This window comes from Serratia sp. CY38905 (assembly GCF_052168875.1).
Lineage (GTDB): Bacteria > Pseudomonadota > Gammaproteobacteria > Enterobacterales > Enterobacteriaceae > Serratia > Serratia sarumanii.
Map to the genome: position 1 here is coordinate 166,259 of NZ_JBJNLV010000005.1, position 55,815 is coordinate 222,073.

General features: G+C 60.6%; 52 protein-coding genes and 2 pseudogenes (2 of these 54 only partly in view). 20 read left to right on the plus strand and 34 right to left on the minus strand.

The genetic code is table 11. From position 1 onward, the window contains the following. Positions 1-583, minus strand: the beginning of a protein-coding gene (locus ACJ8MK_RS13745; RefSeq protein WP_130042934.1) for a CoA transferase. The gene continues 803 nt to the left of window position 1, outside the view; the window shows 583 of its 1,386 coding nt (coding positions 1-583); the start codon lies at positions 581-583; its stop codon lies off the left edge, out of view. 61 nt (positions 584-644) lie between these two features. After that, positions 645-2,828 carry a glycoside hydrolase gene (locus ACJ8MK_RS13750; protein ID WP_442517826.1) on the minus strand — a complete coding sequence of 728 codons (2,184 nt, stop codon included), beginning with the start codon at positions 2,826-2,828 and terminating at the stop codon, positions 645-647. A gap of 501 nt (positions 2,829-3,329) precedes the next feature. On the opposite strand from ACJ8MK_RS13750, the gene ACJ8MK_RS13755 reads away from it, so the two are divergent. Both ACJ8MK_RS13755 and mgtA read left to right on the plus strand, forming a co-directional pair. Beyond that, on the plus strand, positions 3,330-4,028 hold the full coding sequence (locus ACJ8MK_RS13755) for an MgtC family protein (protein ID WP_025303346.1): 699 nt from the start codon (positions 3,330-3,332) through the stop codon (positions 4,026-4,028). Between the two features lie 242 nt (positions 4,029-4,270). Further along, entirely contained in the window at positions 4,271-6,970 is a 2,700-nt protein-coding gene (gene mgtA, locus ACJ8MK_RS13760) for a magnesium-translocating P-type ATPase (RefSeq protein ID WP_033653591.1), read from the plus strand. Positions 6,971-7,018: 48 nt separating this feature from the next. Here mgtA and ACJ8MK_RS13765 read toward each other — a convergent pair whose 3' ends face one another. From ACJ8MK_RS13765 to ACJ8MK_RS13780, 4 genes are all read right to left on the minus strand, one after another. Continuing rightward, the gene (locus ACJ8MK_RS13765) at positions 7,019-7,792 is read right to left on the minus strand and encodes a DUF3307 domain-containing protein (protein ID WP_033635070.1); all 774 of its coding nucleotides are present in this window, start codon (positions 7,790-7,792) and stop codon (positions 7,019-7,021) included. 2 nt (positions 7,793-7,794) lie between these two features. After that, the gene (locus tag ACJ8MK_RS13770) at positions 7,795-8,391 is read right to left on the minus strand and encodes a hypothetical protein (protein ID WP_442517827.1); all 597 of its coding nucleotides are present in this window, start codon (positions 8,389-8,391) and stop codon (positions 7,795-7,797) included. A gap of 210 nt (positions 8,392-8,601) precedes the next feature. Continuing rightward, complete coding sequence (locus ACJ8MK_RS13775; protein WP_004935085.1) at positions 8,602-8,781, minus strand: hypothetical protein; 180 nt, start codon at positions 8,779-8,781, stop codon at positions 8,602-8,604. Between the two features lie 95 nt (positions 8,782-8,876). Beyond that, entirely contained in the window at positions 8,877-9,986 is a 1,110-nt protein-coding gene (locus ACJ8MK_RS13780) for a YbdK family carboxylate-amine ligase (protein WP_342097984.1), read from the minus strand. Between the two features lie 150 nt (positions 9,987-10,136). Between ACJ8MK_RS13780 and ACJ8MK_RS13785 the strand changes: the two genes are divergently transcribed. From ACJ8MK_RS13785 to arsC, 3 genes are all read left to right on the plus strand, one after another. After that, positions 10,137-10,463: a metalloregulator ArsR/SmtB family transcription factor gene (locus ACJ8MK_RS13785; protein ID WP_060437775.1), complete on the plus strand. Its 327-nt coding sequence runs from the start codon at positions 10,137-10,139 to the stop codon at positions 10,461-10,463. A gap of 69 nt (positions 10,464-10,532) precedes the next feature. Next, positions 10,533-11,816, plus strand: coding sequence for an arsenic transporter (locus ACJ8MK_RS13790; RefSeq protein WP_060437776.1), 1,284 nt, complete (start codon positions 10,533-10,535; stop codon positions 11,814-11,816). Between the two features lie 20 nt (positions 11,817-11,836). Beyond that, on the plus strand, positions 11,837-12,268 hold the full coding sequence (arsC, locus tag ACJ8MK_RS13795; protein WP_060430490.1) for a glutaredoxin-dependent arsenate reductase: 432 nt from the start codon (positions 11,837-11,839) through the stop codon (positions 12,266-12,268). 27 nt (positions 12,269-12,295) lie between these two features. Here arsC and ACJ8MK_RS13800 read toward each other — a convergent pair whose 3' ends face one another. Genes ACJ8MK_RS13800 through fdhD form a run of 3 tightly spaced genes read right to left on the minus strand, consistent with a single transcriptional unit; the run spans position 12,296 to position 15,111 of the window. Continuing rightward, complete coding sequence (locus ACJ8MK_RS13800; protein ID WP_033635063.1) at positions 12,296-13,258, minus strand: Dyp-type peroxidase; 963 nt, start codon at positions 13,256-13,258, stop codon at positions 12,296-12,298. 34 nt (positions 13,259-13,292) lie between these two features. Beyond that, positions 13,293-14,210: a bestrophin family protein gene (locus ACJ8MK_RS13805; RefSeq protein ID WP_033635062.1), complete on the minus strand. Its 918-nt coding sequence runs from the start codon at positions 14,208-14,210 to the stop codon at positions 13,293-13,295. 58 nt (positions 14,211-14,268) lie between these two features. Further along, the gene (gene fdhD, locus ACJ8MK_RS13810; RefSeq protein ID WP_442517828.1) at positions 14,269-15,111 is read right to left on the minus strand and encodes a formate dehydrogenase accessory sulfurtransferase FdhD; all 843 of its coding nucleotides are present in this window, start codon (positions 15,109-15,111) and stop codon (positions 14,269-14,271) included. Between the two features lie 306 nt (positions 15,112-15,417). On the opposite strand from fdhD, the pseudogene ACJ8MK_RS13815 reads away from it, so the two are divergent. From ACJ8MK_RS13815 to umuC, 9 genes and pseudogenes are all read left to right on the plus strand, one after another. Next, a pseudogene (locus ACJ8MK_RS13815) lies at positions 15,418-15,609 on the plus strand (DNA polymerase V); the annotation flags it as partial. A gap of 213 nt (positions 15,610-15,822) precedes the next feature. Continuing rightward, the gene (locus ACJ8MK_RS13820; RefSeq protein WP_126171699.1) at positions 15,823-16,194 is read left to right on the plus strand and encodes a hypothetical protein; all 372 of its coding nucleotides are present in this window, start codon (positions 15,823-15,825) and stop codon (positions 16,192-16,194) included. Positions 16,195-16,496: 302 nt separating this feature from the next. Continuing rightward, positions 16,497-16,667 (plus strand): annotated as a pseudogene (locus ACJ8MK_RS13825) (SOS response-associated peptidase family protein); the annotation flags it as partial. Positions 16,668-16,855: 188 nt separating this feature from the next. Next, positions 16,856-17,290 (plus strand): translesion error-prone DNA polymerase V autoproteolytic subunit, encoded by a 435-nt coding sequence (gene umuD, locus ACJ8MK_RS13830; RefSeq protein WP_033635060.1) that lies wholly within the window; start codon positions 16,856-16,858, stop codon positions 17,288-17,290. A gap of 95 nt (positions 17,291-17,385) precedes the next feature. Further along, a complete protein-coding gene (locus ACJ8MK_RS13835) occupies positions 17,386-19,923 on the plus strand; it encodes a TonB-dependent receptor (RefSeq protein ID WP_049234747.1) in 2,538 nt (845 codons plus the stop codon). 167 nt (positions 19,924-20,090) lie between these two features. Next, a complete protein-coding gene (locus tag ACJ8MK_RS13840; protein WP_025303329.1) occupies positions 20,091-20,603 on the plus strand; it encodes a sigma-70 family RNA polymerase sigma factor in 513 nt (170 codons plus the stop codon). Between the two features lie 17 nt (positions 20,604-20,620). Continuing rightward, positions 20,621-21,538 carry a FecR domain-containing protein gene (locus ACJ8MK_RS13845; protein WP_060425985.1) on the plus strand — a complete coding sequence of 306 codons (918 nt, stop codon included), beginning with the start codon at positions 20,621-20,623 and terminating at the stop codon, positions 21,536-21,538. A 220-nt stretch (positions 21,539-21,758) separates the two neighbouring features. After that, a complete protein-coding gene (locus ACJ8MK_RS13850) occupies positions 21,759-22,520 on the plus strand; it encodes an energy transducer TonB (protein ID WP_060425987.1) in 762 nt (253 codons plus the stop codon). 180 nt (positions 22,521-22,700) lie between these two features. Beyond that, on the plus strand, positions 22,701-23,987 hold the full coding sequence (gene umuC, locus ACJ8MK_RS13855) for a translesion error-prone DNA polymerase V subunit UmuC (RefSeq protein WP_442517829.1): 1,287 nt from the start codon (positions 22,701-22,703) through the stop codon (positions 23,985-23,987). On the opposite strand, the gene ACJ8MK_RS13860 is transcribed toward umuC, so the two are convergent. Both ACJ8MK_RS13860 and ACJ8MK_RS13865 read right to left on the minus strand, forming a co-directional pair. After that, entirely contained in the window at positions 23,924-24,907 is a 984-nt protein-coding gene (locus tag ACJ8MK_RS13860; RefSeq protein WP_161724717.1) for a GlxA family transcriptional regulator, read from the minus strand. The genes umuC and ACJ8MK_RS13860 overlap by 64 nt on opposite strands. Before the next feature lie 52 nt (positions 24,908-24,959). Continuing rightward, positions 24,960-25,673, minus strand: a complete 714-nt coding sequence (locus ACJ8MK_RS13865) for a cysteine hydrolase family protein (protein ID WP_060437782.1) — start codon at positions 25,671-25,673, stop codon at positions 24,960-24,962. 375 nt (positions 25,674-26,048) lie between these two features. Between ACJ8MK_RS13865 and ACJ8MK_RS13870 the strand changes: the two genes are divergently transcribed. Then, positions 26,049-27,392 (plus strand): colicin-like pore-forming protein, encoded by a 1,344-nt coding sequence (locus ACJ8MK_RS13870; RefSeq protein ID WP_161724711.1) that lies wholly within the window; start codon positions 26,049-26,051, stop codon positions 27,390-27,392. A gap of 51 nt (positions 27,393-27,443) precedes the next feature. Here ACJ8MK_RS13870 and ACJ8MK_RS13875 read toward each other — a convergent pair whose 3' ends face one another. From ACJ8MK_RS13875 to ACJ8MK_RS13895, 5 genes are all read right to left on the minus strand, one after another. Then, complete coding sequence (locus ACJ8MK_RS13875) at positions 27,444-27,860, minus strand: RbsD/FucU domain-containing protein (protein WP_041035686.1); 417 nt, start codon at positions 27,858-27,860, stop codon at positions 27,444-27,446. A gap of 49 nt (positions 27,861-27,909) precedes the next feature. Next, complete coding sequence (locus tag ACJ8MK_RS13880) at positions 27,910-28,671, minus strand: SDR family NAD(P)-dependent oxidoreductase (protein ID WP_049196301.1); 762 nt, start codon at positions 28,669-28,671, stop codon at positions 27,910-27,912. Between the two features lie 21 nt (positions 28,672-28,692). After that, the gene (locus tag ACJ8MK_RS13885; RefSeq protein WP_192839572.1) at positions 28,693-29,928 is read right to left on the minus strand and encodes an MFS transporter; all 1,236 of its coding nucleotides are present in this window, start codon (positions 29,926-29,928) and stop codon (positions 28,693-28,695) included. A 270-nt stretch (positions 29,929-30,198) separates the two neighbouring features. Next, a complete protein-coding gene (locus ACJ8MK_RS13890; RefSeq protein WP_442517830.1) occupies positions 30,199-31,236 on the minus strand; it encodes a LacI family DNA-binding transcriptional regulator in 1,038 nt (345 codons plus the stop codon). A gap of 159 nt (positions 31,237-31,395) precedes the next feature. Beyond that, the gene (locus ACJ8MK_RS13895; protein ID WP_442517831.1) at positions 31,396-32,271 is read right to left on the minus strand and encodes a cupin domain-containing protein; all 876 of its coding nucleotides are present in this window, start codon (positions 32,269-32,271) and stop codon (positions 31,396-31,398) included. A 137-nt stretch (positions 32,272-32,408) separates the two neighbouring features. Between ACJ8MK_RS13895 and rclC the strand changes: the two genes are divergently transcribed. The 5 genes from rclC to sbmC all read left to right on the plus strand — a co-directional run bounded on the left by rclC (position 32,409) and on the right by sbmC (position 36,289). After that, positions 32,409-32,981, plus strand: a complete 573-nt coding sequence (gene rclC, locus ACJ8MK_RS13900) for a reactive chlorine resistance membrane protein RclC (RefSeq protein ID WP_086556934.1) — start codon at positions 32,409-32,411, stop codon at positions 32,979-32,981. A 35-nt stretch (positions 32,982-33,016) separates the two neighbouring features. Further along, entirely contained in the window at positions 33,017-33,433 is a 417-nt protein-coding gene (locus tag ACJ8MK_RS13905) for a DUF302 domain-containing protein (protein ID WP_223915833.1), read from the plus strand. Positions 33,434-33,471: 38 nt separating this feature from the next. Beyond that, positions 33,472-34,809 carry a reactive chlorine resistance oxidoreductase RclA gene (rclA, locus tag ACJ8MK_RS13910; protein WP_442517832.1) on the plus strand — a complete coding sequence of 446 codons (1,338 nt, stop codon included), beginning with the start codon at positions 33,472-33,474 and terminating at the stop codon, positions 34,807-34,809. 147 nt (positions 34,810-34,956) lie between these two features. Further along, complete coding sequence (gene kynA, locus ACJ8MK_RS13915) at positions 34,957-35,799, plus strand: tryptophan 2,3-dioxygenase (protein ID WP_442517833.1); 843 nt, start codon at positions 34,957-34,959, stop codon at positions 35,797-35,799. 22 nt (positions 35,800-35,821) lie between these two features. Then, complete coding sequence (sbmC, locus tag ACJ8MK_RS13920) at positions 35,822-36,289, plus strand: DNA gyrase inhibitor SbmC (protein WP_442517834.1); 468 nt, start codon at positions 35,822-35,824, stop codon at positions 36,287-36,289. 191 nt (positions 36,290-36,480) lie between these two features. Here sbmC and ACJ8MK_RS13925 read toward each other — a convergent pair whose 3' ends face one another. From ACJ8MK_RS13925 to tssC, 18 genes are all read right to left on the minus strand, one after another. Next, entirely contained in the window at positions 36,481-38,409 is a 1,929-nt protein-coding gene (locus ACJ8MK_RS13925) for a type VI secretion system Vgr family protein (protein ID WP_033653607.1), read from the minus strand. Between the two features lie 142 nt (positions 38,410-38,551). Next, positions 38,552-39,997 (minus strand): serine/threonine protein kinase, encoded by a 1,446-nt coding sequence (locus ACJ8MK_RS13930; RefSeq protein ID WP_049194633.1) that lies wholly within the window; start codon positions 39,995-39,997, stop codon positions 38,552-38,554. 49 nt (positions 39,998-40,046) lie between these two features. Further along, positions 40,047-42,701 carry a type VI secretion system ATPase TssH gene (tssH, locus tag ACJ8MK_RS13935; RefSeq protein ID WP_151265350.1) on the minus strand — a complete coding sequence of 885 codons (2,655 nt, stop codon included), beginning with the start codon at positions 42,699-42,701 and terminating at the stop codon, positions 40,047-40,049. Between the two features lie 56 nt (positions 42,702-42,757). Further along, a complete protein-coding gene (tssG, locus tag ACJ8MK_RS13940; RefSeq protein ID WP_033653611.1) occupies positions 42,758-43,828 on the minus strand; it encodes a type VI secretion system baseplate subunit TssG in 1,071 nt (356 codons plus the stop codon). Then, on the minus strand, positions 43,825-45,711 hold the full coding sequence (gene tssF, locus ACJ8MK_RS13945; protein ID WP_039565447.1) for a type VI secretion system baseplate subunit TssF: 1,887 nt from the start codon (positions 45,709-45,711) through the stop codon (positions 43,825-43,827). Before tssF ends, tssG begins: the two co-directional genes overlap by 4 nt. A 4-nt stretch (positions 45,712-45,715) precedes the next feature. Continuing rightward, entirely contained in the window at positions 45,716-46,291 is a 576-nt protein-coding gene (locus ACJ8MK_RS13950; RefSeq protein WP_033635032.1) for a type VI secretion system baseplate subunit TssE, read from the minus strand. 2 nt (positions 46,292-46,293) lie between these two features. Beyond that, positions 46,294-47,115 (minus strand): type VI secretion system accessory protein TagJ, encoded by an 822-nt coding sequence (locus tag ACJ8MK_RS13955; RefSeq protein WP_265093611.1) that lies wholly within the window; start codon positions 47,113-47,115, stop codon positions 46,294-46,296. A gap of 15 nt (positions 47,116-47,130) precedes the next feature. Continuing rightward, positions 47,131-48,117 carry a type VI secretion system-associated protein gene (locus tag ACJ8MK_RS13960; protein WP_193169356.1) on the minus strand — a complete coding sequence of 329 codons (987 nt, stop codon included), beginning with the start codon at positions 48,115-48,117 and terminating at the stop codon, positions 47,131-47,133. 28 nt (positions 48,118-48,145) lie between these two features. After that, entirely contained in the window at positions 48,146-48,919 is a 774-nt protein-coding gene (locus ACJ8MK_RS13965) for a PP2C family protein-serine/threonine phosphatase (RefSeq protein ID WP_015378289.1), read from the minus strand. Then, positions 48,919-50,661, minus strand: coding sequence for a type VI secretion system-associated FHA domain protein TagH (gene tagH / locus ACJ8MK_RS13970; protein WP_442517835.1), 1,743 nt, complete (start codon positions 50,659-50,661; stop codon positions 48,919-48,921). Before tagH ends, ACJ8MK_RS13965 begins: the two co-directional genes overlap by 1 nt. A 233-nt stretch (positions 50,662-50,894) precedes the next feature. Beyond that, on the minus strand, positions 50,895-51,233 hold the full coding sequence (locus ACJ8MK_RS13975; protein WP_442517836.1) for a T6SS amidase immunity protein Tai4 family protein: 339 nt from the start codon (positions 51,231-51,233) through the stop codon (positions 50,895-50,897). 69 nt (positions 51,234-51,302) lie between these two features. Further along, positions 51,303-51,650, minus strand: a complete 348-nt coding sequence (locus tag ACJ8MK_RS13980) for a T6SS amidase immunity protein Tai4 family protein (protein ID WP_202637606.1) — start codon at positions 51,648-51,650, stop codon at positions 51,303-51,305. Between the two features lie 18 nt (positions 51,651-51,668). After that, on the minus strand, positions 51,669-52,127 hold the full coding sequence (locus tag ACJ8MK_RS13985) for a T6SS amidase immunity protein Tai4 family protein (RefSeq protein WP_033653617.1): 459 nt from the start codon (positions 52,125-52,127) through the stop codon (positions 51,669-51,671). Next, positions 52,124-52,627 (minus strand): type VI secretion system amidase effector protein Tae4, encoded by a 504-nt coding sequence (locus ACJ8MK_RS13990; protein WP_071883819.1) that lies wholly within the window; start codon positions 52,625-52,627, stop codon positions 52,124-52,126. Before ACJ8MK_RS13990 ends, ACJ8MK_RS13985 begins: the two co-directional genes overlap by 4 nt. A 50-nt stretch (positions 52,628-52,677) precedes the next feature. Beyond that, the gene (locus tag ACJ8MK_RS13995) at positions 52,678-53,160 is read right to left on the minus strand and encodes an Hcp family type VI secretion system effector (protein WP_004961372.1); all 483 of its coding nucleotides are present in this window, start codon (positions 53,158-53,160) and stop codon (positions 52,678-52,680) included. 298 nt (positions 53,161-53,458) lie between these two features. Beyond that, on the minus strand, positions 53,459-53,950 hold the full coding sequence (locus ACJ8MK_RS14000; protein WP_033653618.1) for a T6SS effector amidase Tae4 family protein: 492 nt from the start codon (positions 53,948-53,950) through the stop codon (positions 53,459-53,461). Continuing rightward, a complete protein-coding gene (locus tag ACJ8MK_RS14005; protein ID WP_049194641.1) occupies positions 53,947-54,330 on the minus strand; it encodes a Rap1a/Tai family immunity protein in 384 nt (127 codons plus the stop codon). The genes ACJ8MK_RS14000 and ACJ8MK_RS14005 overlap by 4 nt, the downstream gene beginning before the upstream one ends. 67 nt (positions 54,331-54,397) lie before the next feature. Then, positions 54,398-55,815, minus strand: partial view of a type VI secretion system contractile sheath large subunit gene (gene tssC / locus ACJ8MK_RS14010; protein ID WP_016927259.1) — the 3' portion only. It continues 88 nt past the right edge of the window; only the last 1,418 of its 1,506 coding nucleotides appear in the window; its start codon lies off the right edge, out of view; the stop codon is at positions 54,398-54,400.

Here is a 55,815-nt window from a genome sequence, read left to right on the forward strand (position 1 = left end):
AGCCCGGCGGCGGTGCTTCCGGCTGCAGCGAGGCGTGGATCAGCGGTTCGAGCGCCACGCTCTTGCCCTGAATATGTTGTCGCCACGCGGCCGCCGAGCGCATTTGGGCCGCGCAGCCGCCGGCCTCGATCACCGCTTCCTCCAGCTCGTTTTTTTTCCAGCCCAGCACGCGTTCCGCCAGCGCGCCTTTGTCCGATGCCGCGCCCAGCACCTGTTCCACCGCCCGCCGATGGTGCGGTGCATTGGTGTGCAGGCGTATCCAGCCGTCCGCCGTCGCGTAGTCGCCGGCCAGGGCGTCCCAGGCGGCAGGCAGCGTCCAACCCAGCGGGCGCAGCGTCCAGCCGAACCAGAGCGAGGCCAGGCGTTGATCGATCCAGACCTGCGGCGCATCGGCTGCCTCGCGGCGAAGCAACTCGGCGCAGGCCAAACCGGCGGCGCTCCAGGCGGCGGTAGCCAATTCGGTCACGGGAAAAGCCGAAGGCAATGCGCCGGTACCGCTTACGGTTAACCGGTCGCAGGGCGCGGGGCGTTGCCCCAGGCTTTGCCAAATCTCGTCGAGCAGAGTGTGGATCAGAGGCGTCATCAGCCACTCCTTGCGGGTCGTCGGAAATATAGCCTAGCGTAGCCCATCGCCGGCGACCTTGCTAAGGCGCAACGTCGAACGTGCGGCCGTCGGCCAGTTTGGCGCGCAGGCTGTGGGCCGCTACGCCGGCGAACGGCTGCGCGCTGAAGTTGGCGGTCAGCGTCGAACCGTCGCTGAAGGTCGTCTGCTGCACCCAGCCGTCCCGATCGAGCCAGCGGAAGTCGGTCAGCGCTTTGTCCCAGAGAGCCTGATGCAACGGCCGGAAGGCGGCGTCGGCGCGTTTGATCGCCGGCAGGCGGGCCGCCAGGGTGGCGCGGCTCAGATGGAACATCGGCGCGGTGTTGTACAGCTGGCTAAGCAGACTGCGGGTGGTCTGAACGTCGCTGAACTTCAGATTGTCGTAATTCCAGTGGTGGCTGCTGACGATCGCATCGTGGAAAACGGCCTGGTACAGCGGCAGGCGATAACGCGGATCGAATTCGACGGTGCGGTAGGGCTGCTTCACCTTGGCGGGGCGGAAGAAAAACGCCGGTTGAGCGTTGGGCCACCAGGCGCCGAGATAATAGGGCGAGGATTTATCCTGATTCATCTGCTTGTCGCCCCAGCCGAATCCCCAGGTTTCCATGCCGTGGGCGAACATCAGGCTGCGGGCGGTTACCGCATTGCCGTCCTCCGAGCCGAGCGGCAGCTTAAGGGTGGCGCTGAACCAGGCCAGCCGGGCGTTGCGCGCCTCGGCCATCTGCGCCGCGCCGGTCGGGTGGCCGGGCTGATAGTCGTCGGAGACCATGCCGGTGCCGTCCACGTCGAGGAACAGGCTGTTCAACCCGGCCAGTTGCACCAGCTCGCGCATGCGCCGTTGAGAATAGGGCAGGACGCAGCCCGGATTGAGGTAGTAACCCTGTTTGCCGAAGCCGGGTTTCTTGCTGCCGTCGGCGCGCACGATGGCGCAACTTTCCCGCAGCGCCGTCGGCAGTTGCGCGGTGAGCCAGCTGTCGTTCACGCCGCGCGCAATGGCGGTATCGTAGGAGTCGTAGCTGGCGATCAGATAGCCGGCCGCTTTGGCTGCGCCCACCGCCTGCGGGTGCAGGAAGGCGGCGGTCCAGTTATCGGTGCCTAACCACAGGCGCGGCAAGCCGGCCTGGCGCAGCGCGTCGATCACCGGTTCGGCCAGCCCTTGCCCCCAACGGTCCGCCGGGGTTAGCCAGCGCCCCAGCTCTCGCTGCGCCCGCTCCCGCACTGCAGCGGCCTGGCGCTGCTGCGCCTGCAGAAAGTCGGCGTCATCCGGCGTGGCGCCCAGCGGAATTTGCGCCGTCAACGCCTGGTTGATGCCGTCGATCAGGGGCTGTTGCTGCCAGCCCTCCGGCGTTTTGCCCGCCAGCTGCAGCAGGAGCTTTCTGCTCTCGGCATCCATCCGCTGCCGCAGCGCTTCGGCGGCGGGAGAGGCGAGGTAGTGCAGCAACCCCGGCCAATCTTTGACATCTTCCGCCGCCAGCAGTTTGTCCCCCCACAGGTAGACATGGGTGGCGCCGATCAGCTTTTCGCCTTCGGGCGCCTGCTTTATCTTCTCGCGCAGGCTGCTGAACTGGCCGTTCTGTTGCAAATAGTCGCGATAGCGGCGGGCGCCGGACAGCGGCGTGTCACCGACGTGCAGCAGCACCTCGAATGCCTGTTGCTGATTGAAGCGGTTGAACTGATGCCCGGCGCGCATCTCCAGCTTTTCCTGCGCCGAGGCGAAGGTGACCCGGTTGCTGAACGGCGTCAACATCAGCCAGCTGTAGACCTTGTCCTGGTATTGCTGGCTCCACAGCGGCAGCTTCAGATCCCAGTTGGTATCCAGCGGCGTCATTTCCGCCGTCAGGTAATGGCGCCAGACGGCGTTGTCGAGCGGAATGCGGCTGCCTTCGCCGATCGGCAACAGCAGCGTTTCTGTTTGTGGCGGCAGGCGATACCAGTTCAGAAGCTGTGGCCGGTCGCTGCTGAAGCTCAGGCGCAGATCGCCGCCTTCCAGACGGGCGCTAACCTTGACCGCGCTCTGCGGCCAGCGCCAGCTGGCGCGTTGTGGCGACGCGGTGAGATCTTCCACCTGTTGCGCGGGCTGCGCCAGATTGACCGGCACAGCGCCGGCGGCAATGCGCAGCGTGGCGGGATCGAGTTCAAACTGCGCGTCGCCTTGCTGCAGCAGCAGGGCATCGGCGGGAAAGCTGACGAGCAGCGCGAGCGCGAGCGGGGAAAGCCGGTGTTTCATCGGGGGCGTCCTTGAAAGATGAAGGGGAGCAGTTTACTGATAAGCGCACTGGCGCCCAACGTTGTCGCTGCCGATTTGTGACATCGAAATATCATCGCGGTATTTCAGTTTATTTTTCGTTTAATAAATTAGCCTTTACTTCATTACCCGACGTCACTATACTCAGCCAAAATTTCAGTGGAGAAACCCAATTGGACAGTTGTAGTTGTAATAAAACAAATAAGGCAAGCTGACCAATTCTCTTCTGATTTGTTGCTTGCCGTTATCGGCGGGCAGCACCCCTCTCCAGTTATTCCTGAGCTGTGCATACCCGAATAAAAAACGTTTCCTGAGGCCTGATGGTTTCAGGTGAATTGAGTTGGACGTTATTATGGTATTCTGCAGCCACAGCCTTTTCCCTCCAGGCACAGTACGCTGATTCGCTGATTTATTTTCGGCGCGATTTTGCGTGTGCTAAACAGCACATGATTTTATCTCCTGAGGTTAATTAAGGGGACAGTCATGGCTATGACTCCTTTCGTTTTAAATTTATTGCTGGCGATGTGCCTGGGCGCGGTAATTGGCGCCGAGCGCCAGTGGCGCCAACGCATGGCCGGCCTGCGCACCAATGCGCTGGTGGCGACCGGCGCGGCGGTCTTTATTCTCAGTTCCATGTCCACCGATCCGGCCAGCGCCGGCCGCGTGGCTGCGCAGATCGTATCCGGTATCGGCTTCCTCGGCGCCGGCGTTATCATGCGTGAAGGGCTGAACATTCGCGGCCTCAACACCGCCGCCACGCTGTGGTGTTCGGCGGGGATCGGCGTACTGTGCGGCCTGGGCCAGCATTGGGATGCGGTGGTCGCCACGCTGGTGATCCTGTGCGCCAATATCCTGCTGCGCGAGGCCGCCCAGCGCATCAATCTGCAGCCGCACCAGCAGGCGACCGACCTGGAACTGTGCTATCGCATTCAGGTGACCTGTGGCGAGCAGGATGAAATTCTGGTGCGTACCCTCATTCTGCAGGCGCTGAACGGCGTCGCCTTGCGGCTGCAATCTTTGCGCAGCGCCGATATTTCCAGCCCGGGGCAATTGGAAGTGTGCGCGGAAATTACCGCCACGCCGGCCGCACAAAAAGAAATTGAGGGTATTGTCTGCCGCGTCAGCCTGGAAAAAAGCGTGAGCGCCGTTCGCTGGCGCGTTGCGTCTGAATTACCGGTCTGAGTAATGATATAAATATTTATTAACTTGATTATATGTTCGTGTTTATTCAGGTAGGCCTGAATAACGCGGGCATTAAGGAGGCGTTATGGATGATGACCCCGGAAGGGAAATGATTCTTGCGTGGCTGACAGGGTAATCACGCTATTCAGCCACGCTAATTAAAAAATTCCACTCTGCGCAGAGTCACCTGTTTATCGGGCGGGATATCCCTGTGCGCAGAACGAAAATAAGAGAATAGCGTTATGACTCAGATTAATGAAAGAACGCGTCGCCGTGATAAAGACGCGGTGACCTACGCCATTGCGGAAGAAGCGACCAACAGCATCGCCCAAACGCTGGCGAACCTGAAGTGCAACCGCAACGGTTTGACTCAGGACGACGCCGATGAGCGGCTGGAGCAGTTCGGCGCCAATCAGGTCGCCCACGACAAGGCGCCGCATGCCTTGATCCAGCTGATCAAGGCTTTCAACAACCCGTTTATCTTCGTGCTGATGGTGCTGGCTGCGATCAGTTTCTTTACCGATTATTGGCTGCCGCGCCAGAGCGGTGAAGAAACTGAACTCACCGGCGTCATTATCATTCTCATCATGGTCACGCTGAGCGGGCTGCTGCGTTTCTGGCAGGAATACCGCACCAACAAAGCGGCGGAAGCGCTGAAGTCGATGGTGCGCACCACCGCCACGGTGCTGCGCCGCAGCAGCTACAGCGCGCATCCGCTGACGCTGGAAGTGCCGATCCGCGAACTGGTGCCGGGGGATATCATTCAGCTCTCCGCCGGCGACATGGTGCCGGCCGACGTGCGCCTTATCGCCTCGCGCGATCTGTTCATCAGCCAGGCGATTTTGACCGGCGAAGCGATCCCTATCGAAAAATACGATGCCATGGGCAGCGTGGCGCAGAAGTCGAGCGAAGGGGAAGTGTCCAGCGAGAACGCGCTGCTTGAGCTCTCCAACGTCTGCCTGATGGGCACCAACGTCGCCAGCGGCACCGCCACGGCGGTGGTGGTGGCGACCGGCGGGCGCACCTACTTCGGCTCGTTGGCCAAGTCCATCGTCGGTTCGCGGGCGCAAACCGCGTTCGATCGCGGGGTGAACAGCGTCAGCTGGCTGCTGATTCGCTTCATGCTGGTGATGGTGCCGGTGGTGTTGCTGATCAACGGTTTCACCAAAGGCGACTGGAGCGAGGCGGCGCTGTTCGCACTGGCGGTGGCGGTCGGCCTGACGCCGGAAATGCTGCCGATGATCGTCAGCTCCAACCTGGCGAAAGGGGCGATCGCCATGTCGCGCCGCAAGGTGGTGGTGAAGCGCCTGAACGCCATTCAGAACTTCGGCGCCATGGACGTGCTCTGCACCGACAAGACCGGCACGCTGACCCAGGACCGCATCATTCTCGAGCACCATATCGACGTCAACGGCGCCAGGGATAACGAGGTGCTGCACCTGGCCTGGCTGAACAGCTTCCATCAGAGCGGCATGAAGAACCTGATGGATCAGGCGGTGATCCGCTTCGGGCGCGGCAAACCGGGGATCGAAGCCCTGGGGCGTTTCAGCAAGGTGGATGAGCTGCCGTTCGATTTCGTGCGCCGCCGCTTGTCGATCGTGGTGGCGGACGAAAATGGCAAGCAGCAGCTGATCTGTAAGGGCGCGGTAGAGGAGATGCTGGAGATCGCCACTCACGTGCGTGAAGGCGACAAGACGCTGGAACTGGACGACGCGCGCCGTGCGGCGCTGCAGGCGCTGGCCCGCGAGTATAACGAAGACGGTTTCCGCGTGCTGGTGCTGGCGACGCGCGAGCTGGATGCGCAACGCCCGGCCGACCCGCTGAGCGTGGCCGACGAGCGCGACATGGTGGTGCAAGGGTTGCTGACCTTCCTCGATCCGCCGAAGGAGAGCGCGCAGCAGGCGATCGCCGCACTGCAGGAAAACGGCGTGACGGTGAAGGTGCTGACCGGCGACAACCCGGTGATCACCTGCAAGATTTGCCGCGACGTCGGGCTGGAGCCGGGTGAACCGCTCTCCGGGCTGCAGATTGAACAGATGGATGATGAAACGCTGGCGCGCGAAGTGGAGCAGCGCACGGTCTTCACCAAGCTGACGCCGCTGCAAAAATCGCGGGTGCTGAAAATGCTGCAGGCCAACGGCCATACCGTCGGCTTCCTCGGTGACGGCATCAACGATGCGCCGGCGCTGCGCGATGCCGACGTCGGCATTTCGGTCGACACCGGCACCGACATCGCCAAGGAGTCGGCGGACATCATCCTGTTGGAAAAGAACCTGATGGTGCTGGAAGAGGGGGTGATCAAAGGGCGCGAGACCTTCGGCAATATCATCAAGTACCTGAACATGACCGCCAGCTCCAACTTCGGCAACGTGTTCTCGGTGCTGGTGGCCAGCGCCTTCATTCCGTTCCTGCCGATGTTGGCGATCCACCTGTTGATTCAAAACCTGATGTACGATATTTCCCAGCTGTCGCTGCCGTGGGACAAGATGGACAAAGAGTTCCTGCGCAAGCCGCGCAAGTGGGACTCCAAAAACATCGGGCGCTTTATGCTGTGGATTGGGCCGACCTCGTCAATCTTCGATATCACGACGTATGCGCTGATGTGGTACGTGTTCGCCGCCAACAGCGTGGAACACCAGGCGCTGTTCCAGTCCGGCTGGTTCATTGAGGGGCTGCTGTCGCAAACGCTGGTGGTGCATATGCTGCGCACCCAGAAGATCCCGTTCATTCAGAGCACCGCGGCGCTGCCGGTATTGCTGACCACCGGGTTGGTGATGGCGCTCGGCATCTACATTCCGTTCTCGCCGCTCGGCGCCCTGGTTGGCCTGCAGCCGCTGCCGTGGGAATACTTCCCGTGGTTGGCCGCTACGTTGGTCAGCTACTGCGTGGTCGCGCAGTTGATGAAGCGTTTCTACATCCGCCGCTTCGGCGAGTGGCTGTAAGCCGCCTCGGCGTTCACTCCGGGGGCGAAATTTTTCGCCCCCGCTCCGCTACAGCAGTTTGTTGACCAGCAGGCCGAGCATGATGGTCAGCGTGAAGGAAAACAGCGTGCCGAGCAGCACATACTCGGTGCGCATCTTATCGTCGCTCTGGCGCAGATCGCCGAAACGGAAGATAGATTTGGCCGCCAGCAAAAAGCCGATCGCCGGGATTTGCCCCAGCAGCACAAAGGTCAGGATCAGCGTTCTCTCCAGATAGCCAATCTGTTTGCCCGCGCGCAGCAGCGAGTCGTTGTCGGCCTTGGCCGAAGGCGGCATTTGCGGCGTCCAGTGCGCCAGCAGTTGCCCGATCAGCAGGCTCATCGGCAGATAAATCAGGCTGTAGGCCACCAGCACCAGGCCGGTTTGCCAACGCCCCAGTTGCCGCCCCAGCGCGGCGAGCAGTTCACCGGCATTCGGCGTCAGCCCCAGCCACAGCAAGGCGATTACCGCCAGATGCAATCCCTGATCGAGCAGGAAACTGCGGGCCGGGCTCAGGCGGTTCATCGCGGTGACCTTCAGTAAATCGATCAGGTAGTGGCTGACGGCGATGATCAGCAGGCTGGCCAGCACCTGAAGTGAAGAAAGCCCGCCGTGCAGCAGGCCGAAACCGGCCACCACCCAGGCGGCCAGCACCCCGTGCAGCAACGCGTGCAACACCAGAAAACGTGAACGCGCGCGATGCTGGATTTTATCTTCCACCCAACTCAGCGGCTGCAGCGGAAAATCCGCCAGCAGATGGACGAGCAACAGCCAGGCCAGCAAAGGCGCATAGGTCAGATCCATAGTCAGACGATCCTGTTAATGGCGTGAATAAACCGCATGATTTCCTCGTAGGCCGCGCGTTTCAGCGCGGCGGAGACCGTGGAGGCGGCTTTTTGCAGCTGATCCGCCACGGCAGCGCCGCTGTCGGCGAACATTCTCGCCTGGACGATGCGCGCTTCGGTCTGCGACAGGCGGCCAATCACATGATCTAACATCGGCAGCAGATCGCTGACAATGGCGTTTGTCCGATCGTTGTCGGTTTTCAGAGCCAGCCGGCAATTTTTCGCCATGGCGTCCAACGCGCTGCCGGAGTTAATAAAGGCGCTGCCGTAGCCGGAGGCGTCGGGCCGTTGGCTGCCCAGCCCGACGGCGACGCGCGCATCCCAGTGCGCGGCGCCCGTCGCCCGCAGCGCGAGGCGAATGTACACCGCCAGCAACAGCCCGTCCTCCGGGGCGGCCTGTGCCTGGAAGGCGTCGCCGCGAAAGATTTCCACCTGATGCAGCCGCCCGTCGCGCCGCAGCCGATCGAGCAGGCTGTGCAGCTCATCGAGGTAGTTGACGGTGTCTGATCGGCGGGAATCGACCAGATCGCCGCTGATTACGCTGATTGGCGTCGGCATGACATGTTCCGATGTTTATAGAAGGATGACTATAAATTCGCACCTAGATACGAATATGTCAATAATTCGCCTGTGAATACGAATTTATCGGCTTTTCGCCTGTGAGGACGAATTGAGGCAGGGTGAGGAGGGGAATGAATGGCCGGGAATGCGCGGGCCTGCAGGCTCGCCACCGGCGGCGTAAACGGAAAGTGGCCGGCAACCGGCCGTTCAGAAGCTTTTAACCAGCACGTCACGCGGCATTTCGCTGCCGTGTTTCAGCAGGTGCTCAAACGATCGCTCGCTGCTTTTCAGCTGCTGCAAAAATTCCTGCGGCGACAGATCGTGTTTTTTGCCGCTCATGTAAGCCAGCGCCAGTTCTTTTGCCTGATAGCGGGAGAAGTTGTACATGGTGTCCTCGATACGATGAATGTCAGTGCTCACGATTGTAGCGAAAGAGCACATAATGAACAGCGGCTTTGGCGTATGGAATCGATAGCCGAAACTTAACTTGCCGGTTGCAACAGCTCATCGCACAGGCGCTTGATCACCTGAGCCTGCGGCAGGCCGTTGTGCAACATCTGGCGGATATGCTCCGAATCGCTGATGCCTTGGCGGACATGGTGCTCGACCGCCTGTAGCACGGCCCGATCCTCCCGTCGCTCGGCGAAACCGCTCAGCGCGTCGAGAGTGTGCAGGATATGGGCGGTCAGGCTGCTGCGACGCAGCGTCGCGGGATCGACGTATTCGGCGGCGAAACCGCTGCGATAGGCGTTGATCTTGTTGTAATTGGTGAAGGCATCGTATTCCGGCGCGATCGGCGTGCGGTGTTGCAACAGAAAATCAGCCAGCAGACGGCAGTAACCGACCAGCAGCACGGCATGCGCGAGGCGCAGCGGCGTATCGCAGATGCGGATCTCCACCGTGCCCAGCTCCGGTTTGGGCCGCGCATCCCAGTAAATATCCTTGATGCTTTCAATCACGCCGGCGGCGTTCAGCCGTTCGTAGTAGACGTTGAATTCGCGCCAGCTGTAGATGTGTTCCAGGCATCCGTAGTTGGGGAAGGAATTCTGCGCGCTGAAACGGGAGCTGGCAAAGCGCGTATCGACGCCCTGGTACAGCGGTGACGATGCGCTGAGTGCGATCAGCTGCGGAAAGTAGGGCGTCAGCGCATGGCACAGGTACATCGCTTCGTCCCCGTCGTTGACGCCGAGGTGGATGTGTTGGCCGAACACGCAGGCCAGCTTGGAAAGATAGCCAAAGCGGCTGGCCAGCTGCCTGTAGCGCGCGTTGTCGCTGATGACCTGCTTGCGCCAGTCGTTGCTCAGATGGCGGCCGCCGCCGCAGACGTCACAGCCCAGGCGCTGCGCGCTGCGCCGGACGGTATGAGTCAGGGCGCGCAGCTCGGCGTGCAGATCATCGAGATCGCGGTGCACCGAGCTGTTCAGCTCCACCATCGATTTGGTGAGCTCATGTTTGACGCGCCGGCGGTCGCCGACCGCGCTGACCACCCGGTCGGCCCGATCCGTAAGATCGTAGTGCTTGTCATCGACCAGCTGCAGCTCTATTTCGGTGCCGATGGAGAGCCTTTCCGAACGTTTGAATGTGAGCGGCATGGTGCCTCCTTCCTGCAAGAACAGCATAAAGATAAGTATATGCCTCGGCGAGGGGGACAACGTTTTGTGTTTTATATTTGTTTTTCCGAATATGAAGATGGTATCTTCATGAGCGATTTGCGGAGACGATAAGGTTAACGGGAGTGCGACATGACGTCATTGACGCCGCTGAAGCTGTTTAAAAACCTGTCGGACGAGACGCGTCTGACGCTGGTGCTGTTGCTGCGCCACGCCGGCGAGCTGTGCGTGTGCGAGTTGTCGGGCGCATTGGTACTGCCGCAACCCAAAATCTCAAGGCATTTGGCGATGCTGCGTGAAAGCGGGCTGTTGCTCGATCGGCGCGATGGCAAGTGGATATATTATCGCCTGTCGCCGCATATGCCGGCTTGGGCGGCGGGGATTATTGAGCAAGCTTATCAGTGTCGGGCAGAACAGATGATGGAGTTGGGGCAACGTGTAGCGAAAGGCTGCCCGTAACGGTAAAAAATTTGCGCAAACACATACGAAAAATCGAATATGTAGATGTGAAGAGGCGGTGAGACGGCGATGATAGTGGCAGGAGCGATCTTTATTCTGACGTTGGCCTTGGTTATCTGGCAACCGAGAGGGCTGGGCATTGGCTGGAGCGCGGCGTTCGGCGCGGGATTGGCATTACTGAGCGGCGTGGTGCACGTCGGCGATATTCCCGTGGTGTGGCAGATAGTCTGGAATGCGACCGCGACCTTTATCGCCGTCATCATCATCAGCCTGCTGCTGGATGAGAGCGGCTTCTTTGCCTGGACTGCTCTGCACGTCGCGCGCTGGGGCAACGGCAAAGGCCGATGGCTGTTTACCTACATGCTGCTGCTGGGGGCCGTGGTGGCGGCGCTGTTTGCGAACGACGGCGCTGCGTTAATCCTTACGCCAATCGTGATCGCCATGCTGTCGGCGCTCGGCTTTCGCCCTGCGGCGGTACTGGCTTTCGTGATGGCGGCGGGCTTTATCGCCGATGCCGCCAGCCTGCCGCTGGTGGTGTCCAATCTGGTGAATATCGTTTCGGCGGATTTCTTCCGGCTGGGCTTTACGGAGTATGCGGCAGTGATGGTGCCGGTCAACCTTGCCGCAGTGGCGGCGGCACTGGTGATGTTGCATCTGTTCTTTCGCAAGGATATTCCGCGGCGCTACGCGTTGACGCGTTTACCGATACCCCAAGAAGCGATTCGCGATCGTGCGACTTTCCGAGCCGGCTGGGCGGTATTGGCGCTGTTGCTGATTGGCTTCTTCGCTCTGGAGCCGCTCGGCGTGCCGGTGAGTTTGGTCGCTGCCTGCGGCGCGCTGGTTCTGCTGGCGGTGGCGAAACGTGGGCGCGCGATCGACACCGGCAAAGTGCTGCGCGGTGCGCCCTGGCAGATCGTGATTTTCTCGCTGGGCATGTATCTGGTGGTCTACGGGCTGCGCAATGCCGGCTTGACCGAGCTGCTTTCCGGCGTGTTGGACGCGCTGGCGCGGCAGGGGCTGTGGGCGGCGACGCTCGGCACCGGCTTCCTGAGCGCGTTTCTCTCTTCCGTCATGAATAATATGCCGACGGTACTGGTGGGGGCGTTGTCAATCGACGGAAGCGGCGCGGAAGGCGTCATCAAGCAGGCGATGATTTACGCCAACGTCATCGGCAGCGATCTCGGCCCCAAAATCACCCCGATCGGCAGCCTGGCCACGTTGCTGTGGCTGCATGTGTTGGCAAGGAAGAACATCGTCATTACCTGGGGCTATTATTTTCGCGTGGGGCTGGTGATGACGCTGCCGATCCTGTTCGTCACCTTGGCTGCGCTGGCGCTGCGGCTGTCCGTTTGATCCTGATAGGAGAAACCGTCATGAGCAGTATCAAGATTTATCACAACCCGGCTTGCGGCACGTCGCGCAATACGTTGGCGCTGATCCGCAACAGCGGCGTTGAGCCGGAGGTGATTTTGTATCTGGAAACACCGCCCAGCCGTGAACGGTTGATTGCGCTGCTGGCCGAAATGGGGATGACGCCGCGCGCGCTGCTGCGTAAAAACGTCGAGCCTTACGCCGAGCTGAAACTGGATGAGACCGGCTGGAACGATGAGCAACTGATTGACTTCATGCTGCAACAGCCGATTTTGATCAATCGACCCATTGTGGTGACACCGCTCGGCACGCGCCTGTGCCGGCCGTCGGAGGTGGTGTTGGATATTCTGCCGGATCCGCAGCGCGGGGCTTTCAGCAAAGAGGATGGGGAGCCGGTGATCGATGCGCAGGGCTGCAGGATAACCAAAGGTTGATCGCTGCGGCCCTGCGCCCAGGCAAAATCAGTGCAGTTCGGCGCCGCTGCGATCGGCCAGCGCTTCCAGCAGCGGGGCGGACGGCACGAAGAACAGGGTGCCGGTCACCGCGTGGCTAAAATCGAGCAGCCGATCGTAGTTGCCGGCCGGGCGGCCGATAAACATGTTTTCCAGCATCTGCTCGATTGGCTGCGGGGAGCGCGCATAGCCGATAAAGTAGGTGCCGAATTCGCGCAGGCCGGGGCGGCCGAACGGCATGTTGTCGCGCAGAATTTTCACCTCGTTGCCTTGCTCGTCGGTGATGGTGGTCAGCGAACTGTGCGATGACGACGGTTTGACCGCTTCATCCAGTTCGATGTTGGACTGCTTATGGCGGCCGATGATCTTCTCCTGCGTTTCCACGCTGAGCGAATTCCAGCCCTGCATATCGTGCAGGTATTTTTGCACCAGCACATAGCTGCCGCCGCTGAACGCCGCGTCTTCGTCGCCGATCACCGTGTAGTCGAAGGCTTCGTGCCCCTCCGGGTTCTCCGTGCCGTCGACGAAGCCGATCATGGCGCGCTGATCGAAGTAACGGAAGCCGTGCACCTCTTCGACCACCGTCACGGCATCGCCGAGCTTGCCGACCAACTGCGAGGCCAGTTCGAAACACAGATCCATTTCATCGGCGCGGATATGCAGCAGGATGTCGCCGGGCGTGGCGACGGCGACGCGTTCCCCGCTGCCGATCGGGCTGAACGGATGCAGCTGGCGAGGGCGCGGGGCGCCAAACAGCGTATCCCAGGCTTCGGAGCCGAAGCCGCAAACGCAGGTGAGGTTGCCCGCCGGCGCGCGTTTGCCGACCGAACGCACCACGGCGGCGATGTCGCCGCACCAGGCGCGCACCGCCGCCAGATGGGCGGGAACGGGCGACAGAGTGGCGACGATGAAGATGGCATGGCGCGTTACCGGCGTGAATACGGCTTGCGGCGGATTGTTATTTGCATTCATTGCATTCGGCTCCAGTGTGTTCGGGTGAAATCGATCAGATCAAATTAAAGTGCTCGTCGGGTTTCATCGGCGGCGGCAGCGGGCTTTGGTCGTTCATTTCCAGCAGGTTGCGCTCGATGGTGTTGCAGATGGCGTTTAACGGCAGATGGTTGGCCGACACGCCGAACGGATCTTCCAGCTCTTCGGCCAGTGAGTCCCAGGATAAGAAGGTATAGGAAATGAACACCGAAACAAACGGTGTCATGTAATGCAGATCGGTCACCAGGGCAAAAGGCAACAGGCTGCAGAACAGGTAAACGGTGCGCTGCAGGATCAGGGTATAGGCGAACGGCACCGGCGTGCTGGCGAGCCGTTCGCAGCCGCCGAGGGCGTGGGACAGCTCGCTCAGCTTGTTGTCGAGCAGCTCGAAGGTGATGTCGCTCAGCAGCCCCCGTCGGCGCAGCTTGCCGATCTCCTGGCCCAGCATCAGCAGGATGCGGTTGGTCGGCATCGGGCTGGCGATCACCTCCGCCAGCTCTTTGCTGCTGAGGTTGTGGTACAGATCGGCGGTCGGATCGGTGGCGCGCAGCTGGTGCTTCAGGCTCCAGCTGAAGGCGATCAGCAGCTTGGCGACCTTCTGGTGCACCGCCGGTTCGTCCGGCAGCAGGCTTTTGATCTGGCGCAGCAGGGAGCGCTCGGTAATCAGCAGCGAGCCCCACAGGTTGCGCGCTTCGACAAAGCGGCTGTAGCCGGCGTTATTGCGAAAGCCGAGAAAAATCGCGATGGCGATGCCCAGCAGGCTGAACGGCGCGATGGTCAAATGCACGCCGAGCTGTTCGTACCATTGATAGCTGATCACCGCCACTATCGACATCAGCACGTTCAGCGACAGGCGAAAGGTGATCTTTGACAGCACGGAACCGTGCCAGGCGAACAGGCGAAAAAACCAGTTCTGGTTCGGGCGAATTATCATGACGTGGGTGCTTCCTGGTGTCCTGCTATTGAGAATAGTCGATTCTTATCCGGCGGCGTTAGGCCACCGTCGTCGATTGCCAGAGCCGCTGCGGGTGCGTATAGACGGTGGCGCGCCCTGGCTTGCTGAAGCCCACCAGCGTCAGGTTGCTGCGCTCGGCCACCTCGACCGCCAGGCGGGTGGCGGCGGAAACGGCGAACAGGATCTCGACGCCGCACATGGCGGATTTTTGCACCATTTCATAGCTGGCGCGGCTCGACACCAGCGCCGCCCCTTGCAGCCACGCCTGTTGGCTGCGGTAGCCCAGCAGCTTGTCGAGCGCCACGTGGCGGCCGACGTCTTCACACCCGCCGCTGAGCGCGCCATCCGGCTGGATCCAGGCCGCCGCGTGGGTGCAGCCGGTCATTTTTCCCACCGTTTGCACCTCCTGCAGCTGCGCCAACGCCCGGTCGAGCAGGGCCAAATCGAAGCGCTGCGTGAAGGGCAGCGGTGCGATGGGCTGGGCGACCTCCTGCAGCTGCTCCACCCCGCAGACGCCGCAGCCGGTGCGGCCGGCCAGGCTGCGGCGCTTCTCTTTCAGCTGCATAAAACGGCGGCTCGAGAGTTCCACATGCACTTCAATGCCGTTGCAGGCCGGTTGCTGGCGGATGTCGTAGATATCGTCAGGGGAGGCGATGATGCCTTCGGACAGCGAAAAACCGATGGCGAAGGCCGCCAGATCTTTCGGCGTCGCCATCATCACTACGTGGGAAATGCCGTTGTACACCAGGGCGACCGGCACTTCTTCCGCCAGCCAATCCTGTTGCGCCTGGGCCAGATCGTTGCGCTGCCAGACCGCGTGGCGCGACAGGCATTCCTGTTCGATATCGTCGGTTTCTGCGAGGAGCAGGTGCTTGTTCATAACGTTCTCGTGACCGTCGGTGACGAGGCGCCGACGGGGATGAATTCTTATTAGCAGGTGTGGGGATTATACAGGATTCTGATCCCGCTCGCGCAGGGAATGACGTCTGCCGGCGCCCCCTGCAGGTTATCCACAGTTTTAGTGGATAACGTGTGTGCAAGGGGCGGTGAAACGCTTAGCAGGCGTAAAAAAAAATCGCTCAGAAAATTATTATATTACGCGGCAAAGCGCGATCTGCAGGGGGATTGGAGGTTGCACGCGTTCGCGTTTTGTTTATGCTTTACTGTATAAATATACAGTTTGGTTATGATTATGCTGAGCAATTCAAGGTTGTATGCTTTTTCACCAGCTGAACCCCTGACGTTACCGCTGTTTGCCGATCGCGTGGCCTGCGGCTTTCCTTCCCCGGCGCAGGACTATGTCGAGAGCAGGCTGGATATCGGCAAGCTGCTGGTGCGGCACCCCAACGCCACTTACTTCGTACGCGCCAGCGGCGAGATGGAGCGTGCAGGATGGATCAGGCACTACCGACAGATTAAGAAACTGAGCATCCGAGAAACAGCAGACGCGACAGGCTACAGTACTTCCCAAGTTTGTCGCATTCAGGCCTTCTATAAAGAAGTTGAGACTGATTAAAAAGCAGCCTTAATGTACAATAATTTTCGATATCCAAACTGACCCCCATGAACAATCAATGAGTAGAGGTGAAAGATGATTTCATACAAAAAAACCATACCTGCTCTTGTCATATTCGCTTTATCTAATGCTGTGGCATATGCGAATGATTTCGACAAATCAAATGAAGCGATGGCAATTTCAGCAATAGGTTTTTCTGGCTCAAATGCTCGTGTTGCACATGATGTTTGTGGGGCAACCAATGAGAAAATTGATAAATATAAAAAACAAATAAAAGACTCATTAACTAGAACATTAAAGTATGAACAGTCAGGATTCGATACGCATTGGGATAATGGTTGGAAAAATGCTGATTTTTTGGTTAAGTCATTAAGTAATGATGAAGCCTATAAAAAAGAATATTGCCGAGAGGTTTTAGATGGAATTAATAATCCTGAAATGAATTAAGGATTATTCCTTATTCGGGGTTCTACGCCGGAACCCCAGATTTTTCCGTCCGCTAAAATTATCCCCGGTTGAGCAGCTTTATACCGTCAGCTCGCAGTGGACCATCAGGGGAAATGTGGCGGTACAGCGTTTGTCGGGTTATCCCAAGCTCCTGGCATAACGTACTGACTTTCGTCTCTGGCCGTCCCATTGATGCCATTGCCAGTCGCAATTTTATTGGCGTCATTTTGTAAAGCCGTCCGCCGTTCCTCCCGTGAGGCAAGGCCTGCCGCTGTTCTTTGCGGCGCTGTACGCAGCAGAGACCGACGGCCGCGCGCGACACCCGCTTAGTCCCGCCCTCTGGTCAAATGCAGGCTGACGTGTACAGCCTGCAGGCAGAGGGTTTCGTCTGGCAACCGGTATCGCCCGCCGTCGGCGCCGTTCGCAATGACAATCCCTCACTCATCCTGCCCATCGATACGCCAACGGTCTGAGGGCCGCATTATCCACAGTTTTGGTGGGTATCATGTGTGTAAACACACGCGAAGAACGCCAAAAGCTGCAGGAAAAATCACTCAGAAAATTATTATATTACGCGGGAAAGCGCGATCCGCAGGGGGATTGGGGGTTGCACGCGTTCGCGTTTTGTTTATGCTTAACTGTATAAATATACAGGTTGGTTATGATTATGCTGAGCAATTCAAGGTTGTATGCTTTTTCACCAGGTGAACCCCTAACGTTACCGCTGTTTGCCGATCGCGTGGCCTGCGGCTTTCCTTCCCCGGCGCAGGACTATGTCGAGAGCAGGCTGGACATCGGCAAGCTGCTGGTGCGGCACCCCAACGCCACTTACTTCGTGCGCGCCAGCGGCGAGTCGATGATCGACGGCAATATCCAGGATGGCGATCTGCTGATCGTCGACAGCGCCCTGACGCCGGAGCACGGCAATATCGTGATCGCCGCGGTGGACGGCGAATTCACCGTCAAAAAGCTGCAGCGCCACCCCGACGTGCGGCTGTTGCCGATGAATCCCGCCTATGCGCCGATCGTGTTCGACGACGAGGCGCAGCTGGAGATCTTCGGCGTGGTGACCTTTATCGTCTACGCGGCGCGGTAACTTCGGCCCTTTTTTTCATTTTTTTCTGCCCGATCTTTTCGTTGGCGTGACCTCTCTACTGAGTTTCCAGTTCAATACACTCAGGGGAATCCTTCATGGCCATAAAAAACAAGAACGGCGCAGGGCGTACGTTCACATCAGCCAAACGCATTACCGGGAAGCGCGTCGCTATCGGGATAGGATGCGCACTATCGGGCATGCTTACCTCCGCGATGGCGGCACCCGGTGCGTCGGCATCACCCTCGGCGGTCGAACAGCCCGCTATCCTTTCCTTCGCCATTCCCGCCGGTGATCTGGCGCCCGCCTTGCAGACGGCGGCCGCTAAGGCCGGCGTGATAGTGATTTTCACGCCCGAACAGACGCGTGGAAAAAGCACCGCGGGCCTGCAGGGACATTATCGCCTCACCGACGCGTTCAATACGCTGTTGGCGGGCAGCGGATTGCGCGCTCAGCAAACCGCACAGGGATATCGGTTGGTCGACGCCGGGCCGGTTCAGCCGTTGACGATACCGGAGCTGTCGGTGGTCGGCGGTTTGTCCGACAGCGTCGCCGCCGGCCGTTCGGTGCTGGATAAAGAAGACATCGAACGCGTGCAGGCAGACAATATCGCCAGTTTGCTTGATCGCTTGCCCGGCGTAGGGATGGCGGGATCGCCGCGCCCGGGCGGCCAAAGCCTGAATATCTGGGGCATGGGCGACATGGAAGATGTGAAGGTGGTGCTGGACGGGGCGCCGAAGGGATTTGAGAAATATCGGCAGGGTTCGGTATTCATTGAACCCGAATTGCTGAAAAAGGTTGAGGTCGATAAGGGGCCGCACAATCTGTTGAACGGCAATGGCGGCTTTGGCGGAACCATTACGCTGGAGACCAAAGATGCCGGGGATATGCTGCTGCCGGGCGAAGATTTTGGCGGCTTGCTGAAATACAGCTACCACACCAACGATCGCCAGGGCATTTACAGCGGTGCGTTGTACGGCCGTACGCCGGAAGGATTTGCCGACGGTTTGATCTACATGAGCAAGCGTGACGGCGGCAACCTGAAGCGGCCGGACGGCACGCGCTTTGCCTATTCCGCCAACGATCAGGCTTCCTACCTGTTAAAAACCAATATTTATCTGAGCGAGGCGCAAACGCTGACGCTATCGGCGATGCGCTCCGATTCCGATGGCTGGCAGCCTTTTGCCGCCAAGCGGGACGATATCGCCGCGCCCAGCCAGGCGGATATCGATAAATATGGCCGGGAAGAAGCGTGGCGCCGCATTCTGGTGTATCGCGACCAGACGGACACCAATTACTCGGTGAAATGGAATCTGGCGCCGGAAGCGCAGCCGTTGCTGAATCTGACGCTGTCTTATGCCTATTCGAAGACAGAACAGCATGACAAGCGGCCGGATTCCGCTTCAAAGTTCAGCTATCTCGGTACGTTGGGCAATGAAAGCTGGGTGAACTATACCGATCGGCAGTTTGACGTCAGCAATGAAAGCCGTTTCGCCAGCGGGCCGCTGGAACACAAGCTGTTGCTCGGCGCGCGTTGGCATAAACACCAGCGCGATACCCTGATGTATTACCCCTCGCAGGTGAAAAACGCCAGTTACAACTACGGCTATTTCCAGCCGTATTACATGCCGGCGGGCGAACAGGAAACCCGCAGCGTTTATCTACAGGATGCGGTCAGCTTCGGCAGCCTGACCGTGACGCCGGGCGTGCGTTACGATCATGTGACCAATACCGGGCAACCGAACCGGGCGCCGCGCTATAACGACAGCGATCCGCTCGTGGGCCATGATTACAGCAGCGTGACCTATACCGGCTGGTCGCCGCATTTGGGCGTGATGTGGAAAGCGACGTCGAATCTGTCCCTGTTTGCCGACGTTAGCCGCACCTGGCGCGCCCCGGTGATCGACGAACAGTACGAAGTGCAATACGCCGCTTCCAGCGTGCCCGGCACCAGCCGCGGCCTGCAGGTGGAACGCATGACGGGCGTGCGCCTTGGCGCGGTGCTGGACTTCAACGATGTGTTGATGGCGCGAGACAGCCTGCAGATCCGCACTACGCTGTTCCGCAATCGCGGCAAGGACGAGATTTTCTATCGTCGCGGCGTAGTGTGCGACGCCGCACGGCATGGGGGCCAATGTGGGCAACCGTTGTCGAACTATCGCAACTTGCCGGGCTATACCATTGAGGGCGTGGAGCTCGAATCGTTTTATGACAGCGAAAGCCTGTTCGGCAGCCTGTCGTTCTCCTCGATTCGCGGCAAACGCGACGCTTCACCGCGCGATCCGTGGGGCAACGAAACCTGGATTGCCGAAATTCCACCCGTTACGGCACACGCGATGCTGGGTATGAAAGTACCGCAGTGGGACATGGCCTTCGGCTGGACCGGCGATTTTGTGCGTAAACAGGATCGTTCACCGGCCGACGGCGATCCGATGGCCGTTGTCTGGGCGCTGCCGAAAACGTCGGGTTATGCATTGCACGGCCTGTTCGCCTCGTGGCAGCCCAGCGGTTTGCAGGGCTTCGAAGCTCGCGTCGCGGTGGACAACCTGTTCAACCGCGATTATTACCCTTACCTGGGCGAATCGGTGTCCGGCGTAGGGCGCAACATCAAGTTTAGCGTTAGCCAACGTTTCTGAATATCCTGCTAACAGGGGCCATTTTGGCCCCTTTTCACGTTTTCTCTCCCGTATTTCCCTACTTTTTCGCCGTTTATAAATCATCAGCAATCGCTTGACACAGAAGTTACAATTTTAAAATAATAATAATTATCATTTTCAATCTCATTATCAATTGGTGTCACCGAATGGCAAGGAAAGAGGCCGCGGCAGCCAACGGGTTTGCTCAACAGCTTTACCTTGAGCACCACAGTTGGCTATGCCATTGGCTGAGACAGAAGGTCGGGTGCGCGCATCACGCCGAAGACCTGGCGCAGGATACGTTCATCAGTATTTTACTGAGTCCGCAGTTGCTTGCCATTCGGCAACCACGCCCCTTCCTGGCGACCGTGGCGCGCCGGCTGGTGGCGAATTATTACCGACGTAAAACAATCGAAGAGAGCTATCTGCAGGCCTTGAGCGAGCTGCCGGCGATCGAGGCGCCCTCGCCGGAGGTTCGTCAACAAACCCTCGAAATGCTCGAACAGTTGGATCAGGCGTTGGACGGATTGCCGGCGCACGTTCGCGAGGCTTTCCTGTTGGCGCACCTGCAGGGCATGCGTTATTGCGACATCGCTGAACGTTTGCGGGTGTCGACCAGTTCGGTGAAACAATATCTGCAGCGCGCCAATTTGCACTGTTTCTTTGCATTGGCGGCGTAACGGCAGGTGCGGAACCCATGATGGAATCGGATATCGATCGGCAGAGCGCGCGTGAGGCCGCCGCCTGGTTAACCCAGCTGATGTCGGAAGAGGCAAGCGACGCGGATAGGGAAAACTGGCGGCGTTGGTATCAGGCGAAACCGGAAAATGAACGCGCCTGGCGGCATATCGCCGCGTTTTCATCCCGTTTTTCTCTGCTTAACGGGGCGGCGGCGCAGCGTAGTCTGTCGCAGTTGCCAAACCCGCAACGCCGCCGGTTGCTGAGAAGCCTGGCGGCCATCGGCGTGGTAGGGTCGGTTGGCATCGGTTCTGGCGCGCTGCCATGGCGCCCCTGGCTGGCGGATTACCGCACGGCGGTGGGGGAGCAGCAAACCGTCGCGTTGGCGGATGGCGCGCAGTTGATGCTGAACACGCAAACGGCGGTCAACGTCAGCCTTCAGCAGGCCGCATTGCTGGAAGGTGAAATGATGGTGAATCTGCCGCCGGAAAGCGGCGCGTTGACGGTGAGGCTGCCGCAGGGCGAGATCGTGGCGCAGGCTGCTCGCTTCAGCGTTCGCCTGTGGGAAACCTACAGTGATATCGCCGTTTATCTTGGCCGGGTCACGATCCTTTCGCCGGCGCATCGGAACGCGGTGCTCAACGCCGGTCAGGGCGGCAGATTAAGCCGGCAAGGCATTGGCGATCCGTACCGCGTGACGCAAGAGCCCGGTTGGCGGCAAGGCATGCTGTTGGCCAACAACATGCGGCTGGACGACTTCCTGATGGAGCTGGGGCGTTATCGTCAGGGGGTTATTCGCTGCCGGCCGGAGGTCGCCGGCCTGCGGCTCTCCGGCGCGTTCCCGCTGGCTGACCCCGAGCGCGTCATTGCGGCTCTGCCCGGCGCGCTGCCGGTTAGGGTAAATATGCTGTCAAAATACTTCATTACCGTGTCATAAAGTTTTTTACTCTGCCATTAGGGTATTTCCTTTTCGTTTGGTCTGTTCTTTCTCGTTCCCTGCCCGGTGCCGCGTGCCTAAACGACCTTTCTGACATACCCCGACCGCCGTTGACCGCTGCGTACGTTGGTCTGTTTCACGCTTAACCTGAGTATCGTTTTCCATGTTGAATCACAACGTATTACCTGCCGATTTATCTTTACCGCCTACAGGCGGGCGATTGCGCTGGGCTACCGCCAATGTGTTGGCGTTGGTTCTGCATGGTGCGTTGTTGTTTGGCCTTGGTTATCACCTGGTGCCACCGCTGCTGCCCGCGGCGCAACCGATGGTGTTGATGATGGTTGCCGAGCAGGCGGAATCGATCCCCAACGCAGAGCCGATGCCAACCGGTGTGCGCCAGGTGCAGGCGGTGGCGCAACGGCAGGCCAACCGGGAACCGGAGGCGGCGATGCCTCCGCTGATTCATGCGCCGCGTGCGACGGAGCAGCAGAGCAAGGCCAAAGGGCAACGGAACGACCCCATCAGACCGAAGACGGAACCGCCGCGCCCAAGGCAAAAGGAACAGGAAAAAATAGCGTCTGCAAGCTCAATAGCATCAAGCACCAGCGCGCCGCCGTCTCTGGATGGAAAGCGTGTTGCCGCGCCGCAAACCAGCGTGGCGTCGCAGCCGAGCCAGGATGCCTCGGTCTGGAGCGGCCTGCTGTTGGCGCATTTGAGCCGTTTCAAGCGCTACCCGGCCCTGGCGGTACGCCAACAGCGCCAGGGGGTTGTTCAGGTTGCCGTGACGTTGGATCGGCAGGGGAACGTGCTGGGTGTGAAACTATTGCGATCGAGTGGGGTTGCTTCGCTCGACCGGGAGGCGCTTCAGTTACCGCAGCGCGCTTCTCCACTGCCCGCGCCCGGCAACGAGATCGCAGCGGGGCAGGCGGAATTCAGCGTGAACATTCCGATTCGTTTCGATCTGCGTGAAGTTCGCCGTTAATGAAAAACTTGGCTCCAGGTAAACGGAGGCTGAGTTAAAAGCCAATGCGCATCAAACGGATAGCAGCGATGGGGTGGTTTCTACTTGATCGTCGCCAGAAAAATACAAATACTGTATGCATGAACAGTAATCTGGTGCCGTTATGAATAACAACCCACTGACGATGAAAGGTCGGTAACCATGTTCGCCCTGGTAGACGTCAACAGCTTCTACGCTTCCTGCGAGACCATCTTTCGGCCCGATCTGCGCGGGCGGCCGGTGATCGTGCTGTCCAACAACGACGGCTGCGTGATCGCCCGCAGCGCCGAGGCGAAGGCGCTGGGCGTGCCGATGGGCGCGCCTTATTTCAAAATTAAAGAGGAGATGCACCGCCGCAACGTCGCGGTGTTTTCCTCCAACTACGCGCTGTACGCCGACATGTCCCGCCGGGTGATGGACACGCTGGAAGAGATGGCGCCGGCGGTGGAGATCTACTCGCTGGACGAAGCCTTTCTGCGGCTGGACGGCGTGGCGCATTGCGAAGCGCTGGAGCAGTTCGGCCGGCGGGTGCGCGATCGCATCCGGCGCGAGCTGCATTTAACGGTCGGGGTCGGCATTGCGCCGAGCAAAACGCTGGCCAAACTGGCCAACTTCGCCGCCAAGAAATGGCGCGGCACCGGCGGCGTGGTGGATTTATCCGATCCGGCGCGCCAGCGCAAGCTGCTGGCGCTGATCCCGGTGGAAGAGGTATGGGGCGTGGGGCGCCGCCTGACTCGCCAGCTGCAGGCGATGGGTATTCACACCGCGCTGCAGCTGGCGGACTGCGATACCCGGCTGGCGCGTAAAACCTTCAGCGTGGTGCTGGAGCGCACGATACGCGAGCTGCGCGGCGAGTCGTGCCTGCAATGGGAAGATGAGGCGGCGGCGAAAGAACAGATCATCTGTTCCCGCTCGTTCGGCCAGCGGTTGACGCACTACCCGCACATGCGCGAGGCGATCTGCAGCTACGCCGAACGCGCCGCCGAAAAGCTGCGGCAGGAAAAGCGCTACTGCCGCAACGTGTCGGTGTTTATCAAAACCAGCCCGCATTCGGCGGGCGAAGGGTATTACAGCAATATGGGCACCGCCCGGCTGCAAACCCCGAGCAACGACAGCCGCGACATCATCGCCATGGCGCTGCGCGCGCTGGAAAGCATCTGGCAGGAAGGGCGGCGTTATCTGAAGGGCGGCGTGGTGCTGGGGGATTTCAGCGCCGCCGCCATGGCGCAGATCGATCTGTTCGACGACTGCCCGCCGCGCCGCAACAGCGAGCGGTTGATGGCGACCCTCGATCGCCTGAATCAGGAAGGGCGCGGGCGCGTGTGGTTCGCCGGGCAGGGGATCGTCAAGCCGTGGCAAATGAAGCGCGAAATGCTGTCGCCGGCCTACACCACCCGGCTGGCGGATATTCCGGTGGTGCGACTGTCGCCGCGAAACTCGCGCCGGTAGCGCGAGGGCGAGGTGTTCAGTTGCTTAAGAAAGTGGCGCCGCAATGAGGTGGTAGAGGGAAAGCCGACCTTTTCCGCGATGGTTTCCACCGAGCAGTCGCTCTTTTCCAGCAAACGCTGTGCGGCGATGAGGCGCTGATTCAGCAGCCAAAGCGAAAAGCGGGTGCCGGTGGTTTGCTGAAACCGGCGGGTAAAGCTGCGGCGGCTCATGCAGGCTTTCTGCGCGAGACTATCCAACGACAGCGTCTGATGCAGGTTTTCCATCGCCCAGGCCAGCGCCAAGGAAAAGTTGTCCCCCTGGCGGGTATTTTGCACCGGCAGCACGACATACTGCGATTGTCCGCCTTGCCGGTGAGGGGGCACCACCAGGTGGCGCGCCGCCTGCGCCGCCATGTCAGCCCCCCAGCGTTTTCTCACCAGGTGCAGGCAGCAATCGATGCCGGCGGCGGTGCCGGCCGACGTCACGACATCCCCTTCATCGAGATACAGCACGTCATTTTTGACGAGCACCGCCGGATAACGTTGCTGAAAGTCCGGCAGCCAGCGCCAGTGGGTAGTGGCCCGGCGATGATTCAGCAGGCCCGCCGCCGCCAGCACGAATGCGCCCATGCAAAGGCCGACGACGGTGGCGCCGGCGGCATGGGCATGGCACAGCGCATCCAGCAGTGCGGGTTCCGGCTGGCGGGCCGGATCGTCCCAACTGGGCACGATCACCATGTCCATGCCGCTCAGCGCGCCGAGCCCAAGGTTGACCACAATGGAAAAACCGGCATTGGTTTTCAGCTCGCCAGGCTCGGCGGCGCACAGGGTCAGTTCGCACAGTGGCGCGCCTGAAGGCGCCAGCACTTTTTCAAACACCGCAAAAGGCACCGAAAGGTGAAAGGGAATGATGCCGTCGAAAACCACAATGCCTATTTTCATCCGCGATAACGCCTCTTGCAGTGCGCGCCGCCGGGGAGCGGCGCGCTGAACCTTATTTGGTCACCGGCAGCGCCAGGATGCCCTCGGTAGTTTTGATTTCCGCGAACACGTCCGCCACCGCGGCCAGCGCCGCCCGCTGCAACACGCGGTGATCGACCACGCCACCCGCGCCGTCGTCCAGATCGCGCGTCGCCGTCGCGTCTTGCGGGATCAACACATCATAGCCGAGCGGCACCGCGTCGCGTGCGGTAGAAGAGATGCACATGTGCGTCATCAAACCGGCCACAATCAGCGTTTTGATGCCCTGCTTCTTCAGCTGCGCATCCAGATCGGTGCCGATGAACGCGCTCGGCGTTGCTTTGGTGATCACTACATCCCCTTTAGCGGGTTGCAGCGCCTGATGGAATTCGGCGTAGACCGAGCCTTCGGCAAACAGCGGGCCGTTGGCCGGCCCCAGATGCCGCACGAAATAGACCGGCATGCCGTTTTTGCGGGCGAACTCAACCAGCTTGTTACTGTTATCCAACACCTTCTGGCCATCCGGGATCACCATTTTGCCGCGAAAGCCGCTGCCTGCGTAATATTCATTCTGGATATCCACCACGATCAGCGCCGTTTTAGCGGCGGCCAGGGCAGTGGTGGCGGGGGCGCCCGACATGGCCCTGATGGTTTTACTATTCACGTTTTCGGTCTCCTGAGCCAATGCATTGAAGGAAGCGGCGCCCATCATGGCGGCCAGCAAGGTGGCATGAACCAAAGCTTTCATTTGCACTCTCCTGTTAACGATAAGTTCGGGAGCCATTATTTGCCATCCGCTCATCGTGCAAGAGTAGGGCAGGTGACTACATTCGGTACTTTTGGGCCAACTTCGTGTGCGGCTGTTATCTGAATCGGGATCGGAAGCCGCAGCATATCCCCCCCTCCTGTAAGCGCCTTCTATTTATGACTATCAAGTTTTTCGGTCGTCATATTTCTGCCGTTAACGCCGTTTCTCTTTGTTTAATCTGCCACACAGCCACCATGCATTGTTCTTGTTGCTGTGAATTTCTATAACGGACGGGCAGTTAAAAATTGGTTTGCCGAGAATTACGTCGTGCGTATTTCTCGGCATGTTGATAATAAAGAAATAAGGATTAAGCATATGCCTGGATTTAATTATGGCGGTAAAGGGGATGGAACTAACTGGAGTTCTGAACGTGGTACGGGCCCAGAACCTGGGGGCGGTGATAAGGGCCATTCCGGCGATCGCGGCGGCGCCAGTGTTGGCAACAGCCCGGAACAGCAACAGATAGTGGCGATCCAAAACGATCCGGCGTTGCGCATGAAGCTGGCGGCGGTGATCAAGGCGGCGCGCAGAATCAACCCGGATGCACAATTGCGTATTGAAAGCGTCAGCCCGTCCGGCACGCTGAGCCTTTCTGCCACCGGTCTGACGGCCGATCAGGCTAAGCACATTGGCCTGGGTGGACTGGTGATGGGAGTCAACGCCAAGGGAGGAATGGTGGCGATCGGGGATATCGAAACCGGCCATGCGCGCAAGACCTCAACCCCCGGTAAAGGTGGTAATAATGGCCTGAACGCCGGGCAGATCGGCGCCTCCTCGTTAGGCAGTTTCGTGACAGACTCACACCGCGATCGGCCCGTCAACGGCTGGCATGGTAACGGCAAAAGCGGTGAGTTCTCGACGGCCCGCACGACCGGGAGTTATTTCGGCTTTCATCATTTGAAGGTGGAAAAGCAAGCCGGAATGGCGACCTACAGTCTCTACTATAAGGCCAATAAGAACCGGCCCGCGTTTATCGCCGTGGTGAGAGGGGATAACCTGAATGGCATGGAGGTGAAATATGCCAATGGTAAGCCGGTGAAATCTCCAGGCTCGGTAAAAAATATCGTTAAGGAGTTCGTCGAATATCAAAATGCGGAATTAAAAGCGATCAAGGATGGCGTCAGCCTGGCCGCCGGCATCAATAAAGATATCGCGGAAAAGCTCGGCGCGAAATACGCCAAGCTCGCCAAGGATTTGGAGGCAGGAATTCAAGGCAGATATATCCGCAATGTGCAGGATGCGGAAAAAACCTACGAGCAATTGACGAAGGGCTTGAACAAAAAGCTCAAGGCGCAGGATAAAGCGGCGATTGTCGCCTGGTTGAAAAAGATCGATGCGGAACAGTATGCCCGCAATGCGCGGGTATTGGGCAAGGCGTTTACCGGCGTGGATTGGGCGATTAAAGGGGCGGACCTGACAAACGCCGCGATCGAAGGTTTCTCTACCGGCAGTTGGAAAGCGTTCCGTAATCAGCTTGAGGCACTCGGGTTGTCCATCGGGGCAGGCTACACGCTCTCCGCTATCGCCGCGTTTTTCGCGCCGACGCTGGTGTCGTCGACGGTGGGCATTTTTGCATTCGCTTATCTGTTTGGCTGGGCTACCAGCTATATTGATGCGGCTCTTGCAGGAGAACTGGAAAAACTGATTGTGGATCTGTAACCGCAAGAGGGGGGGAGCCCCCTCTTTTTATCCTATCGACAAGTCCCTTTTTCACCCCCCCGGCGCCACCGTCAGCAGCAGGTTGGCGAAGCGGCGCTGCTCGCCGGAGGCGATCACCAGCAGCGTCCGATCCGATTTGACCGCGGCGTAAAACGCCTCGCGCGGCAGGTGTTCGACCGGGCACTGCGCCGGCAGCAGCTGCCGGTATTCGGCTTCGATGGTGTTGGTGAAGTCCGGCGGGCAGGCCATCAGCGCCGCGCTTTCCACGTTGATGCAGGCCAGCAGTTTTTCCAGGATCGGCGGGGCGGCGAGCGTGCCGGGCGCCAGGTTCAGATAGACCACGGTGGCGTCTTTCGGCGCGTGCGTCACGCAGGCGTAGTTGCCGTCGGCGATCAGTACCTGGGTTTTATGCCCGCATTGCGCCAGCGCGGCGAGCAGCGGCGGGTGGGTGATGGCGGATTTGATCATAAAGCGATTCCTGAATGAGGGGGCGGCAGCCATGCCGCCCGCGGTTGAACTACATGCGGTAGATGCCGCCGTTGATGTCGAGGGTGGCGCCGGAGATGAAGCCATCGTATTCCGCCGCCAGGAAGGTGATGGCGCGCGCCACGTCGTCGGGCGTGCCTGCACGGCCCAGCGGGATGGCGCGAACGGTTTCCTCCGCCGATGCCTGGGTGGTGTGGCGATTATGGAAGCGGGTGCCGAGGATCAGGCCGGGCGCCACCGCGTTCACCCGGATGCCGTATTCACCCAGCTCTGCCGCCAGCGAGCGCGTCCAGGTGAGCACCGCACCCTTGGTGGCGGAATAGACCAGCGAGCCAGAGTGCCCGCCGGCGCGACCCGCCTGCGACGCCAGGTTGACGATGCTGGCGCCATTTGCCGCCTTCAGGAACGGCAGCGCGCTTTGCGTGACGTTCAGCATGGTGGTCATGTTCACGTCGATCACGGTTTGCCAGAAGGCGCGGTCGATCTCGCCCAGCCATTTGCGCCCGACGATGCCGCCGACGTTATTGACCAGAATGTCGATGCCGCCGAGAAACTCGGCGCCGGCCGAAACGCAGCGCAGCGTTTCGTCGCTATCGATGAGATCGGCGTAGCCGTAAGCGGCCTTTTGCCCCAATGAATGGGCCAGTGCCACCAGCGCTTTGGGGCCGCTTTCGTCGCTGTGATAGTGAAAATAGATGTCGCAACCGGCCTTGATCAGCCGCTCTGCGGTGGCGCGGCCGATGCCCTGTTCCGCCCCGGTGATAAACACCTTTTTGCCCGCAAGATCGCCCATGATTGACTCCTTATTGGTTCGTTAAGTATTGATGATGCCTTCACGCTGTTTCGCGCAGTAGAAAATGCAGATCAACCCGGTGGCCAGCAGGCACGAGGCCAGGAAAAACAGCCCCGGCGCGCTGCTGCCGGTCAGATCGTTCAACACGCCCACCGCATAAGGCGCGACGAAGCCGCCGATATTGCCGATGCAGCTGACCACCGCCAGCCCGGCTGCCGCGGCCGCGCCGGTGGAAATATTGGCGGGCATGGATAAAAACGGCGGTACGGCGGTGTAGATGCCGATGGCGGCGATGCACAGGAACGACAGCGCGACGAGCGGATCGTATTTAAAAAATGTCACCGCCCCCATCAGGCCGATAGCGGCGACCACCATGCTGAGGCCGGCGAATACGCCGAGCTTTTTGGTTTTGCTGGCCCACAGGCTCCACGGATACACCAGCAGCGCGGCCAGGCCGTAGGGAATGAGCGCCAGCAGGCTGACGCGGAAGATATCGCCGCCGGAGAGGGCGGTAATGATCGACGGCAGCCAGGTGCCGAAGCCGTAAATGCCGCACACCATGCCGAAGTTGAGCAGCGCGTAGAGCAGGTATTTCTTGTTTTTAATCCCTTTCAGGAAGTCGCCCAGCGTGATTTTAGAGCCGGATTTGGAGCGGCCGGCGTTGCTCATCAGCCAGGCCTTTTCCTCCACGTTCAGATAGCCGACGTCCTTGGGCGAGTTCTTGATCAGGAACGGGATCAGCAGGCCGATGACGATCGGCGGCAACCCTTCGAGGATAAACAGCAGCTGCCAGGGAGCGAACCCGAACCAGTCATGCTGAATATTGAGAATAAAGCCGGAAATCGGCGAGCCGACGGCATTGGACAGCGGCTGGACGATGATGAACATGCCGAGAATTTTGGTGCGGTATTTTTCCGGAAAGAACACCGTAAAGTAATACACTACCGAGGGAAAGAATCCGGCTTCGCATACGCCCAGCATAAAACGGCAGATATACAGCTCCAGCGGCGTGCGCACAAAGCCGAGCAGGGTCGCGAAGATGCCCCAGGAAATTAATATTCTGGCGAACCAGATGCGCGGGCCGAATTTAATGGTGCCGGCGTTGCTGGGTATTTCAAATAGGAAATAGCCGATAAAGAAAACCCCGGAGGCGAAGCCGAAGGCCGAGGCGGTCAGGCCCAGGTTATCTTCCAGCGCTTTGGCGGCGTAGGCCATGTTATTGCGATCGAGAAACGCCAGGAAATACAATAAAATCATGAGGGGGACAATATGCAGCGTCAATTTCCTGATAGCGCTGCGTTCAATATCCTGCGGCTTGCTTATTTTCATTTTGATATTTCCAATGTGGTTAATCGGAATAATAGAGGCCCGGCTCATTACCCTGAGCTGAACGTTAAATAACGGCACGACGCTGATTCATTGAGGCGCGAGCATCCCTTAAGCCCGACGGCCTGTTCCTTTGTTTTGGCTGACACCGATCCGGACGATGCCGCGGCGCATCGCCTGGGGAAGACGCTGTTATTTCATTTAGCCGGCGGCTTTGACCGAGCGCCGGCTGATGACCGTCGGCGGGAAGAGAAACTCGCCGGGCGGTTGCGCATCATCGTTGATGCGGCCGATCAGGCGTTCGACCATCAGCTGCGCCATCTCCGCCAGCGGCGGCCTGACGGACGTCAGCCCCGGTTCGGCCAGGCCGGCCAGCGCGATATTGTCGATGCCGATCACCGAGATGTCTGCGGGCACCTGGACGCCGGCGGCGCGCAGCCCCACCATCAGCCCGATGCCCAGCGCATCGTTAATCGCCACGATGCCGTCCGGGCGCGGCGTCAGCGCGAGCACGCGCGGCGCCAGCGTCAGCCCTAATTCGAACATTTCCGTGTCGCCGTAGGCGCTGTTGGCTTTGCCTTCGATCACCCGTTGGCGTTCGCTCAGGCTGTGCCCCAGCGCACTTAGAAAACCGTCGATCTTGTGGCTGCGCCCGACGGTCAGCGTCGCTTCGGTGGCGAACACAATGTGTCGGCAGCCGCGTTCGAGCAGGTGCTGCGCGGCCAGGCGCCCGGCGGCGATATTGTCCATCGACACGCTGTCGAACAGCCGGGTATCGGTGGCCATCGGCTCGGCGAACGGGCTGTCGTAGCTGACAATCTTCATGCCTCTCTCGGCGGCCCGAACAAAATGAGTCTGGCGAATGTCGCTCGCCGCCACGATGATGCCGCGCACGCCGTGCAGGAACATATCGTCGATAAACGCGGCCTCTTCCTGTTCCTGGCGGTAGGCGTTGCCGAGCAGGACGCGGTAACGGTGAGCCCGCGCCGCACCGTCGACCGCATGCGCCAGCGCCGAAAAGCTCGGGTTGACGATCGACGGCAGCAGCAGGCCGATGATCTTCGCCTGCGGCGCGGGTGCCGCCGCCGTTCGGGTCGGCCGGTATCCCAGGGTCGCCATCGCTTGTTCGATGCGCTCACGGGTCTGCGCGCTCATCTGGTGGCTGCGGTTATTCAGCAGGTTCGACACGCTGCTGATGGACACGCCGGCCAACCGTGCGACATCTCGAATATTTGCCATTTGCCGATACCTTGCTGCCTGCCGTTAGCCTGCAATCTATAAGGGAAGACAGGCGCAGGCAAGCCGCAACCGGGGCGAAACCCGCATGGGATCGCGCATTTGTGAGAGTTGTCAGGCGGTGGCCGAGTTGTTTACTAAACAGTAAGGCGGGGTGGGAGGTTACGCCGGGATCGGGCAAGCGTCCGGCGGCGCATCGACGGCCTGCTGGCGGAATTTTCCCGGCGTCAGGCCGAAGTGGCGGGTGAAGGCTTTGTGCAGCGCCACCTCCGACGAATAGCCGGCCTGTTCGGCGATACGGCTCAGCGGCAACGCCTGGCGCGCCAGCAGCCGGGCCGCCAGCTGCATGCGGATGGCGGTAAGGGCCTGCAGCGGCGTTTGCTGCGTGACCTGACGAAAGACGCGGGCGAAGTTGGCGCGCGACATATGGGCCTGTTTGCTCAGTTCAACCAGCGTCCAGGGATGTTGCGGGTGGCGCAGCATCTGTTCAACCACGTTGCCCAACTGCGGATGCAGCAACGCGGCGACCAGATTGCCGCTCTGATTTGGCTGGGCCAGCCAGGCGCGGATCGCCAGCGCGAACAGCAGCGCCATGGTCTGGCTGACAATGGCGTTGTGCCCCTGGCCCTGTTGGCTGAACTCATCGCTCAGCAGCTGGCCGGTCGCCTGCAGCAGCGCCAGCCGCCCCTGTTGGCGGCTGTTGAACAGCAAACATTCCGGCAGGCTCGCCAGCAGCGGCGACGCGCTGTGCGGCAAGATTTGCACGCCGCACAGCAGGTGCGTGGCGCTGTCGGCCCTCTCCGGCAGCAGGCGGTGGGCGGAGTTGTGCGGCAAGAACAGCAGGCTGCCTTGCTCCAGCGGTACCGGCGGGCCACCGGGGATCTCCAGCCGACAGCTGCCCGCCAGCACCATGTGCCAGCGGATCTGACTCCACTCTCCGGCGGCATGCGGCGAGCGCCACTCGCCGCTGAAATGGCAATCGCGCGCCACATAACCGCGCATGTCGTTAAGCATCAACAGTTGGCTGAGCGGATCCATTTTGAGACTCCTGGCTAAGAAGCTGATTGTTTCGGCAATGGGCCGGCGTAATGCGAAGCACTAAGATCGGTTCGATAGTGCAGCGATGCGGAGGGCGCCGCTGCGATGCATGAGTTATCAATGACATGGAGCCGGTAATGAAAATACTATTCTTTCTGAGCAAGGGCGACAAGCTGGGATTAACGCTGATTCGCCTCAGCATCGCCATCGTTTTCTTATGGATTGGCCTGCTCAAATTCATCCCTTACGAAGCGGACAGCATCACGCCGTTCGTCGCCAACAGCCCGCTGATGTCGTTTTTCTATGACATGCCGCAGGACTATCAGGCTCACCTGACGCACGAAGGCGAACTGAACCTCGCCGCCCGCGCCTGGCAGCAGGCCAACAATACCTATGGCTTCTCCAACGGCCTGGGCGTGGTGGAGGTGGCGATCGCGCTGCTGGTGCTGGCCAACCCGTTCTCCAAATGGCTGGGGCTATTGGGCGGCATACTCTCCTTTTGCACGCCGCTGGTGACGCTGACCTTTTTGATCACCACCCCGGAGGCCTGGGTGCCCGCGCTGGGCGATGCGCATCACGGTTTCCCTTATCTCTCCGGCGCCGGGCGCCTGGTGCTGAAGGACACCCTGATGTTGGCGGGCGCGGTGATGATCATGGCGGATTCGGCGCGCAGTTTGCTCGAGAAACAGTGGCGGGGGAAGGTCGCATGAGCGTCATGAACCGGGCCGTGGCCGGCAGCCTGATGATGCTGGCCTGTTCTGCCGTGGCGGAGGGGACGATGGGGCAAGAAACCCGAACGGTAGAGAGTGCCTACGCTTATCAGCAAACGCGTCAGCGCATTATCAGCACGGCCGAGCAGAAGGGCGTGACGCTGTTCGCCGAGTTCGATCACGCGAAAGCGGCGCGTGAGCATCATCTGGCGATGCCGCCCACCACGGTGCTGGTGCTGGGCAACCCGCTGGCGGGCACGCCGCTGATGCTGGCGCGGCCGGCGTTGGCGCTGGATCTGCCGTTCAGGGTACTGATTGCGCAAGACGAACGGGGCAAAACGCAGGTCAGCTACCACCCGGCGGAAAGTCTGAAGCGGAGCGCCGGGGCCGACGAACGACAGATCGCGGCGCTGAGGCCGCTGGAGCGGTTAGTTGAGGCCGCAATACGCTGATTGACCGGGTGATGAACATCATGAGACGAGGCGACACAATGTACGATTATCAGGCGATTATCATCGGTTTTGGCAAGGCCGGCAAAACGCTGGCGGCCTTTCTGGCCGGGCAGGGATGGCGCGTGGCGATGGTGGAGGCGTCGGCGCAGATGTATGGCGGCACCTGCATCAACATCGGCTGCATCCCGACCAAAACGCTGGTGCACGATGCCGAGCTTCACGGGCCGGGCGAACAGGCGTTCAGCCAGGCGATGGCGCGCAAGCGGCAGGTGACCGGCCTGCTGCGGGAGAAAAACTATCAAAACCTGGCGGGGCTTGAACAGGTTACGGTGATCGACGGACGGGCGGAGTTTATCGATCCGCATCGCATCAGCGTGCAGGGCGCGGCGGGAACGCAGGTGCTGAGCGGCGAGCGCATCTTCATCAACACCGGGGCCGTCAGCCGCTGGCCGGCGATCGACGGGTTGGATCGCTCGCAGCGGAGTTACGACAGCACCGGCCTGCTGCAGTTGACGCAGCGGCCCGCGCGGTTGGGCATTATTGGCGGCGGTTATATCGGGCTGGAGTTCGCTTCGATGTTCGCGCAGTTCGGCAGCGCCGTGACGGTATTCGAAGAGGCGGATGCGTTGCTCGGCCGGGAAGACCGCGATATGGCGCAGGCGATACAGCAAATCCTGAGCGACGCCGGGGTCTGCTTCACGTTTAACGCCGGCGTGAAGCAGGTGCGCGATGTGGAAGGGGGCGTTGAGGTGGTGCATCAGGGCGGCGTGCAGTCGTTCGATGTGCTGCTGGTGGCGGCCGGGCGCGCGCCGAACACCGCAGGTTTGCAGCTGGCGCGCGCCGGCGTTGAGACGGATGAGCGCGGCGCCGTGCGGGTGGACGCGCAGCTGCGCAGCAGCGTGCCGCATATTTGGGCGCTGGGGGACGTCAACGGCGGGCCGCAGTTTACCTATATCTCGCTGGACGATTTCCGCATTGTGCGCGACAGCCTGTTCGGCGCGGGTAAACGCAGCACGGCCGATCGCGGCGCGGTGCCTTACTCGGTGTTCATCACCCCCAGCTTCTCGCGTATCGGCCTCAGCGAAGATCAGGCCCGGCAGCAGGGGCGCGACATTAAGGTCGCCACGCTGCCGGCGGCGGCGATCCCGCGCGCCCGCGTGCTGGGCGACACGCGCGGCCTGCTGAAGGCGGTGGTCGATGCGCAGACCGGCCAGATCCTCGGCGTGGCGCTGCTGTGCCGCGATGCCCACGAGATGATCAACATCGTCAAAACGGCGATGGACGCCGGGCTGCCCTATACCCGGCTGCGCGATCAGCTGTTCACCCATCCGACCATGAGCGAGTCGCTCAACGACCTGTTTGGGCTGATAGGGTAAAGCGGGGCGAGAGGGGCGGCGCAGATGAGTGAGATCTGCGAAGCACCTCTCGTTTATCGCCCTTCGGGGCGGCGGGTTCTGTACTATTGTTTTCTCTTTGCGGCACGTTCCAGGCCGATGGGGCGCTGGGCGCAACGGAGATCACAGATGAACAAACGGGAATTAGAAAGCGCGATTGTCACCGATTTTTCCAAACGCATGAGCTACGGCGACTACCTGTGCCTGGACCAACTGCTGGACTGCCAGCACCCGCTCTCCAACCCGCCGCATCATGATGAAATGCTGTTCGTGATACAGCACCAAACCTCCGAGCTGTGGATGAAGTTGATGCTGCACGAGCTGCAGGTGGCGCTGCGGCTGGTGCAGCAGGACAAACTCAGCCACTGTTTCAAAATCCTGGCGCGCGTCAAACAGATCCAGCGACTGTTGTTCGAACAGTGGGCGGTGCTGGAAACGCTGACGCCGTCGGAGTACGTCGAGTTTCGCGACGTGCTGGGCAGCTCGTCGGGCTTCCAGTCGCACCAATATCGCTCGATCGAGTTCCTGCTCGGCAACAAGAATGCGGCGATGCTGGCGGTGTTCAGCAGCGACGCGGAAAAACACGCCGCGCTGAAGGCGATCCTCGAAGCGCCGAGCCTGTACGACGAATACTTGCTGTACCTGGCGCGCCACGGCCTGCCGATCCCGCAGGAGTGCCTCGAGCGCGACTGGACGCAGCCCTACCAGCGCAACCCGGATCTGCTGCCGGCGTTCAAAGTGATCTACGACAACCCGCAAACCTACTGGGAAGCTTATGAAATGGCGGAGAAGCTGGTGGATATCGAAGAGAGCTTCCATCTGTGGCGCTTCCGTCATATGAAAACGGTGGAGCGGATTATCGGCTTTAAGTCGGGCACCGGCGGTTCCAGCGGCGTCAGCTTCCTGAAAAAGGCGTTGGATCTGACCTTTTTCCCCGAGCTGCTGGACGTGCGCACCGAAATCGGCGTCTGAGACAATGTGAGGGGGAAGGGCGATGAGCGTGAGGATTATCGATAAGGCGGCGGAGAAGGTGGTGGGGGTGAGCGTCGTGGGGCCGTATCCGCAGACGATCCCACAGGGCTCGCAGCAACTGCTGGCATGGCGGCAGCGCCACGGCGTGCCGTTCGGCAAATGGCTGGTGCTGTATTGGGACGATCCGGCGGAAGTGGCGTCGGAAAAGCTGCGCGCCGACGTGGTGATGAGCGTGGCGGACGATTTCGCGCTGCCGGCGGAGAGCGAGGGCGTTACCGTGCAGACGCTGCCCGCCGGGCAGTACGCGGTTTATCGCGTACGCATCAGCGATGGCGACTTCGAGCGGGTGTGGGGCGAGTTCTACCAGAAGCTGTTGCCGGCCAGCGGCTATCAGCCGGTTGAGGGGGTAAGCTATGAGCACTATCTCAACGACTGCGAAGCCGACGGCTATTTCGACCTCGATATTTACCAGACGGTGAAGAAGTGGTGAGGGGGCGTTGATGATAAGGAAGGCTGAAGCGATGAACGGGACAGCTTCAGCCCGTTGTTTTGGCTAAACGTCGGTGACCTTGCCGCCAGCGCATTCACCTCCTTGCCAAAAGGGGTTACAGCGGCAGCTGGTTTTGCCGGCGCCGCCGCCCGAAAGCCGGCGTTAACCGGCTTTCCCTGCGTGCCACTTGGCTACTCTTTAGGGAACAGCTGATCGACGGCGCTCTGGATCGCCGCCTGATGGCCGCCGCCCGGCGCGGCGGTGCGCGCGGCGCCGCCGGGCTGGTTGAGATCCAGCTGGCCGCCGGTATTGATCTCCCCGTCCTCTTTCACCGTGATATTGAAGCTGGTGCCGGTGATGTTGATTTGGCCGTTCGCCAGCAGCTCGATCACGCTTTCGCCGCACTCCAGCCGCAGCGATTCGCCGGAGCCGAGGGTAAAGGCGTTGACCACGGCGTCGCTGCGCGTTTTGCCGGTCAGTGCGGAGGCCTCGCCTTTGACGCCGCTGGCCTGATTGAGCACCACCCGTTTGATCTGGTTGCCGCCCACCAGGTGGGTGTGGTCGTTAGCGATGCTGTGGCTCTCATCGTTTTTGACCTGGGTGTCCATGTTGCGTTCTGCCTGGATCCACACCTGTTCGGCGCCGGCCTTGTCTTCGAAACGCAGGGCGTTGGCGTTGTCGGCGGTGCCATCCTTGGAACGGCTCATAAAGCCCATTTGGGTGGCGGCGGCCGGCAGCGCCCACGGCGGCATGCTGGCTTCGTTATAAACGCGCCCGGTGACGATCGGCCGATCCGGATCGCCGTTGATAAAGTCCACCACCACTTCGTCGTTGACGCGCGGGATCTGCACGCCGCCGTAGCCCTGGCCGGCCCAGGCGCTGGAGACGCGCACCCAGCAGGAGCTGCCGTCGTCCTTCGGCCCGAAGCGGTCCCAGTGGAATTTCACCTTGATGCGGCCGTATTTGTCGGTCCAGATTGATTCGCCGGCCGGGCCGACCACCCGGGCGGTCTGCGGCCCGTGGGTTTTCGGCCAGGTGGCCTGCTGCGGCGGGTGCCAGGGCACGTCCGCCGGCAGCACGGTGAAGTCGATACGGTGTTCGCTGCTCTGATCGTCGCCGCTGGCGTAGCGGTTCTCTTTCAGATGGTAGTTGGCCTGCAGCGTCAGGTACTCGCGGTTGTCGTCGGCGTGCGGGGCGTTATACAGCGTAAAGGTGCTGCCGGGAGCGATGCCCATCGCGGTGGCGGTGCCCCGGATCTGCTGATGCTCGGCCTGCCAGGCTTCCTGGCGCACGCGGGCGTAGAACTCCCCCTGCTGATGCTCGGTGTAGCGGCCCGGCCAGTCGTAGACGTCGATCTGCCCCGGCGTCGGCGAGACCGGGTTTTGCCGCGCCTGGAACAGCCAGGCGTTCGGCTTGCGGAAATCGTAGTCGTCCAGGCTGTAGATGCCCGGCGTGACGCGATCGGACAACGTCCACTGGCTGATGCCTTCCTCGCTGGTGCTGCCGCCGGACGGCGTCAGGTGGTAGGGGATCATCTCGTAGCCGGGATAGGGCTGGTGGTGGTGGGGCGCATCCCCGAGCACCAGCGTGTGTTTGCCCATCTCGTGTTTGAAATAGTAATAGATGCCCTCCAACTCCATCAGGCGGCTGATGAAGTTGAAGCTGCTTTCGTTGTACTGCACGCAGTAGCCCCACAGGCGATAGTCGCCGGTCAGCTGATCTTCCAACTGCACGTTGTGCTCCGCCAGCAGAGTCTTGACGATCTGCGGCACCGTTTGTTCCTGGAAGATGCGGAAGTTGCGATCCTTGGTCATCGGCCACAGATCCGGCTGTACGTGCAGGTTATACACCGCGTAGCGCGTACCGCCGATCTCTTCGCTGCTGACGGCGATGGCGGTGATCTTGCCATTCAGGTAGCGCGGGGCGCTGAGAAAGCCCTGAGTCGGGATCTCCAGCGTCAGCGGTTGGCCGAGCAGCGCTTTGCGATCGAGCCGCGCGTCGGTGCTCAGCAATTCAATAGAGAAGTCGAAAGGGGTGGAAAGCGCCTCGATACCGTCCAGCGAGCGGAACAGCAGCTGCTCCTGGCCCAGCGGCGTGTGCGCAATAATGCGATCCAACATGAGAACATCCTCTGTGATTGACGTCGTGCCCTGCATACCCCGACGTTGCAGCGGCCTTGCCGCGCGGCCAATGATGGTGGGCAGTGGTGCGTCAGTCTCATGAAAAAGGGGAACCCCCGCCGCGGCGGGGGGCAGAACGGGATTAACCGGCGGTGGCCGGATTGACCAGCCAGGTGCCGGCGTTGTCGATGCTGAGTTGCTGCCGGCGGAGCCGATCGTTGTGGCGGATCTCCAGCTGATAACGACCCGGCGCCAGATTCAGACTGGCGAAGCCGTTTTCGCCCGGCGTCACCTGCTGCGGCTTGCCGTCGAGGCTGACCTGTTCGCCCGGCTGCAGTTTGAAGTACACCAGCGCCACCGGCTGCGGTGGCGGCGCCGCCTTTTGCGGTTCCACCGGCGCAGATGGCGCGATTTGCGGCGCGCTCGGCTGCTCCGTCAGGGTTTTCTGCGCCGGTGACGTCTCGGTGTTTTGCGCTACGGCCGGGGTATCATCCTCGCCGCCGCTCAGCCAGGCGACGGCGCCGATCGCCAGCAGCGCCGCGACGCCGGCGCTGGCCATCATCGGCCGCGAGAATTGGGTGCTGCGCGCGGTAACGGCGCCGGCGGCCGCGGCGGCAGCAGCCGGGTTGGCGGCCACCAGCAGGTTCTCCGGCGCGGCGGCCGGGGTGCTGATGATTTCATTTTCATCGGCGATCGGCAGATGCAACAGCTCGGCCATTTCATCGATGGTCTGCGGGCGGTCTTCCGGTTTCAGCGCCAGCGCGCGGTCGACGGTGCGAAGCAGCTCCGGCGAGTAGCCGGCGGGACGGCGCTCGGCCAGCGGCTGATAGCTGTCTTCGATGCTGCGCACCACGCTGACCGGCGGCGGCGAACCGACGATCAGCGTGTGCAGCACGGCGCCCAGCGCATAAATATCGGTCCAGGGCCCCTGTTCGCCGTCGCTGTTCTCGGTGTACTGCTCGATCGGCGCGAAACCCGGTTTCAGCATGATTTCCGTTTCGTCCGACAGGTTGCCGATCTCTTTGCGCGCCGACCCGAAGTCCAGCAGTACCGGCAGCTGGCTCTCCTGGATTTGGATGTTATCCAGCGAGATGTCGCGGTGCAGGTAGCCTTCCTGATGGATGGTGTTGATGGCGCTGAATAGCGGCGGCAGCAGCCGCCGGATCCACGCCTCGTCGATTTTCTCCGGCTGCTGCGCCTGCAGGTTCTTCAGCGTGGTACCGCTGTAAAACTGGGTGCCCATGTAGGCGGTGCCGTTCTCTTCCCAGAAGCGCAGCACGTGCAGCAGGCCGGGGTGCGAGAAGCGCGCCAGCAGGCGCGCCTCCTGAATAAAGCTGTTCAGCCCGGCCTGGAAGGTTTTGCCGAAGCGCTCGCCGCGCAGCCCGATGCTGAGATCGTCGTTGCGTTTCGCCAGCGAGGTCGGCATGTATTCTTTGATGGCGATGGTGCGTTCCAGTTGGTGATCGTAGGCGCGGTAGACGATGCCGAAGCCGCCTTCGCCGATCGCTTCCTGGATCTCGAATTCGTTGAATCGATAGCCGCTCGGCAGGCTGTTCGAATTCGGTTTGGTTATCCCGGTTCCCGACATAGTGATGACTCTCTGTGTTCAAAGGGCCGCCGTCTCGGCGGCCGCGGCGTTATGCCTGAAATTGACAAATGAATTCGTTGTTCTGCAGCGCGATATGCAGCTGGCGATAGCGCTGGTCGTTGGCGCTGCCGGTCAGCAGGGTGTGGCTGATCTGCGGCAGCAGGGTGTTGGTCAGGATGGCGTCGACCATGCGGCCGCCGGACTCCACTTCGGTGCAGCGGCTGACGATCTGCTCGATGACCGCGTCGTCGAAGGTGCAGACGATGTCGTGATTCTCCGCCAGGCGACGCTGGATGCGGCCCAACTGCAGGCGCACGATGTTGCCCAGCGTGGCGTCGGTCAGCGGGTAATACGGCACCACCAGCAGGCGGCCGAGCAAGGCGGCCGGGAACACCGACAGCAGCGGCTGGCGCAGCGCGCCGCTCAGCGCCTCTGGCTCCGGCAGCAGTTCCGGATCGCTGCACAGTCCGGCGATCAGATCGGTGCCGACGTTGGAGGTCAGGATGATGATGGTGTTGCGGAAATCGATATGGCGGCCTTCGCCGTCCTCCATCCAGCCCTTGTCGAACACCTGGAAGAAGATTTCATGCACGTCCGGGTGCGCCTTCTCGATTTCGTCCAGCAGCACCACGCTGTAAGGGCGGCGGCGCACCGCCTCGGTCAGCACGCCGCCTTCGCCGTAGCCGACATAGCCCGGGGGCGCGCCTTTCAGCGTCGAAACGGTGTGCGACTCCTGGAATTCGCTCATGTTGATGGTGATGACGTTCTGCTCGCCGCCGTACAGGGTTTCCGCCAGCGCCAGCGCGGTTTCGGTCTTGCCGACGCCGGACGGCCCGGCCAGCAGGAACACCCCGACCGGCTTGTTCGGATCGTCCAGCCGCGCCCGCGAAGTGCGCACCCGGCGGGCGATCAGATCCAGCGCATGGCGTTGGCCGATCACGCGCTGGTTCAGGGTGTCGGAGAGTTGCAGCACCGCCTCAATCTCGTTTTTCACCATGCGGCCCAGCGGGATGCCGGTCCAGTCGGCCACTACCGCCGCCACGATGTTGGCGTCGACGGCGGCGAAGATCAGCGGCGCTTCGCCCTGCAGCGCGCTCAACTGCTGCTGCAGTTCGCCCAACTGGGCTCGCAGCGCGTCGGCGTCAGGGCCAGCCTGCGTCTCTTCGTCGGCAGGCTCCGCTTCCTGTTGGTGCAGCTGTGCGCGCAGTGTGATGATCTCTTGGATCAGCGCCAGCTCCTGCTGCCAGCGGTCGGTCAGCTGTTCCAATTCCTGGCGCAGCGCGGTCAGCTGGGCTTCAATCTCCTGCGGGCGCAGGGGATCGCCGATGCCGACCTTGGCCTCGCGGCGGGCGATATCCAACTCTATCTGCAGCGCATCGATGCGGTGGCGGCAGTCTTCGACCTGAGCAGGCTCGGCATGCTGGCTGACCGCCACGCGCGCGCAGGCGGTATCCAGCAGCGCCACCGCCTTGTCCGGCAACTGGCGGGCAGGAATATAACGATGCGAAAGCCGCACCGCGGCGTCCACCGCTTCATCCAGCAGCAGCACGCGGTGGTGTTGCTCCAGCGGGCTGACGGTGCTGCGCAGCATCAGCAGCGCTTTGTCTTCGCTCGGTTCATGCACCTGCACCACCTGGAAACGGCGGGTGAGCGCCGGATCCTTCTCGATGTATTTCTTGTATTCCGACCAGGTGGTGGCGCCGAGGGTGCGCAGCTGGCCGCGCGCCAGCGCCGGTTTCAGCAGGTTGGCGGCGTCGCCGGTACCCTGGGCGCCGCCGGCGCCGATCAGGGTGTGAATTTCGTCGATAAACAGGATGATCGGCGTCGGGCTGGACTGCACTTCGTCGATCACCGCCTGCAGCCGTTTTTCAAACTCGCCTTTGACACCGGCGCCGGCCTGCAGCATGCCGATGTCCAGCAGGCACAGTTTCACGTCGCGCAGCTGCGGCGGCACGTCGCCGGCCACGATGCGCAGCGCCAGGCCTTCCACCACCGCGGTTTTCCCGACGCCGGCCTCGCCGGTCAGCAGCGGGTTGTTCTGGCGGCGGCGCATCAGGATATCGATGATTTGCCGGATCTCCTCATCGCGGCCGGCCACCGGGTCGATCTCGCCGTTGCGCGCTCTGGCGGTCAGATCCTGGGCATACTGCGCCAGCACGCTTTCACCGCTGCGCGCCGCGCCGGATACGTTCTCGGCGCCGCTTTCAGCCGCCGCATCCTGGGCGTTTTCCGCCGAGTGAGCGGTGATGGCGGCGAACTGCTCCATCAACAGATCGGCGTTGATGCGCTCGAACTGCGGGGAAATGGCCTTCAGCAGATGGCGCAGGCTGTAGGTTTTCAGGATGCCGAGCAGCAGGTGGCCGCCGCGGATGCGCGCCGCGCCGAATTTCAATGAGCCATAGACCCAGGCGCGTTCTACCGCGCTGTCGATGTGCTCGGACAGATCGGAGATGGCGCTGGCGCCGCGGGGCAGGCGATCGAGCGCCTCGACGATATCGCGCGCCAGCTGCGCCTCGTCCAGCGCGAAGTGGCGGACGATCTGCTGCAGATCGCCGTCCGGCGATTGCATCAGCTGATGCAGCCAGTGCGCCAGTTCGACGTAGGGGTTACCGCGCAGCTTGCAAAACGCCGTCGCACTTTCCAGAGAGGTGAATAACAGGCTATCCAGTTTGCCAAATAATACCGAGCGGCTGATTTCAGACATGGTTTTCCTCAGGTCTCAGAGTGGCCTGGCGCCGCAGGGCGCCGGCCGAAATAGGGTCAGAACGGATTTTCCAGCGGTTCAGGGCTGAAGATCAGATCGTCGAGATCGCGTTGCCGCCGATCGTCGGCCAGCCAGCTGCTCAGGCCCAGTCGCTGCGCGCCGCCGAGCTGGATGCCGTGCGCCTGTTCCTTCGCCAGGATCAGGCGCACTTCCCAGACGAACTCGATGCCCAGATATTGGCGCACCCAGTCGCGCAGCTGCCGGCACAGGTCGGCGCCGGGCAGGAAGCGGTCATAGTCTTGCTGCGGCATCGGTCCCAGCTCGATGCGGAATTTGTGCTGAATATCGCGCACCGCGATGCCGAGAAAGGCCGACTCGCCGAGCCGCGGCGCGCCGCGCCCGGCCTTGAGCCGAGCTTGCTCGCGCGGTTCCACCCGCAGCCAGTGCGGCACGTTTTCGACGATGCGCACCGGCACCTTGAAATACTGCTGCAAAATCTTGCTCAGGCCTTCCGGATCGCGGCTGTGGCGAATCAGATGACCGGCCATAAAATGTTTGGCGTGGGCGTTGATGCTGTCGCGTTCCTGCTGCGCCGGCTGGCCGATGCCGATCAGGCTCGACAGGTATTCGTCGAAGCGCCGGTTGTCCGGGCGATCCAGCGACACCGTCGGCTGCGCGTCGGCCCAGGCGCGGTAAAACAGCAGCGTCAGCCGGTGATGGAACAGGTTGGTGAACGCCAGCAGGCTGGTGTCCTGGTGGTGGTACACCCGTTCGCGCACGTATTCGGTCAGGTGCAGCGGCAGCGGCCCGTTGGGGCCGAACAGGCCGAAGCTGAAGATCGAGACGTCGTGCAGCGGGCTGTTGGCGCGCGGCGCCACCTGCGCCAGCGTGGAGGGCGCGAACGACAGCGACGGCTCCTGGCCCAGGCGCAGCATCTCATGGCGCGGCAGCGGCGCGCGCCCCAGCAGGTAAGGCTGGCCGCCCTGGGCGTCGATGCGGCGCAGCAGCTGAAACAGATCGTGCTTGTAAGGCGCGCTGCGCAGCCGCGGCCAGAAGTCGTCCGGCAGGCGATACAGCGCGTTGATCTGCGGCGGCGCCAGTTCGGTGGCAATCATCTCCGCACTCATATCAGCGTCCTTTTGCCCATGCGCGCCTGCCAGTGGGCGATTTCGCCGCGCTGCTGGCTGGAGAGCGTCATCTCGGTGAAGGTGTTCATCGCCACCAGGCGCGAGAACAGGCGCTCCAGCACGCTGCCGAGCAGATAAGGGCTGTTGCCGGAGAACGCCTGCTCATCGACCGTCAGATCGATGGCGATGCCGCGCGCGAACACGATGGGGCCCGGCTCCGGCACTCGCCGATAGACCGGCCGCAGGTTGCAGTGGCGCACGCCCTGGATCTGTTTGGCGATCGCCGGCTCGCTCAGGTTGCCGTACAGCCCCAGCAGCTGGCGCAGGCTGGCGGCGCCCTGTTCCGGATCGCCGTCCATCATGCTGAGGTAGTTCAGCTGCAGTTGGCTGATCAGCCGCCAGGTGATCATGCCTTCGGCCAGCGCCGGGCGCGGCGGGGTGGGGCCTTTGCGCAGCGAGACCTGCTTGATCGGGATCGAATCGGGCATCACGAAGTTGCCCTGATCCTGCTGCAGCAACATCAACGGCAGGTCGCGGCTGGTGCACAGCACGTCGGCGGTGAGGTATTTCAGATCGCTGTGCCACGGCGATTGCCGCTCGTCCACCAGCGACACGAACACTTCCGAACCGGCATAGCCGGTGCGGGTGCCGTAGCGGCGGGCGTGCTCCGACAGCGTGCGCTGTTCGCGCCGCAGCGAGAAGTAGGCGCCATAGTTGCCGTCGTCCGCGCTCAGGGTGCTGTAAAACGGCCGAAACTCTTGCTCGTAGCGTTTTTCGCTGGCGCTGCCGCCGAGCCGCTGCACCGAGAACACTTCGTAATCCAGCGGCCGGATATTGTCGACCACCAGATGGTATTCGTGGTTTTTTTCGTTGATCGCGATGCGTTCGGCGACCTTCGGAAACAGGTTGATCACCGGCGTGCAGTGCAGCGCCAAATGGGCGGCGTCGACCACCCGTTCCAGCGCGGCGTCGTGCCGATCCAGCAGCACCACGATTTCGAACTGGCGCAGCGCCTTTTTCCCTTCGCGCACGCTCTGCAGCAGCGGGCGCAGGCCGTTGACGCTGAAGAACTGGAAGCGCGCCGGGAAGGCGAAGTACTCCTGCAGCAGCCGGTAGCCTTCGAAGTTGCGCAGGTCGTTGGGCAGCAGCGCCTGATCGGCGGCGAAGCCCTCCTGCCGCAGCCCGTCCAGCGCCAGCGCCCGCCGCTGTGGCTGCGCCTCCACCGTTTGGCAGACAAGCCCGACGCTGTGCTGCATCAGCAGTTCCAGCAGCTGCTGCGCCTGCATGTCCGGCCCGGCCAGGTAAAACATCAGCTGATCCAGCTGCAGGTTGTTGAGCGTCACGCTTTCGTAGCACTCGAGACGAATGCGCAGCGCGCTGACGCAGCCGCTGTGCTGCAGCCCCAGCGAGGCCAACGGGATATCGGCCGGAATGCCGCCCAGCTCGACGGCGGCGATGCGCACCGGCTGCAGCGTGACGTCATGGGCGGTGGCGTAGCTGCAGGTGATGCCACTTTTCTTCAGCGTCTGGCTGTCCATCATGGTGCCGCGCGGCACCACGAAACCGTTGCTGATGTCACCTTTGCTGCTGTCCGGCTGCAGTTCGGCGATCGCCATCGACGGTGTCGGCGACAGGTAGTTGGGGTAGATGATCTCCAGCAAGCGCTGAGAAAAGCGCGGGAACTCGGCGTCCATTTTCAGCTGCACGCGCGAGGTGAGGAAGGCGAAGCCCTCCATCAGGCGCTCGATATAAGGATCCGCCACGTCGATGCCGCGCATGCCGAGACGGCCCGCGACCTTCGGGTACTGTTCGGCGAACTCGGCGCCCATCTCGCGCAGATAGGCCAGCTCGCGGTTGTAATAGTCTAAAAGTTTACTGTCCATCGCCTTACCCTATGTCTTTCAGATCGAAGTGGCCGTTTTCCAGATCCACGTCGGTACGGAACAGAAACTCCAGCGGATAGGGCACGCACCACAGGCGGCCCTTGATTTCGATCGACAACACGTTGTGCAGCTCCAGCGAGCCGGTGTCCGAGATGCAGCGCACTTGCAACCCTTCGGGCAAAATGCGCGGCTCGAAATGGAGAATGGACTCGGTCAGCGCGCGCTGAATGTCGAGCCATTCGATGTCCGACATGCGCTTGCCCGCCAGTGAGGCGATGCCGTAATTCAGGGTGGAGCGCCGCACCTGCGGAAAATCGCCGAGATCCAGATTGGATTCGCTGTTGACGCAGTTGAACAGCCACTGCAGATCGCGCAGCACCCGGCGGCGCAGTTCGCTGTGCGACACCAGGTTGCGCACCTGCGTCTCCTGTTTTTTCTGCGGCTCGTCGTCGGTCAGCATGTCGAGCAGCACCGGCTGCATTTTGTCGCGCGACGTCAGGCGCTCGCTGTCCTGACGATAGCGATAGCCCTGGCGGTGCAGATCGCCGCCGTCGTAGTGGGGTGGGCGCTTGTCGTTCATGGTCAGGCGCTCGCGTCGAAGCTCAGCTGCCGCAGGCTGTGCAGCGGGAATTCGTCGCTTTCGCTGAGCCAGGTCTTCAAGCCCAGCCCCGCATAGTGGGTTCCGTCGCCCAGCGGTTGCCATTCGGTGCGCTTGCCCAGCAGTAGCGCGTCGTCGCTGTCTTCGGCCAGCGGGTAGCGGGCGGGCAGTTGGCACACCTGTTCGCGGCCGTCGGTCAGGCGCACCAGCGCATGGCTCCACACCAGATCGATGGCGCTCTGCGGCGCCTGGAACTGGATCGCGGCGATGTCGGCGAACGGCAGCCAGTAGTAAACGCCGTTCAGCGCCAGCTCGCACACCGGGCCGAGGCGGCCGTCACCGTCGGTCAGCCAGTCGAAACGCAGTTGCCGTTCTTGGTCGCCTTCGGCCAGCGTTAACCGCCCGGCGCCGGCCGGGGCGGCCTCCAGCGCTTCATCGCGCAACGCCTGGGCCTGTTCGGCCGCCCCTTGCGCATCCTGATGCAGCGCCTGCACCATCAGTTTCAGCCAGGGCTGATCCTGCCGCAGCAGCGCCGGCGCGGCCGTGCCGGCAAACACCGCCTGGCGTTGCAGCTCGGCGTTGACCGACTGCATCAGCAGCAGCGTGGTCGGTTGAGCTATCGGTTTCAGCGCCTGCCAGGATTTCAGCTGCGCGTTGGCGCGCGTCCAGTTGCCGCTCAGGCACAGCAGTTGCACCAGCGCGGCGCGCAGGTCGGCATCCGCCGGTTTCGCCTTGATATCGTTTTCGACGGCGGTGATGGCCGCGCCGATCGACTGGCCTTGCAGCATGCTTGCTAATGATTTCACAGGCTTTCCTTATAATCAGTGAGTGGCGCCGTTAACCGACAGGTAGCTGCCGCTGGCGGGATCGACCCGGTCTGCGGCCAGCTTTTCCACCAGCTTGAAGGTCAGCGGAGCGGGGGCGCTCAGCAGCGGTTGCCAGGCGGTTTGCGCCTGCTGCAGGCGCTGTTTGATCTTGTTCTCGTCTGCGGCGTCGACGCGCGGCATTTCAACGATCGCTTCGCCGTTGAACGCCCACGCGTGCAGCTTCGGTTCGAAGCTCAGCAGCAGGAAGCTGCCCGGCGCCTGCGGGTTGCCGCCCAGAACCAGCCGCTGGGCGTTGGCGCTGACGACGGTCAGCGCGCGATCGCCGCCGTTGATCTGCGCCAGCGGATAGCCTTGCAGGAACCACAGCGTCGGCGAGAGGATTTGGCCGCCCTGTTGCAGCGTGACCGCGTCGCTGCCCTGCAGCCAGCCGTCCTCGCCGCAGCGCAGCGCGTCGCCGGCGGGAATGAACAGCGCGCCGCCGTTGGCTTCGTCACGCCAGAAGGTGCGGAAGTGGCAGCCCTGCGGCAGGCTGAAACGCTGAGCCGGCGCGGTGTCCGCTTGCGGAGAGGTCACGGCTACCGCCGCAGGGATCGCCGGCTGCGGCGGGATCTGCGGCTGCTCGACGGCCTCCTGTTTGACCACCGGTTTCCAGCCGCGCGCTTTGGCGGCCTCGCCGCTGGCCAGCTTCTCACCGCGCTTGTCGGTCAGCGTCCAGGGCAGGTGGCCGGTTTTCGGGCACTGCTTTTCCAGCAGATTGCCGACGCGCGGCAGGAAGTCGTTCAGCACCGCCGGATCCTGGCTTTGCGCCGAGACGATGCGCAGCGGGATGCTTTTGCCGCACCAGCTTGCCGGATTGCTGTTTTTGACGTCATCGATAAACACTTCCAGCTTCTGGCTGGGGGAGTAAACCAGGCGATAGTTCATCGCCTGCGCGGTCGGCACCGCCATCAGGGCGACGAGCCCCGGCATCCAATATTTCATAGTGAACCTTGCTGTGAATGTGCGCTGCTCAGTCGCGGCTCAGAAACCGCTCCGCATCCGCCAGCGAATGCAGCAGGGTGGTTTCCTGCGGTGAGCCAATCCAGACGGCGATAGCGCTGTAGTTATCGCTGTTATTGTTTTTCTTCCATGCCTGCTGCATCAGAGCGATCCACTCGCTGGGGGAGTTGACCATGTGCAGCGACTGTTCCAGTTCGGCCTGGCTGAAGCTGTGCCAGAAGCCGTCGGTGCACAGCAGGAAAACGTCGCCGTCTTCCAGCTGCAGCACGTCGCTGTAGGTGGCGTCGCGCTCTTCATTGAGCCCCAGTGCGAAATACAGCAGGTTGCTGTTGATGCCGTTGGTCTGATAACCGGCGTCCTGCATCTGTTGGATCAGGCTATGGTCGGTGGTAACGGCATGCAGGTAGCCGCGGCGGAAGAGATACAGGCGGCTGTCGCCGGCGTGCGCCCAGTAGGCCAGCTGATAATCGCGATCGATAAACAGGCTGACCAGCGTGGTGCCCATCTTGCTGTATTCATCCGACTGCCGCTGCTGCTGGTGGATGGCGGCGTTGGCGCGCGTAATGTGCTGGCGAATGCTCTGGGCGTTCAGGTGCTTTTCGCCGTCGAAGTTTTGCAAAATGGTGTCGCGCGCCAGTTTGGCGGCGATATCGCCGCCCGGAAAGCCGGCGATGCCGTCGCACACCACGAAGCAGGCGGCGCGGTTGCCGAGCACCTCGCCGGTCTGATCCTGGTTGGAGGCGCGGCCGCCCTGGTTGGAGGTAGAGGCTATGGTGATATTCATTACGCGTCCGGTTTGGTCTGTGAGTCTTTGTATTGATTCACTTCAACGTCATAGGCGTGCAGGAAGGCTTCGCCGAACAGGGTGTGGAAATCGTCCTCGATCTCGCCGGAGGTTTGCTGATAGTTCTTCACGAAGTAGTCCCACAGCGCAGCCTTGCGGTTGGCGGGCAGCGACAGACGCGGCGCCACACCTTCCTTGCGCGCTTCCTCTTCGAGACGCTCCGGGTTGAACGACTGCAGCATGGCGGCGATGATGGCGCGGATGCCGGCGATCATCCCCAGCTGGTGCGCCTGCAGGTCGATCAGCGCGTCGCGCACCGCCTGCTCCGGCGGCATAAAGCCCGGCATCTGGCTGCCGAACATCTGCATCAGCACCGTTTTGCCCGAAGGCAGCAGCTTGAACGGGTTGTTGGCCTCGTCGAGGATCATGGTCATCTCGGCCTTCACGCCGCGCTTGAGGATAGAGCGGGATGAGAGCAGGGCGACGGTGCCTTGCGAGAACAGGCTCAGCAGGCGACCAGCCTGGCGGATCTGTTGTTCGTCGAAGTGCGGCTGCGGCTGCAGATCGTCTAGACCGATGCCTTGCAGCAGCGCCGCCAGCAACGGCCCTTCCAATGTGTCGCCATTCGGCGCGGCGGCATGTTGCCGCTGGGCGGACTGGTAGGCAACCGGATCGATACCCAGGCGGTTGCCCTGGCGCGGGCGCGGCGGCTGCACGGGTGGTTCCTGCTGGCTGAACTGCGGCGTGGGTTGGGGCTGCGTCTCGGGGATTTGCACGGGCGGTGGCGTCGGCTGTGGGCGCGGCGCTTGCGGTTGTGCGGCGATCGGCGGCGGAGACGGCGGCGCGGGCGGCTGTACCGGTTCCTCCGGCTGGGCCAGCGGCACGGCGCCGCCCATCAGCAGCCCCAGCGGATCGTTGCTGTTCAACGCTTCTGGCGAAGCGGGCGCGGATGAACCGCCGAACAGCGCCAGCGGATCCAGCTCTTGCTCCGGTTGCTGCGTTTTTTGGGTGGGAGCCGCCGGGCGCGACGGCGCAGCCTGCTCCGCCAGCAGCGCGCTGGGGGTGGTATCGGCCAGGATGTGTTCGCGCTCAAAGGTGGTGTCGGTGTTGAACAGCGCTGCCGGATCGGTTTGCTGCTGCTGCAGCTGGCGCAGATCGACATCGCCCGCCAGCTGAGCCAGCGGATCGGCCGGGTTCAGCTCGCGAGCGGGGGTATCCAGCAGCGGGTGGTTGCCTGGATTGGCGACCGGCGGCGGTGTGGCTGTGGCGGTGGCCGGCGCATTCGGCGTGAATTCTTCCACCAGGCTGTCCCAGATTTCGTTGGGGATTGGCGCGGCGGATTTTTCTTTGGCGGCGGCTGCAGGGGCCGCAGCAGCGGCAACGGCGGCGGCCTTGGCCACCGGTTGAGCCTGTGGCGCGGCGTGCTGTTGCAGCGCGCTGACTTCAATCTGGTAATCGTCGATGCCGAGCACGTCGCCGTCCTGCAGTTCAACCTGGCGGCCACGTTCCAGCGGAATGTCGTTCAGCAGCACGCGGGTAACGTTGCCGCGGTTGGTGATGCGGCATTCGCCGTCAGCGGAAATATGCACGATCGCCTGCAGGCGAGAAATGGCGCGCTCTTCGTCCGGCAGCACCAGGTTGTTGTCCACGCTGCGGCCGATGGTGCCGCCCGGCGGCAGAAAATCGCAACTGCTCTGCGGCGGAACCTGGCCGCTTTTATTTTTTACAATGGAAAATCGCATAAGGCATTCCTGCTGATTAGGAGGTAGTGCAATAATTAATGATTCGATCTGTGGCTTGCCAAAATTGGCGGGTATTTTGGCAAGCCATTAAGTTGTTTCTTAACTCGTTCACTAAGGCTTGTTGTGGTCTTAATTTTACGAAATGCTTTTGTTATTAATTGAAGGCTTGTTGATTAGAGAATTGAAATTAGATTTCTTGATTATCCCAAGGTAACTACCCTCTTATAACTAATTTACTGATTAGAGTAGCGAGAAAAGATGACGTTAGCTTCACTGGCGCTCTGCAGCGAAAGGCACGCTAAAATATGATAACTCCCTTTTACTGAGCCTTGGTTATTTTTATTGACATACTGTTCAGCCAGTTTTTCACCTTGTTCGAATGCATCCAGAGGCAGTTCACTCAATTCTAAATAGGCGGCGGCGGAACGGAAGGCGTCTTGTTTGGTTTTTACTGAGTCAGTGGACTTCCCAATGCAGCGGCTGACTAACCAATTTTTATATAGTGCCTCTTGCGATAAAGCGTTGAGCGAGTTTTCAGCAAGGGCTACATGGCTTCCGAGCAGCAGAGACATTAAAAAGTACGTGTATCTTCTCATCCGAGATAACCTTTGATACGAGCCGTCGTTTGAGCAACTTTGATATCAGTTGTCGTCTTTCCCTTGGTACTTCTTGATGATGGCTTGCAACGCTTGGCTATGTACAAGATCGATGCACTTTGCCATCGTCATCGGCTCCCCAGACATGCTGTCATAGGGCTTTGCCAGAAATTCTTTTGCCAGCGCCCTGACAGCGGTATGCGCTTCCAGAGAATAATCGCCGAACTCCATGTAACCCCTGGCGGCAGCGGCGGCATCGTTTTTGACTTCTTTTGCTGAGTACCCCTCGGCGATACAAACGCTAAGCGCGTAGTTTTTGAGGTACTCGGCAGGGGAGTAGTCAATTTTTGTCGCTGCATTAGCGTTCAACGTTGCGGCGATGGCCACAGTCAGTAAGATTCTTTTCACTGATTATTTCCGAGGAGGATTTTCATTTATTCTATCCGGATTGTCTTTCACCCAATTATCATTAGGGCGCTGTACATAGTCTTTCGCAAGTTTGTCAAGATCTTTACTATGGTACATATCCATGCACTTCATTAAGTCTAAGCGGCTTTTCCCATCCTTAGCATTGTAATTCTTTTGCAAGTACTGCTTTGTCAGCGCAATGATAGGGGATTCTTCATCACGAATTGCATAGTATGACCACGCATCGATTCCATTCGATGAGGCAATTGCATCTTTGCTGGCTTCTGGTGATGTCTTATAAGCGACTGAAATGCAGTAGGTTAGAGCGATATCTTTATAGTTTTGCAAATAGTTTCTGTATGCTGCCTGTGGTGGCCACTTTTCAATAGGTTCTTCTTGATTTTTCTGTGCTATAGCACAAGTGGCATATAGACAAAAAAAGGAGATAAGGATTTTTTTCATCTCAATACCCAAAAGTTAGCGTAATTTGTTGTATAGCGAGCTTCTGGTTCATTGAAATAACAATGATCATAACAATCGCCGTTCCCATTCCAGAGCGTAGCATGTCCTCCGGCATCGCTCCAACCTGCAATTTCAAACAATATGATCCCCTTCTTTCCTGCTAATTCACCACCACCTGGAGGAGGGAACTTGACTCGAAGGTCGGGTTTGCCCCAGATCTTTGTCAAATAAGCGATAAGATCTTTAACTCTAAAAAAATACCATTGACGATCGGCACCTGATACGGTCTGATCTTTTACATAAGGAATGGGAAAGCCAGATTTATTCAAGATGTAGCTCATGCGTACAGCGCAGGTGTTTTCCCACTTTCCATTAGGCGCAATATTCATGGCTACACGCCCACCGATAATCTCGGCAACATTCTGAGCTGAATATTGCGCGTTATATATTTTAGTGCTTGCAGCCCATGCGGCTGAAAAAATGGGGCGGTTATTATTCATTGTTATTTCCCTATATTAGACCCCCGGCCGTAACCGGGGGGGCATACAAATTAAGCTTCGCGGTTTTCCTTGATGTTCCAACCTGCGCTGCTTTCGGCGCCTTTGCCGCCTTTGTCGCTCTGCTCCCAGTATTGCTGTTTCACTTTCGCCGCCTGGAAGGAGTAGGTGACGCCCACGGTGTCTTCGCCGCCTGCGCCGGTGTACTGCACGGCGGTGACCAGCACGTCGTCCAGGGTGATTTTAACGTACTCAACCTGAGTACCGCCCGCCTTGCAGACAGACAACTCAACCTTGGTCAGGTGCTTACCGCTGGAGCAGTGCTTCAGCAGCGCCGGGGTTGACTTGTCGACCAGCGCGTTAACGTGCAGATCGTTGAAGCACACTTTGCCAGCGCCACCGCCGCCGCCAACGCCCATATTGCCCGGTTGAGAAGCGCCCCAGGAGAAAGAAGTAATGTCGGTCCAGCCTTTGTGATTCGAATCTTTAGATTCGCCGCTGGCACCTTCAACTTTCAGGAACATATCAATAGCCATAGTTTCTTCACTCTTTATTAAGGGTTAACAGTAGTATTAACGTTACGTTGAAAAACTCAGGTAATAGCAGCAGGAATTGCAAGTGTGGTAATGCATTACCAATTTATATCCTTGTGCCATGCACCTTATTAAATACCGAAAACTATCGGTACGGGTTACCGAGCCACTATTAAGTGCTAATGGCTCAATGCTTAATTATTTCGCGTTATCTTGGTCCATGTGCGTTCTGGATTGCTTGCTATGAGCAAGCATGCAGTTAAACCAAACCTCATGCATGTACTGACAAGCCGATGGAACACTAGCTTAATTCCCAAAACCAGACTTCTTTGCAGTTAAAATAGCAATGGGAATGGCAGGTCAATAGCGAGTTTTCTGGTTCGATAAGATCAATGTGTCCGCCATCATAGTTGGTTATTTTATTGAAGAACACGACGCCTTTTTTATTACCGATACCCTTCTCTGCATCTGGAGCATTAAAGAAAATGTTGGCTTTGCCAAAACTACTGGAGCGATGCAACTGATCGGCCAGCAGTTTGGCTCCAGGTTCAATTGTTTTACCCTTATAGGCGCCTTTTTTGATTGGCAGGCGGCCTTTGAAGCTGATGCCGGCTTTCAACAGCGCCAGGCTCATGCGGACGGCACAGGTATTGGCATAACCAGGGTTTTGCTTTAGAAGCGTATCAAGCTCATAACCAATCTCGGCGTAAACGGCTTCTGCGGCCAAATATCCCGGGCTAGAGTAATCAGAGGAGTAATGGCTGCTTTTTAGCTGACGATATAATGGTTTCATGCTTTGCCTCCTTTGCAGGGGAAGCGAGTCGCCAGAGCCTCTTCAATCAGGGAGGCTGCCCTTTCGTGCAGGCGCGCAGCGGGAAGTTTATTAAAGAATTCGAACACAAACTCCTGCAGAGTGACGGTTTGTAGCTGGCTGTATTGGCACCAGCTTTTTCCTTCCGTCGCGTCCAGCACGCCCAGCAAATAAATCCGCGCTTTCTCTTTTTCCTGTTTATCTGCACTGCGATAGAAACGGAAAAAGTCGCTGCCTGGCAGATTGACATCATCGGACGTCAAATGCTGTCTCGTTGTCTGCTCTGCGAAAGCTGGCGGCGCGGCGGAGAGCGAGCAGACGACTGCCAACAGCGATGCCAGATAAAACCGTTTTGTCTTCATCTTTCTTTCCCTGTGATGAGGTTAATGTATCAGCCAGGCCGCACTATCGCGGCCTGACTTCAGCCCATCAGGACGCGTCGTTTTGCTTCAGCGAAGGCAGCTTCGACACCAGGCGCAGGGAGACGGTCAGGCCTTCCAGCTGGTAGTGCGGGCGCAGGAAGAACTTGGCGCTGTAATAGCCCGGGTTGTCTTCGATCTCTTCCACCTGCACTTCCGCCGCGGCCAGCGGTTTGCGCGACTTGGTTTCCTGCGAGGAGTTGGCCGGATCGCCGTCCACGTAGTTCATGATCCAGTCGTTCAGCCAGCGTTCCATGTCGTCGCGCTCGCGGAAGGAGCCAATTTTGTCGCGCACGATGCACTTCAGGTAATGCGCGAAGCGGCAGCAGGCGAACAGGTACGGCAGGCGCGCGGAAAGCTGGGCATTGGCGGAGGCGTCGGCATCGTAGTATTCCGCCGGCTTCTGCAGCGACTGCGCGCCGATAAAGGCGGCGAAGTCGGAGTTTTTGCGGTGCACCAGCGGCATAAAGCCGTTTTTGGCCAGCTCGGCTTCGCGGCGATCGCTGATGGCGATCTCAGTCGGGCACTTCATGTCCACGCCGCCGTCGTCGCTCGGGAAGGTGTGGCACGGCAGGTTTTCCACCGCGCCGCCGGATTCCACCCCGCGAATGGCGGTGCACCAGCCGAACTCTTTGAACGAACGGTTGATGTTGGCGGCCATGGCGTAGGCGGCGTTGGTCCAGGTGTAGTTGCCGTGGGTCGCGCCGTCGGTGTCTTCTTCGAAGTCAAACTCGTCCACCGGGTTGGTGCGGATGCCGTACGGCAGGCGCGCCAGGAAGCGCGGCATCACCAGACCCAGGTAGCGCGCGTCTTCCGACTCGCGCAGGCTGCGCCAGGCGGCGTACTCGGTGTTCTGGAAAATCTTGGTCAGATCGCGCGGGTTGGAGAGCTCCTGCCAGGACTCCATCTGCATTACGCTTGGCGCGGTGCCGGCGATGAACGGGCAGTGCGAGGCGGCGCCGATCTTGGCCATTTCGCCCAGCAGCTCCACGTCCTGCGGGCTGTGATCGAAGTAGTAGTCGCCCACCAGGCAGCCGAACGGTTCGCCGCCGAACTGGCCATACTCTTCTTCGTAGACTTTCTTGAAGATCGGGCTCTGGTCCCAGCCCACGCCTTTATAACGCTTCAGCGTGCGGCCTAGCTCCTGTTTGGAAATGCTCATGAAGCGGATCTTCAGCATCTCGTCGGTTTCGGAGTTGTTGACCAGATAATGCAGGCCGTGCCAGGCGCCTTCCAGCTTCTGGAAGTCGTCGTGGTGAATGATCTGGTTGATCTGCTGCGACAGCTTTTCGTCGATTTCCGCGATCAGCGCCTGGATGGTGCGGTAGGCGTCGGAAGAAACGGTGACGGTGTTTTCCAGCGCCTGCTGCGCCAGGGTTTTCACCGCGTTCTCGACCGCTTCTTTGGCCTGATCGGTCTTCGGCCGGA

Bases quoted from the DNA above. Each gene is read 5' to 3' on its own strand.
- ACJ8MK_RS13775 (WP_004935085.1), bottom strand. From the start codon at position 8,781: ATGTACAACTTCTCCCGCTATCAGGCAAAAGAACTGGCGCTGGCTTAC.
- ACJ8MK_RS13755 (WP_025303346.1), top strand. From the start codon at position 3,330: ATGGCTATGACTCCTTTCGTTTTAAATTTATTGCTGGCGATGTGCCTG.
- tssG (WP_033653611.1), bottom strand. From the start codon at position 43,828: ATGAGTGCGGAGATGATTGCCACCGAACTGGCGCCGCCGCAGATCAAC.
- ACJ8MK_RS13800 (WP_033635063.1), bottom strand. From the start codon at position 13,258: ATGAATGCAAATAACAATCCGCCGCAAGCCGTATTCACGCCGGTAACG.
- ACJ8MK_RS13885 (WP_192839572.1), bottom strand. From the start codon at position 29,928: ATGATTTTATTGTATTTCCTGGCGTTTCTCGATCGCAATAACATGGCC.
- kynA (WP_442517833.1), top strand. From the start codon at position 34,957: ATGAACAAACGGGAATTAGAAAGCGCGATTGTCACCGATTTTTCCAAA.
- ACJ8MK_RS13805 (WP_033635062.1), bottom strand. From the start codon at position 14,210: ATGATAATTCGCCCGAACCAGAACTGGTTTTTTCGCCTGTTCGCCTGG.
- ACJ8MK_RS13835 (WP_049234747.1), top strand. From the start codon at position 17,386: ATGGCCATAAAAAACAAGAACGGCGCAGGGCGTACGTTCACATCAGCC.
- arsC (WP_060430490.1), top strand. From the start codon at position 11,837: ATGAGCAGTATCAAGATTTATCACAACCCGGCTTGCGGCACGTCGCGC.
- ACJ8MK_RS13840 (WP_025303329.1), top strand. From the start codon at position 20,091: ATGGCAAGGAAAGAGGCCGCGGCAGCCAACGGGTTTGCTCAACAGCTT.
- ACJ8MK_RS13765 (WP_033635070.1), bottom strand. From the start codon at position 7,792: ATGGATCTGACCTATGCGCCTTTGCTGGCCTGGCTGTTGCTCGTCCAT.
- umuC (WP_442517829.1), top strand. From the start codon at position 22,701: ATGTTCGCCCTGGTAGACGTCAACAGCTTCTACGCTTCCTGCGAGACC.
- sbmC (WP_442517834.1), top strand. From the start codon at position 35,822: ATGAGCGTGAGGATTATCGATAAGGCGGCGGAGAAGGTGGTGGGGGTG.
- ACJ8MK_RS13950 (WP_033635032.1), bottom strand. From the start codon at position 46,291: ATGAACGACAAGCGCCCACCCCACTACGACGGCGGCGATCTGCACCGC.
- tssH (WP_151265350.1), bottom strand. From the start codon at position 42,701: ATGTCTGAAATCAGCCGCTCGGTATTATTTGGCAAACTGGATAGCCTG.
- ACJ8MK_RS13990 (WP_071883819.1), bottom strand. From the start codon at position 52,627: ATGAATAATAACCGCCCCATTTTTTCAGCCGCATGGGCTGCAAGCACT.
- umuD (WP_033635060.1), top strand. From the start codon at position 16,856: ATGATTATGCTGAGCAATTCAAGGTTGTATGCTTTTTCACCAGGTGAA.
- ACJ8MK_RS13985 (WP_033653617.1), bottom strand. From the start codon at position 52,127: ATGAAAAAAATCCTTATCTCCTTTTTTTGTCTATATGCCACTTGTGCT.
- ACJ8MK_RS14005 (WP_049194641.1), bottom strand. From the start codon at position 54,330: ATGAAGACAAAACGGTTTTATCTGGCATCGCTGTTGGCAGTCGTCTGC.
- ACJ8MK_RS13780 (WP_342097984.1), bottom strand. From the start codon at position 9,986: ATGCCGCTCACATTCAAACGTTCGGAAAGGCTCTCCATCGGCACCGAA.
- mgtA (WP_033653591.1), top strand. From the start codon at position 4,271: ATGACTCAGATTAATGAAAGAACGCGTCGCCGTGATAAAGACGCGGTG.
- ACJ8MK_RS13750 (WP_442517826.1), bottom strand. From the start codon at position 2,828: ATGAAACACCGGCTTTCCCCGCTCGCGCTCGCGCTGCTCGTCAGCTTT.
- ACJ8MK_RS13890 (WP_442517830.1), bottom strand. From the start codon at position 31,236: ATGGCAAATATTCGAGATGTCGCACGGTTGGCCGGCGTGTCCATCAGC.
- ACJ8MK_RS13995 (WP_004961372.1), bottom strand. From the start codon at position 53,160: ATGGCTATTGATATGTTCCTGAAAGTTGAAGGTGCCAGCGGCGAATCT.
- ACJ8MK_RS13860 (WP_161724717.1), bottom strand. From the start codon at position 24,907: ATGAAAATAGGCATTGTGGTTTTCGACGGCATCATTCCCTTTCACCTT.
- ACJ8MK_RS13960 (WP_193169356.1), bottom strand. From the start codon at position 48,117: ATGAAATATTGGATGCCGGGGCTCGTCGCCCTGATGGCGGTGCCGACC.
- ACJ8MK_RS13820 (WP_126171699.1), top strand. From the start codon at position 15,823: ATGATTTCATACAAAAAAACCATACCTGCTCTTGTCATATTCGCTTTA.
- ACJ8MK_RS13965 (WP_015378289.1), bottom strand. From the start codon at position 48,919: ATGAATATCACCATAGCCTCTACCTCCAACCAGGGCGGCCGCGCCTCC.
- ACJ8MK_RS13975 (WP_442517836.1), bottom strand. From the start codon at position 51,233: ATGTCTCTGCTGCTCGGAAGCCATGTAGCCCTTGCTGAAAACTCGCTC.
- ACJ8MK_RS14000 (WP_033653618.1), bottom strand. From the start codon at position 53,950: ATGAAACCATTATATCGTCAGCTAAAAAGCAGCCATTACTCCTCTGAT.
- rclC (WP_086556934.1), top strand. From the start codon at position 32,409: ATGAAAATACTATTCTTTCTGAGCAAGGGCGACAAGCTGGGATTAACG.
- tagH (WP_442517835.1), bottom strand. From the start codon at position 50,661: ATGCGATTTTCCATTGTAAAAAATAAAAGCGGCCAGGTTCCGCCGCAG.
- ACJ8MK_RS13905 (WP_223915833.1), top strand. From the start codon at position 33,017: ATGCTGGCCTGTTCTGCCGTGGCGGAGGGGACGATGGGGCAAGAAACC.
- rclA (WP_442517832.1), top strand. From the start codon at position 33,472: ATGTACGATTATCAGGCGATTATCATCGGTTTTGGCAAGGCCGGCAAA.
- ACJ8MK_RS13930 (WP_049194633.1), bottom strand. From the start codon at position 39,997: ATGTCGGGAACCGGGATAACCAAACCGAATTCGAACAGCCTGCCGAGC.
- ACJ8MK_RS13865 (WP_060437782.1), bottom strand. From the start codon at position 25,673: ATGAAAGCTTTGGTTCATGCCACCTTGCTGGCCGCCATGATGGGCGCC.
- ACJ8MK_RS13895 (WP_442517831.1), bottom strand. From the start codon at position 32,271: ATGGATCCGCTCAGCCAACTGTTGATGCTTAACGACATGCGCGGTTAT.
- ACJ8MK_RS13870 (WP_161724711.1), top strand. From the start codon at position 26,049: ATGCCTGGATTTAATTATGGCGGTAAAGGGGATGGAACTAACTGGAGT.
- ACJ8MK_RS13880 (WP_049196301.1), bottom strand. From the start codon at position 28,671: ATGGGCGATCTTGCGGGCAAAAAGGTGTTTATCACCGGGGCGGAACAG.
- tssF (WP_039565447.1), bottom strand. From the start codon at position 45,711: ATGGACAGTAAACTTTTAGACTATTACAACCGCGAGCTGGCCTATCTG.
- ACJ8MK_RS13770 (WP_442517827.1), bottom strand. From the start codon at position 8,391: ATGCCGACGCCAATCAGCGTAATCAGCGGCGATCTGGTCGATTCCCGC.
- ACJ8MK_RS13790 (WP_060437776.1), top strand. From the start codon at position 10,533: ATGATAGTGGCAGGAGCGATCTTTATTCTGACGTTGGCCTTGGTTATC.
- ACJ8MK_RS13845 (WP_060425985.1), top strand. From the start codon at position 20,621: ATGATGGAATCGGATATCGATCGGCAGAGCGCGCGTGAGGCCGCCGCC.
- ACJ8MK_RS13925 (WP_033653607.1), bottom strand. From the start codon at position 38,409: ATGTTGGATCGCATTATTGCGCACACGCCGCTGGGCCAGGAGCAGCTG.
- ACJ8MK_RS13785 (WP_060437775.1), top strand. From the start codon at position 10,137: ATGACGTCATTGACGCCGCTGAAGCTGTTTAAAAACCTGTCGGACGAG.
- fdhD (WP_442517828.1), bottom strand. From the start codon at position 15,111: ATGAACAAGCACCTGCTCCTCGCAGAAACCGACGATATCGAACAGGAA.
- ACJ8MK_RS13875 (WP_041035686.1), bottom strand. From the start codon at position 27,860: ATGATCAAATCCGCCATCACCCACCCGCCGCTGCTCGCCGCGCTGGCG.